Annotated in this window: 54 protein-coding genes and 1 tRNA gene (2 of these 55 running past the window's edge); 29 read left to right on the top strand and 26 right to left on the bottom strand. The window is 63.5% G+C overall.

Annotation, left to right across the window (positions count from 1 at the left end):
* The 4 genes from BLP10_RS00825 to BLP10_RS00810 form a co-directional block, all read right to left on the bottom strand.
* Positions 1-426: the 5' portion of a DnaJ domain-containing protein gene (locus BLP10_RS00825; protein ID WP_244510338.1), read on the bottom strand. It extends 285 nt beyond the left edge of the window; 426 of the gene's 711 nt are visible here — the first part of the coding sequence; it begins with the start codon at positions 424-426; its stop codon lies off the left edge, out of view.
* A complete protein-coding gene (locus BLP10_RS00820) occupies positions 423-1,148 on the bottom strand; it encodes a vWA domain-containing protein (protein WP_091128245.1) in 726 nt (241 codons plus the stop codon). The genes BLP10_RS00825 and BLP10_RS00820 overlap by 4 nt, the downstream gene beginning before the upstream one ends.
* Before the next feature lie 88 nt (positions 1,149-1,236).
* Positions 1,237-1,884, bottom strand: coding sequence for a response regulator (locus tag BLP10_RS00815; protein ID WP_091128241.1), 648 nt, complete (start codon positions 1,882-1,884; stop codon positions 1,237-1,239).
* Positions 1,885-1,893: 9 nt separating this feature from the next.
* Positions 1,894-3,126, bottom strand: coding sequence for a sensor histidine kinase (locus tag BLP10_RS00810; protein ID WP_091128238.1), 1,233 nt, complete (start codon positions 3,124-3,126; stop codon positions 1,894-1,896).
* A 214-nt stretch (positions 3,127-3,340) separates the two neighbouring features.
* Here BLP10_RS00810 and BLP10_RS00805 point away from each other — a divergent pair, with 214 nt between their 5' ends.
* Positions 3,341-3,820 carry a fasciclin domain-containing protein gene (locus BLP10_RS00805; protein ID WP_091128235.1) on the top strand — a complete coding sequence of 160 codons (480 nt, stop codon included), beginning with the start codon at positions 3,341-3,343 and terminating at the stop codon, positions 3,818-3,820.
* A gap of 70 nt (positions 3,821-3,890) precedes the next feature.
* On the opposite strand, the gene BLP10_RS00800 is transcribed toward BLP10_RS00805, so the two are convergent.
* From BLP10_RS00800 to BLP10_RS00790, 3 genes are all read right to left on the bottom strand, one after another.
* The gene (locus tag BLP10_RS00800; RefSeq protein WP_091128232.1) at positions 3,891-4,601 is read right to left on the bottom strand and encodes an RNA polymerase sigma factor; all 711 of its coding nucleotides are present in this window, start codon (positions 4,599-4,601) and stop codon (positions 3,891-3,893) included.
* A gap of 70 nt (positions 4,602-4,671) precedes the next feature.
* A complete protein-coding gene (locus tag BLP10_RS00795) occupies positions 4,672-5,199 on the bottom strand; it encodes a plastocyanin/azurin family copper-binding protein (RefSeq protein ID WP_091128230.1) in 528 nt (175 codons plus the stop codon).
* Positions 5,199-5,618 carry a DUF5602 domain-containing protein gene (locus BLP10_RS00790; RefSeq protein WP_091128227.1) on the bottom strand — a complete coding sequence of 140 codons (420 nt, stop codon included), beginning with the start codon at positions 5,616-5,618 and terminating at the stop codon, positions 5,199-5,201. The genes BLP10_RS00795 and BLP10_RS00790 overlap by 1 nt, the downstream gene beginning before the upstream one ends.
* 344 nt (positions 5,619-5,962) lie before the next feature.
* Between BLP10_RS00790 and BLP10_RS00785 the strand changes: the two genes are divergently transcribed.
* Entirely contained in the window at positions 5,963-7,981 is a 2,019-nt protein-coding gene (locus BLP10_RS00785) for a BCCT family transporter (RefSeq protein WP_091128224.1), read from the top strand.
* A 215-nt stretch (positions 7,982-8,196) separates the two neighbouring features.
* On the opposite strand, the gene BLP10_RS00780 is transcribed toward BLP10_RS00785, so the two are convergent.
* The 6 genes from BLP10_RS00780 to BLP10_RS00755 form a co-directional block, all read right to left on the bottom strand.
* Positions 8,197-8,270, bottom strand: a tRNA-Gln gene (locus tag BLP10_RS00780).
* Positions 8,271-8,444: 174 nt separating this feature from the next.
* A complete protein-coding gene (gene ruvX / locus BLP10_RS00775) occupies positions 8,445-9,005 on the bottom strand; it encodes a Holliday junction resolvase RuvX (protein WP_091128220.1) in 561 nt (186 codons plus the stop codon).
* Between the two features lie 79 nt (positions 9,006-9,084).
* Positions 9,085-10,221 (bottom strand): ABC transporter ATP-binding protein, encoded by a 1,137-nt coding sequence (locus tag BLP10_RS00770; protein WP_091128216.1) that lies wholly within the window; start codon positions 10,219-10,221, stop codon positions 9,085-9,087.
* Between the two features lie 14 nt (positions 10,222-10,235).
* A complete protein-coding gene (locus tag BLP10_RS00765; protein WP_091128213.1) occupies positions 10,236-11,060 on the bottom strand; it encodes a carbohydrate ABC transporter permease in 825 nt (274 codons plus the stop codon).
* A complete protein-coding gene (locus tag BLP10_RS00760) occupies positions 11,057-12,028 on the bottom strand; it encodes a carbohydrate ABC transporter permease (protein WP_091128209.1) in 972 nt (323 codons plus the stop codon). The genes BLP10_RS00765 and BLP10_RS00760 overlap by 4 nt, the downstream gene beginning before the upstream one ends.
* 2 nt (positions 12,029-12,030) lie before the next feature.
* Positions 12,031-13,296 (bottom strand): ABC transporter substrate-binding protein, encoded by a 1,266-nt coding sequence (locus tag BLP10_RS00755; RefSeq protein WP_091128206.1) that lies wholly within the window; start codon positions 13,294-13,296, stop codon positions 12,031-12,033.
* Between the two features lie 132 nt (positions 13,297-13,428).
* On the opposite strand from BLP10_RS00755, the gene BLP10_RS00750 reads away from it, so the two are divergent.
* Positions 13,429-14,130 carry a metal-dependent hydrolase gene (locus BLP10_RS00750; protein ID WP_091129964.1) on the top strand — a complete coding sequence of 234 codons (702 nt, stop codon included), beginning with the start codon at positions 13,429-13,431 and terminating at the stop codon, positions 14,128-14,130.
* Positions 14,131-14,279: 149 nt separating this feature from the next.
* The gene (locus BLP10_RS00745; RefSeq protein WP_091128202.1) at positions 14,280-14,504 is read left to right on the top strand and encodes a hypothetical protein; all 225 of its coding nucleotides are present in this window, start codon (positions 14,280-14,282) and stop codon (positions 14,502-14,504) included.
* 62 nt (positions 14,505-14,566) lie between these two features.
* Here BLP10_RS00745 and BLP10_RS00740 read toward each other — a convergent pair whose 3' ends face one another.
* Entirely contained in the window at positions 14,567-15,091 is a 525-nt protein-coding gene (locus BLP10_RS00740; protein WP_139165404.1) for a hypothetical protein, read from the bottom strand.
* 362 nt (positions 15,092-15,453) lie between these two features.
* On the opposite strand from BLP10_RS00740, the gene gatC reads away from it, so the two are divergent.
* From gatC to BLP10_RS00725, 3 genes are all read left to right on the top strand, one after another.
* Entirely contained in the window at positions 15,454-15,741 is a 288-nt protein-coding gene (gene gatC, locus BLP10_RS00735) for an Asp-tRNA(Asn)/Glu-tRNA(Gln) amidotransferase subunit GatC (RefSeq protein WP_091128194.1), read from the top strand.
* Positions 15,742-15,830: 89 nt separating this feature from the next.
* Entirely contained in the window at positions 15,831-17,345 is a 1,515-nt protein-coding gene (gene gatA / locus BLP10_RS00730; protein WP_091128191.1) for an Asp-tRNA(Asn)/Glu-tRNA(Gln) amidotransferase subunit GatA, read from the top strand.
* 5 nt (positions 17,346-17,350) lie between these two features.
* On the top strand, positions 17,351-17,650 hold the full coding sequence (locus tag BLP10_RS00725) for a hypothetical protein (RefSeq protein WP_091129960.1): 300 nt from the start codon (positions 17,351-17,353) through the stop codon (positions 17,648-17,650).
* Between the two features lie 7 nt (positions 17,651-17,657).
* Here BLP10_RS00725 and BLP10_RS00720 read toward each other — a convergent pair whose 3' ends face one another.
* The gene (locus tag BLP10_RS00720) at positions 17,658-18,185 is read right to left on the bottom strand and encodes a hypothetical protein (protein ID WP_091128188.1); all 528 of its coding nucleotides are present in this window, start codon (positions 18,183-18,185) and stop codon (positions 17,658-17,660) included.
* Between the two features lie 140 nt (positions 18,186-18,325).
* Complete coding sequence (locus BLP10_RS00715) at positions 18,326-18,652, bottom strand: hypothetical protein (protein WP_139165403.1); 327 nt, start codon at positions 18,650-18,652, stop codon at positions 18,326-18,328.
* A gap of 220 nt (positions 18,653-18,872) precedes the next feature.
* Between BLP10_RS00715 and gatB the strand changes: the two genes are divergently transcribed.
* Positions 18,873-20,348, top strand: a complete 1,476-nt coding sequence (gene gatB, locus BLP10_RS00710; protein WP_091128181.1) for an Asp-tRNA(Asn)/Glu-tRNA(Gln) amidotransferase subunit GatB — start codon at positions 18,873-18,875, stop codon at positions 20,346-20,348.
* 2 nt (positions 20,349-20,350) lie between these two features.
* Positions 20,351-20,839, top strand: a complete 489-nt coding sequence (locus BLP10_RS00705) for a GNAT family N-acetyltransferase (RefSeq protein WP_175493713.1) — start codon at positions 20,351-20,353, stop codon at positions 20,837-20,839.
* Between the two features lie 93 nt (positions 20,840-20,932).
* Here the strand turns inward: BLP10_RS00705 and BLP10_RS00700 are convergent, their stop codons facing one another.
* Positions 20,933-22,339, bottom strand: coding sequence for an adenylate/guanylate cyclase domain-containing protein (locus tag BLP10_RS00700; protein WP_091128176.1), 1,407 nt, complete (start codon positions 22,337-22,339; stop codon positions 20,933-20,935).
* Between the two features lie 168 nt (positions 22,340-22,507).
* Positions 22,508-22,912, bottom strand: a complete 405-nt coding sequence (locus BLP10_RS00695) for a DUF4345 domain-containing protein (RefSeq protein WP_091129956.1) — start codon at positions 22,910-22,912, stop codon at positions 22,508-22,510.
* A gap of 100 nt (positions 22,913-23,012) precedes the next feature.
* On the opposite strand from BLP10_RS00695, the gene BLP10_RS22735 reads away from it, so the two are divergent.
* Both BLP10_RS22735 and BLP10_RS00680 read left to right on the top strand, forming a co-directional pair.
* Complete coding sequence (locus BLP10_RS22735; RefSeq protein WP_175493712.1) at positions 23,013-23,654, top strand: glutathione S-transferase family protein; 642 nt, start codon at positions 23,013-23,015, stop codon at positions 23,652-23,654.
* A complete protein-coding gene (locus BLP10_RS00680) occupies positions 23,651-24,109 on the top strand; it encodes a GNAT family N-acetyltransferase (protein ID WP_091128172.1) in 459 nt (152 codons plus the stop codon). The genes BLP10_RS22735 and BLP10_RS00680 overlap by 4 nt, the downstream gene beginning before the upstream one ends.
* A 90-nt stretch (positions 24,110-24,199) precedes the next feature.
* On the opposite strand, the gene BLP10_RS00675 is transcribed toward BLP10_RS00680, so the two are convergent.
* Positions 24,200-24,448, bottom strand: a complete 249-nt coding sequence (locus tag BLP10_RS00675) for a hypothetical protein (RefSeq protein ID WP_091129949.1) — start codon at positions 24,446-24,448, stop codon at positions 24,200-24,202.
* 187 nt (positions 24,449-24,635) lie between these two features.
* Here BLP10_RS00675 and BLP10_RS00670 point away from each other — a divergent pair, with 187 nt between their 5' ends.
* Complete coding sequence (locus tag BLP10_RS00670; protein WP_091128169.1) at positions 24,636-25,343, top strand: glutathione S-transferase N-terminal domain-containing protein; 708 nt, start codon at positions 24,636-24,638, stop codon at positions 25,341-25,343.
* 119 nt (positions 25,344-25,462) lie between these two features.
* Here the strand turns inward: BLP10_RS00670 and BLP10_RS00665 are convergent, their stop codons facing one another.
* Entirely contained in the window at positions 25,463-25,867 is a 405-nt protein-coding gene (locus BLP10_RS00665) for a DUF2147 domain-containing protein (protein WP_091128167.1), read from the bottom strand.
* Between the two features lie 192 nt (positions 25,868-26,059).
* On the opposite strand from BLP10_RS00665, the gene ndk reads away from it, so the two are divergent.
* From ndk to BLP10_RS00650, 3 genes are all read left to right on the top strand, one after another.
* Positions 26,060-26,482, top strand: a complete 423-nt coding sequence (gene ndk, locus BLP10_RS00660) for a nucleoside-diphosphate kinase (protein WP_091128163.1) — start codon at positions 26,060-26,062, stop codon at positions 26,480-26,482.
* A 292-nt stretch (positions 26,483-26,774) separates the two neighbouring features.
* The gene (locus tag BLP10_RS00655) at positions 26,775-28,928 is read left to right on the top strand and encodes a molybdopterin oxidoreductase family protein (RefSeq protein WP_091128159.1); all 2,154 of its coding nucleotides are present in this window, start codon (positions 26,775-26,777) and stop codon (positions 28,926-28,928) included.
* A 91-nt stretch (positions 28,929-29,019) separates the two neighbouring features.
* Positions 29,020-29,382 carry a hypothetical protein gene (locus tag BLP10_RS00650; protein WP_091128155.1) on the top strand — a complete coding sequence of 121 codons (363 nt, stop codon included), beginning with the start codon at positions 29,020-29,022 and terminating at the stop codon, positions 29,380-29,382.
* A 115-nt stretch (positions 29,383-29,497) separates the two neighbouring features.
* On the opposite strand, the gene purN is transcribed toward BLP10_RS00650, so the two are convergent.
* Together purN and purM are read right to left on the bottom strand one after the other, a co-directional pair.
* On the bottom strand, positions 29,498-30,142 hold the full coding sequence (gene purN, locus BLP10_RS00645; RefSeq protein ID WP_091128151.1) for a phosphoribosylglycinamide formyltransferase: 645 nt from the start codon (positions 30,140-30,142) through the stop codon (positions 29,498-29,500).
* Positions 30,142-31,209, bottom strand: coding sequence for a phosphoribosylformylglycinamidine cyclo-ligase (gene purM, locus BLP10_RS00640; RefSeq protein ID WP_091128149.1), 1,068 nt, complete (start codon positions 31,207-31,209; stop codon positions 30,142-30,144). The genes purN and purM overlap by 1 nt, the downstream gene beginning before the upstream one ends.
* Before the next feature lie 487 nt (positions 31,210-31,696).
* On the opposite strand from purM, the gene BLP10_RS00635 reads away from it, so the two are divergent.
* From BLP10_RS00635 to ppx, 5 genes are all read left to right on the top strand, one after another.
* Entirely contained in the window at positions 31,697-32,227 is a 531-nt protein-coding gene (locus tag BLP10_RS00635; RefSeq protein WP_091128146.1) for a CDP-alcohol phosphatidyltransferase family protein, read from the top strand.
* A 29-nt stretch (positions 32,228-32,256) separates the two neighbouring features.
* On the top strand, positions 32,257-33,369 hold the full coding sequence (locus tag BLP10_RS00630; RefSeq protein WP_091128143.1) for an AI-2E family transporter: 1,113 nt from the start codon (positions 32,257-32,259) through the stop codon (positions 33,367-33,369).
* Positions 33,362-34,054 (top strand): P-loop NTPase family protein, encoded by a 693-nt coding sequence (locus BLP10_RS00625; RefSeq protein WP_091128139.1) that lies wholly within the window; start codon positions 33,362-33,364, stop codon positions 34,052-34,054. Before BLP10_RS00630 ends, BLP10_RS00625 begins: the two co-directional genes overlap by 8 nt.
* Positions 34,055-34,176: 122 nt before the next feature.
* Positions 34,177-36,369 (top strand): RNA degradosome polyphosphate kinase, encoded by a 2,193-nt coding sequence (locus BLP10_RS00620; RefSeq protein ID WP_425286929.1) that lies wholly within the window; start codon positions 34,177-34,179, stop codon positions 36,367-36,369.
* A gap of 1 nt (position 36,370) precedes the next feature.
* Positions 36,371-37,894, top strand: a complete 1,524-nt coding sequence (gene ppx / locus BLP10_RS00615) for an exopolyphosphatase (RefSeq protein ID WP_091128134.1) — start codon at positions 36,371-36,373, stop codon at positions 37,892-37,894.
* A 6-nt stretch (positions 37,895-37,900) separates the two neighbouring features.
* Here the strand turns inward: ppx and rnd are convergent, their stop codons facing one another.
* Together rnd and BLP10_RS00605 are read right to left on the bottom strand one after the other, a co-directional pair.
* Entirely contained in the window at positions 37,901-39,055 is a 1,155-nt protein-coding gene (rnd, locus tag BLP10_RS00610) for a ribonuclease D (RefSeq protein ID WP_091128130.1), read from the bottom strand.
* 446 nt (positions 39,056-39,501) lie between these two features.
* Entirely contained in the window at positions 39,502-39,900 is a 399-nt protein-coding gene (locus tag BLP10_RS00605; protein WP_244510337.1) for a hypothetical protein, read from the bottom strand.
* A 1,046-nt stretch (positions 39,901-40,946) separates the two neighbouring features.
* On the opposite strand from BLP10_RS00605, the gene aspS reads away from it, so the two are divergent.
* Together aspS and BLP10_RS00595 are read left to right on the top strand one after the other, a co-directional pair.
* Positions 40,947-42,755 (top strand): aspartate--tRNA ligase, encoded by a 1,809-nt coding sequence (gene aspS, locus BLP10_RS00600; RefSeq protein WP_091129945.1) that lies wholly within the window; start codon positions 40,947-40,949, stop codon positions 42,753-42,755.
* Between the two features lie 171 nt (positions 42,756-42,926).
* Positions 42,927-45,230, top strand: coding sequence for an NADP-dependent malic enzyme (locus BLP10_RS00595; protein ID WP_091128121.1), 2,304 nt, complete (start codon positions 42,927-42,929; stop codon positions 45,228-45,230).
* A 136-nt stretch (positions 45,231-45,366) separates the two neighbouring features.
* Here BLP10_RS00595 and BLP10_RS00590 read toward each other — a convergent pair whose 3' ends face one another.
* A complete protein-coding gene (locus BLP10_RS00590) occupies positions 45,367-47,217 on the bottom strand; it encodes a hypothetical protein (RefSeq protein ID WP_091128117.1) in 1,851 nt (616 codons plus the stop codon).
* Positions 47,218-47,308: 91 nt separating this feature from the next.
* A complete protein-coding gene (gene erpA, locus BLP10_RS00585; protein ID WP_091128115.1) occupies positions 47,309-47,635 on the bottom strand; it encodes an iron-sulfur cluster insertion protein ErpA in 327 nt (108 codons plus the stop codon).
* Positions 47,636-47,727: 92 nt separating this feature from the next.
* On the opposite strand from erpA, the gene BLP10_RS00580 reads away from it, so the two are divergent.
* The 7 genes from BLP10_RS00580 to BLP10_RS00550 form a co-directional block, all read left to right on the top strand.
* Positions 47,728-48,936 (top strand): deoxyguanosinetriphosphate triphosphohydrolase, encoded by a 1,209-nt coding sequence (locus tag BLP10_RS00580; RefSeq protein ID WP_091128111.1) that lies wholly within the window; start codon positions 47,728-47,730, stop codon positions 48,934-48,936.
* 194 nt (positions 48,937-49,130) lie between these two features.
* The gene (gene argS / locus BLP10_RS00575; RefSeq protein WP_091128107.1) at positions 49,131-50,891 is read left to right on the top strand and encodes an arginine--tRNA ligase; all 1,761 of its coding nucleotides are present in this window, start codon (positions 49,131-49,133) and stop codon (positions 50,889-50,891) included.
* A gap of 107 nt (positions 50,892-50,998) precedes the next feature.
* Complete coding sequence (locus BLP10_RS00570) at positions 50,999-52,450, top strand: SPOR domain-containing protein (protein ID WP_091128102.1); 1,452 nt, start codon at positions 50,999-51,001, stop codon at positions 52,448-52,450.
* Positions 52,451-52,542: 92 nt separating this feature from the next.
* Complete coding sequence (gene nagZ, locus BLP10_RS00565; RefSeq protein WP_091128099.1) at positions 52,543-53,562, top strand: beta-N-acetylhexosaminidase; 1,020 nt, start codon at positions 52,543-52,545, stop codon at positions 53,560-53,562.
* A 38-nt stretch (positions 53,563-53,600) separates the two neighbouring features.
* The gene (locus BLP10_RS00560; protein WP_091128096.1) at positions 53,601-54,410 is read left to right on the top strand and encodes a segregation and condensation protein A; all 810 of its coding nucleotides are present in this window, start codon (positions 53,601-53,603) and stop codon (positions 54,408-54,410) included.
* Positions 54,407-55,138, top strand: coding sequence for an SMC-Scp complex subunit ScpB (gene scpB, locus BLP10_RS00555; protein ID WP_210183580.1), 732 nt, complete (start codon positions 54,407-54,409; stop codon positions 55,136-55,138). Before BLP10_RS00560 ends, scpB begins: the two co-directional genes overlap by 4 nt.
* Positions 55,135-55,683, top strand: the start of a protein-coding gene (locus BLP10_RS00550) for an ABC transporter ATP-binding protein (protein ID WP_091128090.1). 576 nt of this gene lie beyond the right edge of the window; only the first 549 of its 1,125 coding nucleotides appear in the window; its start codon is at positions 55,135-55,137; its stop codon lies beyond the right edge, outside the window. Before scpB ends, BLP10_RS00550 begins: the two co-directional genes overlap by 4 nt.

The raw sequence follows: 55,683 nt of genomic DNA, 5'->3' as shown, positions 1-55,683 counted from the left end.
GTCCGGGTCCTCGGCCTGGCATTCCGCCAGCAGGTTCCGCAGGTCCGCTGCATCGAGCGAGGCCAGCTGCTGTCCAGCAAAGGCACCCGCGAGGACAGTGCCTTCCATGGCGCCTGTGTCATGATCGAGAGTCATTTCCAGAAGTCGCGAGCGGACGCTCGAAGCGTTGCCGGGAGTCCGTTGCGCGCTCCCACGAAAACCCGGTAGGGAAAAGCGTTTCCACCCGAAAAGCCAGGCTCCGAGGCTCCCGATCAGCAGGGCCAGGTCGATCCGCCCCCGAAGAGCGAACAATCCGGCAATGCCGAGGGCGACAGTTCCGCCGCCGACCTTGAGGGCCTTCGCCAATGTGGCGGGGTTCGCACGCGTGAAATTGCTCAGAAGCAACCACAGAGCCACAACGGCCACGATGCCGTAAAACAGCATCACGGCTTGCGCTCCGTGATGGCGGTGAGCAGGTTGCGGGCAGGCGCGCTGCCGGGAGCCAGCCGGGCGAGACCCTCGACACCGCTGGTGGCATAGGCAGCGGCGGCTTGCAGGAGACCGGAGAGGGTGCCCGGGGCTCCCGCATCGAACCGGGCATAGGCGCCGCCGGTCAAACGGGCGATCTCCTTGAAAGCGCGCGCTGCATCGGGATCATGCCCTTCGTGGAACATGAAGGCCTTCACTCCCAGGAGGCCAAGTTCGCCCGCGACGGCACAGAGATCGTCGATGGGCTCCTCCATGGCGTCGCCGACATAGACGAGGACCTTCAATGGGGCCTGACGCGCCTCGGTCCGGGCGTGACGGAGCACCCGCCCGATCTGGGTCTGCCCGCCGCGGCAGTCGATCTTCGTCATGAGGTCCGTGAGGGCTCGCGGGTCGGCGACCCAGCGGGAGGAGCGGCACTCGTCGAAGCCCCGGAAATAGACCAATTGCACGGAGAGCCCTCCGGCATGGCTGGCTGCGGCGAACATGTCGCCCTGAACATGACAGGCGAGATCCCAGGTGGGTTGGCGGCTCATGGTCGCGTCCAGGGCGAAGATGAGGCGCGCGCGGGGTGTGTTGCCCGCCAGCGGCCCCAGACGCTTTGCATCCGCCAGGAAGGTGTCGATCATCGAATCCGGAGTATCGGCAGCGGGCGTTCGCGTGAGATCTTTCTTGTCGGTCATTGCATCTCCCTCTCCCCAGATGTGGGGATTGAGGGCGCAGGTGTAAATCCGGGAGACGAACACGCGGTTGCGAGGGCTGGGCAGGCGGTCATGCCTGGATGATCTGCGTCCTGATCGCATAACGGACGAGATCGGCCAGCGAGTTGAGTTCCAGTTTGCGCATCGCGGTGGTCCGGTGCGTTTCCACGGTCTTGACGCTCAGGTCGAGAAGCTGCGCGATCTGCTTGTTGCTCTTGCCTTCCGCGAGAAGCTGCACGATCTCCCGCTCCCTCGATGTCAGGCGCTCGGTCGTGGGACGCCCCATCCTGGCTTCGCCATCGGTCAGAAAACGGTCCAGCAGAAGCTCGGACACGCGTCCGGCAAAGAAGGGTCTCTTTTGCGAAAGGCTCTCGACCGCTGGAATGAGCTGCCGCACGGCGTCGGCCTTCAGCAGATAGCCCCGGGCCCCGGCGAGCAGGACCTCCCTGATGAGCTCCTCGCTTTCATGCATCGTGAAGATCAAAACTTCGGTGTCCGGCAGAGACTGGCGAATGCGGCGCGTGGCATCCAGGCCGTTGAGCTCGGGCATGGACAGGTCGATGACGGCGACATGAGGTCGATGCTGCAGAGCGAGATCCACGGCATCCCTGCCGTTCGCAGCCTCCGCGCAGACCTGCCAGCCCGGATGCTGCTCCAGCAGATCCTTGAGGCCGCGCCGGACGATGTCGTGATCGTCTGCAAGAAGAATTTGAAGCATGCGTTTCTCCTAAGCGGCCGACGAGTCTTCGTTCCCGGCCTGCAGGGCCGCCCGAGGGCCTTGATCCGGCTCCAGGGGAATGGTCGGCACTTTCGCGCCAACATGCGTGCCCGAACAATCCGACCGGATGTCGAGCCGGCCGCCGAGTTGCTCGAGGCGCAGCCGCATGCCCGAGATTCCGATGCCGAGCTGGCCTGCCTCTTCCAAGATTGTTCCTGTTGGCTTCCTGAAGCCCATGCCGTCGTCTACGACGTCGAGATGGACCATGCCAGCCGTGCGATAGAGGGCAACGCGAGCCCGCTTGCAGCCGGAATGGCGGTGGACGTTCGACAGAGCCTCCTGGGCGACGCGGTAGAGGGCGGTTGCGGTCGGTTTGGGCAGTGGCTCGCAGCCCTTCTCGATGCTCACGTCGACCTGAATCCCGCTGCGATCGGAAAATCCTCTCGTCAGCCAGCTCAACGCGGCGGAGAGCCCGATATCGTCGAGGAGCGGTGGGTGGATAAGGTAGGAGAGCGTACGAACCTCCCGCAGGCTCTGCTCCGCCAGCTGGAGGGTTTCCTCCAGCGTGCGGCGTGCGGTTTCCTCCGCATCGCCGAGCCTTTCGTTGAGGCGTGTCGCGTTCAAGGTGATGGCGAGAAGGTTCTGCGCCGTCGTGTCATGAAGCTCCCGGGCAATGGCGCGCCGCTCCTCGTCCTGCAGGTGCATGAGGCGGCCGCTCAATCGGGCCAGCTCCTCCTGCGTGCGCTTGACCTCGGTGATGTCCTCATGCGCGATGACGATGCGGCGCGTCCGCGCCTGGTCCGGCCGGGTCACGCGAAGCTGGAACCAGCGCGGTCCCTCCGGGCTGCGGCACGGATATTCCATCCGGAACTCGGAGCGCGCGCCTTCCATGATGTCGCGCAATGCTTCCGCCGTCCTCGCGGCGTCCTCCGAGAAGGGGGCGGCCGCTTCGCAGACAGCCAGATAATTCATTCCGACCCCATGGCTGTCGTCCGCATAGCCCGTGGCGTGGGCGAAACTGCGCCAGGCTTGATTGACCGCGATGATCGTGCCGGCTTCGTCGAGCACTGCGATATGAGCCGAGAGCGCATCGAGCGTTGAGCGCAGCAATGCCTCGGCCTCCACGTCAGGCGCGATCAGGGTCGGAAGGGCGCGGGCCTGCGGTGCCGTTGTGATGCGGCGTTGCCGTGATCTCCCCGGGCTTGCCGGGGGTGGAGCATCATGAGGGATTGAACGATCCATTCTGGCCTCGGTCTCGGCTGCGGGCGGCTGCCGCGTGAGAGTATGGCAACTTCGCGCGCGACTTCCTATGACCTCGCGAGAGAAACCGGCCTCCTACGGTGATTTTCCTATCCGGCTCAGGAACTTCCCGATGAACAAGGAGCCCTGGGCCGGACATATCCTTCGAAGCTGGCGCCGACACATCAAAAGGGCGCAGCGATGAGAGGATGGAACAATGAACGCAAAGTACATTGCCTACACCGTGGCTGCCATGCTGACGGCGGCATCTCCTGCCGCAGCAGCGGACATCGTTGAGACCGCAACCTCCAACGGCAGTTTCAAGACGCTGACCGCGGCCCTTCAGGCTGCCGGCCTTGTCGAAACGCTCAAGGGCAAGGGCCCCTACACGGTGTTCGCACCCTCTGACGAAGCCTTCAAGAAGCTGCCGGCCGGAACGGTCGAAAACCTCCTGAAGCCCGAGAACAAGGCGCAGTTGCAGAAGGTTCTGACCTATCACGTCGTGGCTGGCAACGTCATGTCCAGCGATCTCAAGGGTAAGAAGACGAGCGCCAAGACCGTCGAGGGCAGCAACGTGCAGGTCGACGCCAGCGGCAATGCGGTCAAAGTCAACGACGCAACCGTCACGCAAGCCGACGTCCAGGCATCGAACGGCGTCATCCATGTGATCGACAGCGTGATCATGCCGAAATCGTAAGAGCTGCAAAGTTCGGGATGACGGAGCGCCGCCATCCCGAACATCGAGATGTAGAAACGGGATTTGAGGATCACTTCTTCGAAGGCGTGTCGATCCCAAGCCTGGTCAAAACGGCTTCCGTGATCCGCGCGCAGCGAGCACCGGCGCAGGGGAAAGTGTCGCTCACGGCGGAGGACAATGTCCTGTCGAGCGACTGGCGCAGAAGGCGCCGGGCGCGGTGAAGCCTTGTTTTGACCGTCTCCGGACGCAGACCCAGATGAGATGCGGTTTCCTCAATGCTCATCTCCTCGATGTCGCGGAGAACGAACACGATGCGGAAGCTCTCGGGAAGCTCGTCCACCGCGCGTTCGAGCAGACGCCGCACCTGAGCGCGGGCTGCCGCTGCTTCCGGGTCGCTGTCCTGCTGTGCCGATGGCAGATAGATCACACGGGCTTCTCCCTGATCGTCGATGGCATCAATCTCCTTCAGGCCGATCATGGTGCGCCGCCGTCGGAGCCTGCCCAGCGCTTCGTTCAGCGCAATGCGCGTCAGCCAGGTTGAGAGCCGTGCCTCGCCGCGAAAACCGTCGAGATGAGTGAAGGCGCGCACATAAGCCTCTTGGACGACGTCCTCCGCCTCGGCGTCATCGTTCAGGACGCTGCGAGCCACGCGAAACAGGCGGCGATTGTGCCGCTGCATGATGAGCCGGACTGCGGCTCCATCCCGATTGCGGGCGCGTTCCACCAGCGTCCTGTCATCGAGTGCATCCAATTCAGCAGCCGCGAGCGCTAGCGTTTGCATGGCCAAGCTCCTGTCCCTCATCATTAGATAGGAAATCCCGACAAAGGTTCCCACTGCTGCCGGGGCTGCCTTAAACGCGCCTGACGACGCCTTGGCGCATGATCTCATCGACGGACGGAAAGGCCCGGAGCGCGATTTCAGGTATTGCCTCCCCACCCGCCGCTTGCTCCGGCAGAGGGCTGGCCGAAGCCGGACCCGGGCGACCCACGATGACCCGCCCGACCATTCCCGCATGCTCATGCGGGATGCAGTAGAAGTCATAGACGCCCTCCACCGTGAGCGTGACGGAGAAGGACTCGTCCGGTAGCAGATAGTCCGAGTTCCAGGGCTGTGCGCCCTCGGGAATACGCAAGGGGCGATCGAAGTTGTTCGGGTGATAGGCCGTGACGGTGTGGGAATTGCCGGAATCGAGGTTGATCCAGCGGATCGTCTGTCCCGGTTCGATGCGAAGGCCGACCGGATCGAACCAGACATGCGATCCATCCTGATTGCCCTGCATCCGGATCTCGACCGCCTCAGCGGCGTGCATATGCCGGGGCCATGCCAGACCGGCGAGGAAGCCCCCGCCGATCTGCAGAATATGTCTGCGTGAAATCATCACTTCGCCGCCACTCGTGTCTCTTCGGCCTTGGGGACATGCCAAAGCACGACATGCGCATGGGGCTTCTCGACACCCGGATGCCCGGCGTTGAAGTAGACATCGACATGGTCGACTTTGCCGCCTGGAGCAGCGAGATCGTCGAAGCGCTTGTCCTTGTTCGAAAGGTCTTCGACAGGCAGCATATAGACCGTGCTGACGAGCCGGCCGTCGCGGTCATAGGCCAGGAACGGACCTGCCGGCAGCGTCTTGGGGTCGACGTAAAGCTGCCCGAGCCCCGGCAGGAAGTCCGGCAGCTTCACGAGCTCGCTCACCTTCTTGTACGCACCGCTCGGCGGAGCTTTCTCGACCTGATCGGCTGCCGAGGCCGGCAGGCTGAAAGCGGCGACCAAGGCGAGAGTAGCGACAGCAATCCTCATGGCATCCTCCGTAGACGCGCCAAGCCAGGTTTGGCCTGCGCATTCCCATTGGATGAGGACTGGTCGGAAAGGTTCCCGCGTCCCTTGCCCGTCTCTGGTTCAGGGTGGGAGCAATGCGGGCATCGCCTCACGGAGCAGCAGCGATACGAGAAGGGCGTTCCACCCCGTGACCGCCGGGTGACGAAGCGCTCACAGATGTCGGCCTGAACGGCACTTCCTCGAGAAGGAACTCTTCCCCCTCCGCCGGCTTCTATCCTGGATGAGGAACGTGGGCGTCCCGGAAGGAGACGATCCCCGCTTCAGTACAGGCCGCGGCTGGCGACGGAGCATCCCAAAGGGACCGCATGTTCAAACGCTTCATCATCAACCCGCCGGTCTTCTTCGGCGCGGTCGCCGTCATTGGCCTCTTCCTTGCTGTCGGGGTCGTCCTCCCGGATCGTGCCGGCGAGGTCTTCAAGGACTTGCAGGCTGCCATCCTCAGCGGCTTCGGCTGGCTCTATCTCCTCGCCGTCGGGATCTTTCTCGCCACCGTGCTGCTCCTCTGCCTAGGCCGCTACGGTCGATTGAAGCTCGGACCGGATGAATCCACACCCGACTTCAAGTTCACTTCCTGGATCGCCATGCTGTTCGCCGCCGGTATGGGCATCGGCCTCATGTTCTACGCCGTGGGCGAGCCCATGACCCATTTCATGGCGCCACCAACGGTCGAACCGCGCTCGATCGCGGCGATGCGAGAGGCCATGGCGGTTACCTTCTTCCATTGGGGTATTCACGCCTGGGCCATCTATGCCGTGGTCGGCCTATCTTTGGCATATTTCGGCTATCGCTATAATCTGCCCCTGACGATCCGCTCCGGACTCTATCCACTTCTCAAGGAACGCATCAACGGCCCCATAGGCCATGCCGTCGACATCTTCGCCATCGTAGGCACCATCTTCGGCATCGCCACCTCGCTCGGCGTCGGTGTCTCTCAGATCAACGCGGGTCTCAACTACCTTCTGGGCATCCCCATCGGTCCCGAGGTTCAAATTCCCCTGATTGCGGTCATCATGGCCATGGCCATGGTTTCGGTCATCACCGGCCTCGACAAGGGAGTGCGCATCCTCTCCGAAATCAATCTGGTCGTCGCGATTCTGCTGATGATCTACGTCCTGGTGGTCGGGCCGACGGCGCTGCTCTTCCGCGACTTCGTGCAGAACCTGGGTCTCTATCTCGACACGCTGCTGCTGCGGACCTTCAACATCTATGCCTATGAGCCGACGCCCTGGATCGATGCTTGGACGCTTTTCTATTGGGCTTGGTGGATTTCCTGGTCGCCGTTCGTCGGGATGTTCATCGCCCGTATTTCACGCGGCCGCACCGTGCGCGAATTCGTCACCGCCGTGCTGTTCATCCCGGCCGGGTTCACCTTCTTCTGGATGACCGTTTTCGGCAACACCGCAATGTTCGTGGACACCGGCGTGGCCGCTGGAGCCCTCGGTACTGCCGTCGCCAACGACGTATCTGTCGGTCTCTTCAAGTTCTTCGAGTACCTGCCTCTCTCGGCGCTTACCTCTGCCCTGGCCATAGTTCTGGTCGGGATCTTCTTCATCACCTCCGCGGATTCAGGCTCACTGGTCGTCGATTCCATCGCTGCGGGCGGAGAAACCGAGACCACGATCGGTCAGCGCGTTTTCTGGTGCATCCTCCAAGCCGTCGTGGCGGGCAGCCTGCTCCTTGCTGGCGGTCTCGGCGCCCTGCAATCGGCAACCATAGCGAGCGCATTGCCCTTTGCCCTTGTCATGCTCGCACTCGTCTGGTCGCTCCTGACCGGGATGCGCGCCGATCTCGCTCAGCAGCAGGCACACATCGCCAGCCCGCACACGCCCGTCGCTCAGCCAGCCGCGGGCCTCACGTGGCAGCAGCGTCTCGCCCTCATCCTCCATTCGCCGACTGAAGCCGAGGTGGATGGATTCATCGCTACCCAGGTGCGCCCGGCGCTTCAAGAAGTCGCGAGGGAGTTGAACGCGCGCGGTCGCCCTTCTCAGGTGATTGAGGATGGCGGCGGCATTGCCATGCGTTCGCCGGCCGAAGGGGTTCGCGATTTCATCTACGGCGTCAGCCGCAGTGCCCAGCCCATGGCCACTCTTTCCCCGCTCGATACTGGAAAGCCGGAATACCGTTACGAGGCCCGTACCTATTTTTCGAGCGGCGGCCGCGGCTATGACATCATGGGCATGAGCCGTGACCAGATCATCTCGGACGTCCTCGTCCAGTTCGAGCGGTATCTCGTGCTCGTCCAGTCGCCGGCGACGCAGCTCGTCCAGGGCGCCCCGGAACATGAGCCGGATCCGCCCCCGCCGCGAGCGGGAGAGGCTCTGTGACGATGTCGCAGCGAATCTACAACCCGATGTGATCCCGCTTTTCCGAACCGACCCGCCCGAGACCGCTGCCATCATCGGCCACTCGCTGGCCGACGCCCTCTAAGGAGAGAGAGGGGCGGGAACGAGAGCAGGTCGTCTAAACAGCCGAGAGCCGGTTGTCTGAATGTCCGAGCCAAATTGTGAGGGCGAAGAGTCTAATCCCTTGAAGTCTAAAGTGGCTGGGGGACCTGGATTCGAACCAAGACTAACGGAGTCAGAGTCCGCTGTTCTACCATTAAACTATCCCCCACCATGACTTCTTGAACCGCTGGGGTTTCCGGGGGGCCGAAGGCGTCCGGGCCGTGGGCGGCGAACTCTGTGAGTGCCGGTCAGATAGGCTGCTTTTGCGGGGGCGTCAACCCCATTCAGCGGCTTTCCGACATCTGAGTGACAGGGCCGCGAAGCTTGGCGCTGGGGCGCGGCCTCAATCGTCCATCGAGCCGCTTTCCGGGGGGGCGTCGAGGCCGGTGCGGGACCTGTATTCCGCCTCGTCGGCGGCTTCCTCCGCGTCGGCCGCGATGCGCTCGTAGCGGTCGAGGGCGCCTTGCAGGATGTAGGCGGCGGCCATCTTGTCCACGGCGTCGGCGCGCTTGGCGCGGGAGGCGTCCGCGTCGAGCAGGGTGCGGGTGACGACCATGGTGGACATGCGCTCGTCCCAGAACAGAACGGGGAGGGGCAGGATGGGCTTCAGGTTGCGCACGAAGGCCCGGGTGGCCTGGGAGCGGGGGCCCTCGGAGCCATCCATGTTGAGGGGGAGGCCGAAGACGAGGCCGCCGACCTCGTAGCGCTCCACGAGGGCTTTGATCTGCTGCACGTCCGGAGTGAATTTCACGCGCTTGATCGTCTCAAGCGGTGTGGCGATCCGCTTCTCCACATCCGACAGGGACAGGCCGATGGTCTTGGTGCCGAGATCGATGCCGATAAGGCGCGCACGGGGCGGCAATCCCTCGATGAAGGCGATCAGCTCGTCGTCTTTCGATAGCATGGGCGGCCTCCTCGGGCGGATGTCATGGTGACAGCCAGTATAGAGGAAGTCTGCCCGCGTCGAGATCAGCGGTTTGCGATCAGGCCGCCCTGCTGCTCAAATCCGGGGAGGGCGGCGCGGGAGTTCTGCTTCCCGACAGGAATGGCAGGGCCTCGCCCGATTCCCTGAACAGGTGGCAGGATTCCGGGGCAAGCGCGAGAGCGACCTCCTGTCCGGCTTCATGATGAGCATCGCCCGGCTCGCGGATCGTCAGGTGACGCTCACCGCCGACATTCACGTAGAGCAGGTGGTTCTCACCCAGCTCCTCCACCAGCTCGATGCGACCGGTCAGGGTGCCCTGCGGCGAGAGCTTCATGTGGTCAGGGCGGATGCCCAGGGTGACGGTCTCGTTCATGCGCAGGCCCTCCGGCGAGACCGGAACGGTGATGCTACCGGCCTTGGGCAACTGCACCTGAACGCCGTCCGGACCGATATGGGAAACCGTGCAGGGGATGAAGTTCATCTGCGGCGAGCCGAGGAAGCCGGCGACAAAGAGATTGGCCGGGCGGTGATAAAGCTCGAGCGGCGTGCCGACCTGCTCGACGCGGCCCGCGTTGAGCACGACGATGCGGTCGGCGAGAGTCATCGCCTCCACCTGATCGTGTGTCACGTAGATCATGGTGGCGCGGGTGTCCGTGTGGAGCTTGGCGATCTCGATGCGGGTCTGCACGCGCAAAGCTGCGTCGAGGTTGGAGAGCGGCTCGTCGAAGAGAAATACTTTCGGGTCGCGCACGATGGCGCGGCCGATGGCGACGCGCTGGCGCTGCCCGCCGGAAAGTTGGCGGGGCTTGCGGTCGAGCAGGTTGTCGATCTGCAGCATGCGCGCGGCCTCGCGCACCTTGGAGTCGATATCGGCCTTTGAGGATTTCGCCAGCTCCAGGCCGAAGGCCATGTTGTCGTAGACGCTCATATGCGGGTAGAGCGCGTAGGACTGGAACACCATGGCGATGCCTCGCTTGGCGGGAGCAAGATCGTTCACCCGCTCGCCGCCGATGAAGAGTTCGCCCGAGGTGATGTCCTCGAGGCCCGCGATGAGGCGCAGCAGGGTGGACTTTCCGCAGCCGGACGGACCGACGAAGACGATGAACTCGCCGTCCCTGATGTCGAGATCGACACCATGGATCACATGGGTTCTGCCGAAGGTTTTGCGGACGTTTTTGAGAACGACATCAGCCATTTCAAATTCCTTGGTTATCCCTTGACCGCGCCTGCGGTGAGGCCCGCGACGATCTTGCGCTGGAAGACCAGCACCATGGCGATGATGGGCAGCGTCACGACGACGGAGGCCGCCATGATCGTGCCCCAGGGCAGCTCATAGGCGGTCGAGCCGCTCATGAGCGCGATGGCGGGCGGTACGGTGCGCTGCTCGTTGGTCAGGGTGAAGGTGAGGGCGAAGAGGAACTCGTTCCACGAGACGATGAAGGCGAGAAGGCCGGTGGTCACCGCCGCAGGCATCATGAGGGGCAGGAACACGCGGCGCACCACGATCCAGGGCGTGGCGCCGTCCACGAAAGCCGCTTCCTCGATCTCCTTCGGCAGTTCGCGCATGAAGGTGGTGAGCACCCAGACCGTGAAGGGCAGGGTGAGCATGAGGTTCGCGAGGATCAGACCGGGCAGTGTGTTGTAGAGGCCGAACGCGCGGATGAGCTCGAACATGCCCGACAGCACCGCCACCTGCGGGAACATGGAGACCGCGAGGATCGTCATGAGGAGCAGCGAGCGGCCCCTGAAGCGGATGCGCCCGAAGGCGTAAGCCGCCGTGATGCCAAGCGCCAGCGACAGAGCCACGACAGCGCCTGCCACCACAATCGAGTTGAAGATGTTCGTGCCGAAGGGCTGGCGCTCGAACACCGCGACGTAGTTCGAGAAATCGAGGCGCTCAGGGAGATAGGCGATTGTGAAGAGATCCGATCCCGAACGGAACGACGACATGATCGCGTAGTAGAACGGGAAGATCGAGAACAGGCCGACAGCCGCAACGAGCAGCCAGAAACCGATGCGGGTGAGCATTTTCATCGGGGATCTCCGCTCAGGCGCACCCGGCCCGCCGCCATGGTGATGACGATGAGAAGGGCGATGATGAGGAAGATGAGCGTGGAGGCCGCCGAGCCTAAGCCCACCTCCTGGAAATCCACGAGCTGCTGGCGCGCATAGACCGACATGGAGGCCGTGTCCCGCGAGTTGGCGGTGAGCACGTAGATCAGGTCGAACACGCGAAGCGCGTCGAGGGCGCGGAAGATCACGGCGACGATGAGCGCCGGCTTGATCAGCGGCAACGTCACGCGGAAGAAGACTTTCACCGGATGCACGCCGTCCACTTTCGCTGCCTCGTAGATGTCGCCCGGCAGCATCTGGAGGGCGGCGAGGATGAGGAGCGCCATGAAGGGCGTGGTCTTCCACACGTCCACCATCACCACCGTCCAGAGCGCTGTGTCCGGGTTCGCGGTCCAGGTGATGGGAGCGGCGATGAGGCCGAGGCGCAGGAGCATGTCGTTGATCACGCCGAACTGATCATGCAGCATCCAGTTCCACATCTTGGCCGAGACCACGGTGGGAATGGCCCATGGAATGAGGATCACGGCGCGCATGATGCCGCGTCCGGGGAAGGATGCGTTGAGGATCAGCGCGACGATGATGCCGAGCACGGTTTCGATGGAAACCGAGACGGCCGTGAACCACACCGTGTTCCAGACGGAATGCCACCAGTCCGGATCGGTGAGAAGACCGAACCATTCGCCGTCGTAATTGGCGACGTAGTTCTCGAAGCCGATGAATTCGTAATCCGCGAGATTGTTGAGGCTGGCATCCGTGAAGCTGAACCAGATCGTCCGCGCGAGGGGCCAGCCTGCGATCAGCGCCAGCACGATCAGCGTCGGAGCGATGAAGATCCATGCCGCCCTGATCCGCGAGCGGGTGAGGGAGGAGCGCCCTCCCTGCGCGGTTTCCCGTGCAGGGGAGGGCGCGGAGGCAACGGCACTCGACATGGTTATTGCCAGCCGTTGCGCTTGATCCGTTTCAGGTCTCGGTCGAGGCGGTTGAGCGCCTGCTCAGGCTGCGAGCGCTTCGAGAGCACTTGGTGAATCGCATTGAAGAACTCGGTCGAGACCTTGTTGTAGTTCTGGCCGGTCACCGTCGCGGGACGTGCGACGGCATTCGAGAACACATCCGCCAGATCGCCGATGAACGGATTGGCTTTTGCGATGTCCGTATCGCTGTAGAGCGACACGATGGTGGGGTTGAACGAGCCTTCGACGGCGCGGCGCTTCTGCTCGGCCTCGCCCGTCAGGTACATGACGAGGTCGGTCGCGGCCTCGGCATTCTTCGAGTATTTCGACACGGCGAGAAGCTGGCCGCCGAGCGTGCCCGCATGGCGTCCGTCGGCGCCGCCCTTCGGCAGGGGCGCGATGCCGACCTTGCCCTTGATGGTGCTGTCGGCGCCCTGAGCCAGGGCCCAGGCATAGGGCCAGTTGCGCATGAAGGCGGCGTTCCCGGCCTGGAAGACGCCGCGCGCTTCCTCCTCCGTGTAGTTGAGCACGCCCTCGGGCGTGATGGTGCCGACCCATCCGGCTGCGGTCTTGAGGGCCTCGGCGGCCTTCGGGTTCTCGACGGTGATCTCGCCCTTCTCATCGACGATCGTGCCACCGTTGTAGGAGGCGATCCATTCCAGCGCGACGGTGGTCAGGCCCTCATAGGCGCGGCCCTGCCAGACATAGCCCCAGAAATCGCCCTTGTCGTCCTTGCGCTCGCCCTCCTGGATGATGCGCGCGGTCTCCGTCAGGTCGGCCCAGGTCTGCGGCACGGGGCGCTTGTATTTGTCGAGCAGGTCCTGCCGGTAATAGAGCAGGCCCGCATCGGCGAACCACGGCATCGCCATGAGCTTGCCGTTGACGCGGCTGGTCTCGGCCATGGCGGGGAGGTGGCCGCCGATTTCGCCTTGGCCTTTCGCGGTCAGGTCGACCAGGTGATCGGCCAGGATGCCGGTCCACACCACGTCGATCTGAAACACGTCGATATCGCCCGCGCCGGCGGCCAGAAGCTGCTGGTAGAGGGCAAGACGTTCCGTGGCGGAGTTCGGCGTCGAGACGATCTTGACCGTGTTGCCGGTCTTCTGCGCCCAGGCATCGACGCCCTGCTTGCAGATCTCGTATTCCTTGCCGAGGGCGCTGCACGATATGGAAATCTCGACGGCGGAAACGCTGGCCGAGGCGAGCAGGCCTGCTGCTAACGTAAAACTCGCGATGAGGCGGGACATGGCTATCCTCCGGCGGCTTTAAGAATTATTGCTTAGCTTCATAAGACGCGAAGGTGCCTTTTGTTCCTTTGAAACATGGCCGTATGCGCGTCACGCCCCATTTCCATGCTCCTGAAATCGAAGGGTGCTCACATGAAAATTACCTGGTTCGGACATTCCGCCTTCCGGCTCGACTTCGCCGGCAAGGCTGTGCTCATCGATCCGTTCTTCACCGGCAATCCGGCCTTCGAAGGCGACAAGGCGAAGATCACGGAGGGGATCAGCCACATCCTGCTGACCCATGGCCACGGCGACCATGTGGGTGACACGGTGGAGATCGCAAAGGCCACAGGCGCGAAGGTCGTGACCAATTTTGAGCTGTGCATGTACCTGGCGAAACAGGGGGTCGAGAATGTCGATTCGATGAACACCGGCGGCACGACCGATCAGGGCGGGTTTACCGTCACCCTGGTGCGCGCGGACCATTCCTCCGGCCTCGTCGAAATGGACGTGAACTTCCCGCTGGGCTCCGCCAACGGCATCATCGTGAAGGCTCCGGGCGAGCCGACCGTCTATCACATGGGCGATACGGATATTTTCGGCGACATGGCGCTGATCGCAGAGATTCATCAGCCGGAGATCGCCATGGTGCCCATCGGCGACCGCTATACGATGGGCCCGGAAGTTGCAGCGCTCGCCGTCCAGCGTTATTTCAGCAACTTGAAGGCGGTCATCCCCTGCCACTACGCCTCGTTCCCGCCGCTCGTCCCCGATGCGGACCGCTTCGTGGCGGCCATGGAGGGTAAGGGCGTCCAGGTTGTGGTGCCTCACAAGACCGTCGCCGTGCGGGTTTAACCGATCCCGACCGCTCCACTCCGAAGGCCGGGCACGTCCCGGCCTTTCATGTTTCATCGGAGCTGGAGGCAGCTTCAACTTCTCACGGCAAAGCTAGAACTTGGCGTTTACAAAGCCGTTGAGTGTAGACGCTATGCTTGGAGTGATCTGTGGGACAACTGACTTTCGATGGCCGTGGGCCTTATGACCTGCCTAATGCAACTCATGCGGACGCTCATCGGGATGGCGATGGGTTCATCTTCTCGTTCCGGCTCTGGAGGTCGGAGCATGAATGGACCCTCGTGCGCATCAAGGTCAGCAATGAGGAGGCCGAGAAGGTGCAGCGCCAGATCGGCGACGAGCGCATGAAGTCCGACGGCAGCGTCATCATCTAGCTTAAGATGAAGCCGACCGTTGCCGCGCGGGCTCAATACTTGGATGAAAGCAAGAAAACCGGTTAGCGAATTCCATGCCGGAACGCCGAGAAACGGAGTCTCTTTCCTGCATTGGGAAACATCTCGCGGAGCTTCGCTTGGTCTTGAGCAGATGCATGCGAGGCCGTGACCGTGCCGGTCCTCCTCTCGAAGAGGCCCACGTTGTCGCTTCTGATTTCGATGATTCCGGCATCCAAGATCTCGCCTGGGCGAACCTCGATCATGTTCGCTCCATGGATTGGCGTTGCTGAGCCCGACTCCGCCGCAAACGGATTGGATCGGTCGCCGCCCATCCAACTCTTGCTGTTGCCGAACGTGCAGGTGATGTTGGTCATAACGTAGGAGCCAGGAGCGATCTGCACGAACTGGTCCTTGAACTCCTTCACGTGGTCGCTGCGAAGGCCTGAGAAGTCGAGAGTCAAGGCCTGTCCGAAGGCGTTGGCCATGGCTTCGAGCTGCGGCTTGGTATCGAACGTCGTCACATAGCCGATGTTGATGAAGCGGCTCATATCCATCTGCCCACCCTTCAGTGGACGTAGGCGGGCCATGCCCCGGCAGGGCTCCCCGTCTTTCCAGACGCGGACGATGATCATGGACGGTTCACTGCTCCGGGCCGCCTGCCGAGGCTTTTCCTTGGCCGTCGCAGCGGCCGGTAGGACGCAAAAAGCAGCTATAACTGCAGGGATGATCCTGCGGCGAAATGATCGAGAAGACATGCCTTGCCCTTCAGATGAGCCGGTTCGAGGCTCCTTTGTTCGGCAGGAATGTAACATAGTTATAAAAATATGAAACTTTGAGATAGGCTAGAGGAGAGAGGGCTCTAGGACCCTTCCTTTACATCCGACATTGCGGCCTCCGGCAGGCGGGTGCTATAGCCCGCCCATCGGAATTCCAAGGGGTATGACCATTCATGTCGGTCGATGAGAAAACGGTCCGCCGCATCGCCCATCTGGCGCGCATTGCCGTGACGGATCAGGAGGTGCCTCACCTCCAGGGCGAGCTCAACGCGATTCTCTCCTTCGTCGAGCAGCTCAACGAAGTGAACGTGGACGGCGTGGAGCCCATGACCTCCGTCACGCCCATGACCATGAAGAAGCGCCAGGATGGCGTGACCGATGGCGGCTATCCGGAGAAGATCGTCCAGAACGCCCCCGCCACGGAAGACAACTTCTTCCTAGTGCCGAAGGTGGTCGAGTAAGGCTCTCAGCCCTCCCGCCGCTCCTGAAACGAAGGCGTGGATGGCCGGGACGAACCCGGCCATGACGTCGAGATAAGAGATCCAGTCCAGTGACCGAACTGACCCATCTCACGATTGCCGAGGCCCGCGACGGCCTGAAGGCCAAGACCTTCTCCGCCACCGAGCTGGCGCAGGCCCACATTGCCGCCGTCGAGAAGGCGAAGGCGCTCAATGCCTATGTGCTCGAGACGCCCGAGAAGGCGCTCGCCATGGCGAAGGCCTCCGACGAGAAGATCGCCAAGGGCGAAGCCCGCCCGATGGAAGGCATTCCGCTCGGCATCAAGGACCTGTTCTGCACCGAGGGCGTGACCTCCACGGCAGCCTCCAAGATCCTCGGCAACTTCAAGCCGCCCTATGAATCCACCGTGACCCAGAACCTCTGGAACGACGGCGCGGTGATGCTCGGCAAGCTCAACATGGACGAGTTCGCCATGGGCTCCTCCAACGAGACCAGCGCCTTCGGCCCGGTCGTGTCGCCCTGGCGGCGCGAGGGCTCGAACGTAAGCGCGGGCGCATCCGGCCAGATCGAGGGCACGCATCTCGTCCCCGGCGGCTCCTCCGGCGGTTCGGCGGCGGCTGTGGCCGCTCACCTGTGCCTGGGCGCGACGGCGACCGATACCGGCGGCTCCATCCGCCAGCCTGCGGCCTTCACGGGCACCGTGGGCATCAAGCCGACCTATGGCCGCGTCTCCCGCTGGGGCACGGTGGCCTTCGCCTCGTCGCTCGATCAGGCCGGCCCCATCACCCGCACGGTGCGCGATGCCGCCATCATGCTGCGCTCCATGTCCGGGCCCGACGCCAAGGACACCACCTGCGTGGACCTGCCGGTTCCGGATTACGAGGCTGCCGTCACGCGCGGCGTGAAGGGCCTGAAGATCGGCATTCCGAAGGAATACCGCGTCGACGGCATGTCGCCTGAGATCGAGCAGCTCTGGCATCAGGGCGTCGAGTGGCTGCGCGCCGCCGGCGCCGAGATCGTCGAGGTCTCCCTGCCGCACACCAAATACGCGCTTCCCGCCTACTACATCGTGGCTCCCGCGGAGGCCTCTTCGAACCTCGCCCGCTATGACGGCGTGCGCTACGGCCTGCGCGAGAACGGCAAGGACATCGTCGAACTCTACGAGAAGTCCCGCGCCGCCGGTTTCGGCCGCGAAGTGAAGCGCCGCATCATGATCGGCACCTACGTGCTCTCGGCGGGCTATTACGACGCCTATTACGTGCGCGCCCAGAAGATCCGCACGCTCATCAAGCAGGACTTCGAGAAGGTCTATGCGGACGGCGTGCACGCGATCCTCACCCCAGCTACGCCGACCGCCGCCTTCGGCATCGGCGAGAAGGGCTCCGGCGATCCGGTGGAGATGTACCTCAACGACATTTTCACGGTGACCGTGAACATGGCGGGCCTTCCCGGCATCGCGGTTCCCGCCGGTCTCGACGCGCAGGGCCTGCCGCTCGGCCTCCAGCTCATCGGCCGCGCCTTCGACGAGGAGACGCTCTTCGCCGCCGGTCAGGTGATCGAGGATGCTGCCGGCCGCATCAAGCTGCCTCAGCCCTGGTGGGCCTAAGCAGCGTGGGACCGACCGTTCCCGTCGTCACCCTCTGGGATTGGCTGCCTGCGGCCTTCGACCCGGTGCTGATCCTGATTGCCGTGCTGCTCGGCTGGAAGGCCGATCAGTTCGGCAAGGTGCTCATCGCCGCCATCGCGGCGCTGGTCGTGTCCGTGCTGGCGTCATGGCTCATCGCGAGCTTCGGCATCCCCTGGATCGCGCCGGTTCGGGCCGATGGGCTGACGCTGTTTCCCGTGCGCGTCGTCGCGGCCCTGATCTGGGCCAGCGGCGCTTACGCCGCGCGACGCATGGTGAAACGCTGAGCGCAGATTAGGTTTCGGCCAGTCCGGCTCCTGCTCCGGCCGGATTGCCGAGAGCCGTTGCGATCTCGGCCAGGGTCGCCTTCTCGGCGTCGCTCACGGCGACGCCGCCGAACCCAAGAAATCCGCCTTCCTTGCCGGCTTCAGCCGATTTCTGCGCCACGCTCCAGAGCCAGGACTTGAAAGCGGCGGCATCGCCGGGCGCCTTCGTGTCGAGAAGGGCTGAGACCGCGCTCAGTTCCTCGATGGCCTTGCGCTTCACATCGGCGAATTGACTGCCCTTGAACTGGGACTGGAAGGAATCCTTCACAGCATTGCGCGTCTGCGCGTTGCTGATGTCGTCGGCCACGGCTTTCACGAGAGGGGTGGCCTGAGCGTCCTGCTTGGCCTCCAGAAGCGCCCATCCGCTGGACATCGATTCCTGCAGCAGGCTGAAGAGCCCGCCCGGATCGGCAGCGGTGATCGCCATGCTCGCCACGATCGGGCTTGCAACGAGACGGGACCATTCTTCCGGGGTGAAAGAGGACTTGTCGGCCATCGGAGTGCTCCTGGTTTCCATGCTGCACGAACCTTAAGCGCTCCTGCTCGCGCTTGGTTCCCGGAAGTTATGAGCGGGCCAACGACGAAAAGGGCCTGACCGAAGCCAGGCCCTTGTCGCAGTTTACGCAAAACGCAAGGTTACTGCGGGTTGGCCGGAGCCGACGGAGCAGCCGGGGCTGCCGGAGCAGACGGGGCCGGGGTCGTCGGGGTAGCCGGAGCGGTGGACGAGCCACCCGTTGCACCCGAGCCGGTCGCCGGAGACGAGCTTTCCGTCTGCGTGCCGACGGCGCCCGTGGTGCTCGGCTCGTTGCCGCCATCGTAGAAAAGGAAGGCGAGCAGGCCGAGAGCGATAACAAGACCGCCGATCACGTAAGCAAGAGTGTTGGAACCGCGCGCGCTGTTATCGTAGACATTGGTCTCGCGATTGTAGACGTTCGGTTCGCGATCCATGGGATCCATAGCCATTTTAATCTCCTTGACCGTTTTACCTCCCGTTCAACGCCCAATCTTGGATGCGGTTTCATCCCAGCGTGGCAATTATCTTAAATCACTGTGCATAAATCAGAATTAATCTTGGCCTTTGCCGCGCTAATCTGAACGCCTGTTCATCTTGAAAGGGGTTGACCGTACCTCACGACGATCTTACTCCGGGCAGGAAACATAAGAGATTGAAGGCTCAAGGCTCATGAACGCTCCGGTGAACCCGAAGAAGCTCATCAAAGGCGCGACAGGCGATTGGGAAATCGTCATCGGCATGGAAATCCACGCTCAGGTGACAAGCCAGGCCAAGCTGTTTTCCGGCGCTTCGACTGCCTTCGGCAACGAGCCGAACAGCAATGTCTCCCTGGTGGATGCGGCCATGCCCGGCATGCTGCCCGTCATCAACGAGGAATGCGTGCGCCAGGCGATCCGCACCGGCCTCGGCCTCAAGGCCGAGATCAACCTGAAGAGCACGTTCGACCGGAAGAACTATTTCTACCCGGATCTGCCGCAGGGCTACCAGATCAGCCAGTACAAGAGCCCCATCGTGGGCGAGGGCGAAGTGATCGTGGACGTGCCGGAGACCGGCGAGACGATCACGGTGCGCATCGAGCGCCTGCATCTCGAGCAGGACGCCGGCAAGTCGATCCACGACCTGCACCCGACCATGAGCTTCGTCGATCTCAACCGCTCCGGCGTGGCGCTGATGGAAATCGTGTCGAAGCCGGATCTGCGCTCGGCGGACGAGGCGCGCGCCTATGTGACGAAGCTGCGCACGATCCTGCGCTATCTCGGCACCTGCGACGGCGACATGGACAAGGGCAACCTGCGCGCCGACGTGAACGTGTCGGTTCGTCGTCCCGGCGAGGATCTGGGCACGCGCTGCGAGATCAAGAACGTCAACTCGATCCGCTTCATCGGTCAGGCCATCGAGGTCGAGGCCCGCCGCCAGATCGCGATCATCGAGGACGGTGGCGTGATCGAGCAGGAGACGCGCCTCTACGATCCCGGCAAGGGCGAGACGCGCTCCATGCGCTCGAAGGAAGAAGCGCACGATTACCGCTACTTCCCCGATCCCGACCTGCTGCCGCTGGAATTCGACCAGGCCTATGTGGACGACCTCGCCCAGCATCTGCCGGAGCTGCCGGACGAGAAGAAGGCCCGCTTCATGGCCGATTACGGCCTCTCGGCCTATGACGCGAGCGTGCTGGTGGCCGAGCGTGCCTCCGCCGACTTCTTCGAGGAGGTGGCGAAGGGCCGCGACGGCAAGGCCGCCGCGAACTGGATCATCAACGAGCTGTTCGGCCGCCTCAACAAGGAAGGCAAGGACATCACGGAATCGCCTGTCTCCGCGAGCCAGCTCGGCGGCATCATCGAGCTCATCGGCGAGAACGTGATCTCCGGCAAGATCGCCAAGGACCTGTTCGAGATCGTCTTCACCGAAGGTGGCGACCCGCGCGACATCGTCGAGAAGCGCGGCATGAAGCAGGTGACAGATACGGGCGCCATCGAAAAGGCCGTGGACGAGATCATCGCCGCCAATCCCGACAAGGTGGAGCAGGCGAAGGCGAAGCCCACGCTGCTCGGCTGGTTCGTCGGCCAGGTGATGAAGCAGACCGGCGGCAAGGCCAACCCGCAGGCGGTCAACGAGATCCTGAAGGCGAAGCTCGGGATCGAGTGATCGTGAGCGAGGCGCAAACCCTTAGCCTGCGCACCGCGGAAGATCGCGATGCGCAGGATCTGTTCGGGCTTCTGACCCTCTGCTTTGCGGATTTTCCCGGCTGTTATGTCGATCCTCACGACGACCTGAAGGATCTGCTGAAGCCGGGCGCTGCGCGCAAGAACGACGGCCTTCTCTGGGTGACGGAAGATGAGAGCGGGCGTGTCTGCGCCTGCGCCTGCGTCGATTTCCCGGAAGCCGCAACCGCGGAACTGCATCGGCTTTACGTGCGCCCGGATCAACAGGGCAGGGGCCTCGGCTCATCGCTCGTGCGCGCCGTCGAGCGCCATGCCCGCGAGAAGGGCGCGACGCGCATGGTCCTCTGGTCCGACACGCGCTTTACCGACGCGCACCGACTCTACAGAAAGTTGGGCTACACGCAGACGGATCGGCTGCGCGATCTCGGAGATATTTCGAACTCGTCGGAATATTTTTTCGAGAAGACGCTTTAAGGCGTCCACTTTCAAGATCTCAAGCCTCCTTCGAGACGCCGCTGACGCGTCTCCTCAGGATGAGGACAGCGGGTAATTCCTACCGCATGTCCTTCACGGAATCTCATAGACGAAGAACTCGTTGTTGATCCCACGCAATGTCGTCTTCTGCAGATTGGGGCGGATGCCTTGCGTCTCGATGATCTCCTGCGCTTCCGGGTTCTCGACCACTGAGTCCGTCGCGTAGATCGAGTGCGACATCGCAAGGTTCTGCACGCGCGATGCGATGTTCACGGTCTGCCCGAAATAATCCTGCCGTTCGTTGAGCATCACAGCCAGGCACGGCCCTTCGTGAATGCCGATCTTGAGCAGAAGGTCTTCCTTTCCACGCTCCTTGTTGAGCATGCGCATGGCCTCGCGCATCCTGAGCGCCGCCGAGACCGCATGGTCCGGCGTCGGGAAGGTGGCCATCACCGCATCGCCGATGGTTTTCACCACGGCTCCGGCCTCTGACGCGACGATCTCGTTCAGCACGCGGAAATGCTCTCGCACCAGATCGTAGGCAACGAGGTCGCCCACGCGCTCGTAGAGTTCCGTGGAGCCCTTGAGGTCGGTGAACAGGAAGGTGAGGCTCGTGATTTTGAGACGCTGGTCGATGTCGAGCGTTTCCGTGCGGTAGATGTCGCGGAAGGTCTGGTTGGTCAGGAGGCGTTTGGCCGTCAGGAACGGCCGGCGGTGCTCCATCAGGCCGTGCAGCTTGTCATCGGCGATCCACACGGCGGGAAGCGTGCGCCGCTTGGTGTGATTTTCGAGCTGCAGGCGCAACGGTCCCGGGTGCATCTTCAGGGTGCTGTTCTCCGCATGGAGCTCATTGAGGATGAGAGACAGGTTCTGGCGCTCGCGCGTGGGTTCGCCCTGAACGCCGATGTACTGAGCGGCATGCGTGACCGGATCGAACACGATCACGAAATTCGCTGGAAGCTGCAGGGAGAGAATGACCCGTTCTCCGGGCGGCAGCTCGACGGCGTCGAGCACGATCTCATCGAGCAGCTGCTCGAAGTTATCCGGCAGATCGACGCCGGAACTCCAGAAGATCTGCCGCAGATATTCATGCATCGGCAGCTTGTCCGGCTCATGCGCGGCGATCTTGCGGATGCGCGGGCTGATGGTGAAGGTTACCTCGACCATCTCGTCCAGTGTCGGCTCGTAACCCGCCGCGCAGAGAGCGCAGCTGTATTCCTCCTGGTTCAAGGATTTGAGGCTTGTGCCTTCGTTCAGCACGCCTCCGCATCCCGGACACAGGACGTTCCAGGACATCTCGAAGAGGCCGATCCTGGCCGCGTGGAGGAAGGCCGCAATGCTCGCCTCCTCATCGAGGCCGTGCTTTGCCGCAAAGGCGAGAACATTGATGCGGTTGAGTTCGTGATCGGGCGCGTCACGGATCAGGCGCTCGATGTGGTCGACGATCGTGCGATCGGCAGATTGCTGCAATACCGCGAGAAGTTTCCGGTCTTCACTCATGGTCCGACCTCCTTCGAGGCGCAGTTCGGATAGAGTTCCAAGCATCGTTGGCCGCATATGGGGAGATATGCGTCCTGGATGCCGGTCCATACGCTTTCAGAATACTACGTTATGGGCTCAATGGCTTGCAGAATAGGGATTTGAGCCCTCATTCCGGCAATGGCGGAGCTACGCCACACCGAATTCCTCGGCATAGCGGTTCGCGACTCGCGTCTGCCACAGGCAGAGGAAGGGGGCCACGACCAGCTCGACGATCAGCCCGCCAACCATGAAGAGCGAGGGCAGGCCGGTCAGCGCGAGGCCGATGAGGCGTCCCAGGCCTCCGGTGACCACGAGGAGGGTCAACAGCCGGAAGCGGTTGGTGTGTTCCTCGATGCGGGGAAGGGTGCTCCAGAAGCACAGGCCGATGCCGAGGAGCAGGCCCGAGAGGAAGCGAAAGTGGCTTTCGGCCGAGATGCTGACGGCGTCGCCCGTCAGCGCCTGCCCGAAGAGCACGCCATAGAGGCCTGTGGCCACGGGAATGGTGGCAACGATGGCAACTGCCTGCTGCAGCAGCTTCCGCTCACGATTCATGCTGGGCATAAATCCCTCCTGCGCCCATTTCTGCCGCTTTCGTATCGGAACGCAATCCACTAGGTTCCCAGAGAACAGAAATATCGCACGGGGGATGCGCATGCCTGCACGTTTCGAGCTTCACGGAATGGCTCTGTCCGGACCGACCTACAGAGTGGCCCTGATGCTGGCCCTGGCGGGCGAGCCTTTCGACTACGTGCACGTGAACATGATGCAGGGCGAGCACAAGCAGCCCGCCTATCTGTCGAAGCAGCGCTACGGCCAAGTGCCTCTGCTGATCGACCGGAACAACGGTCGCCATCTCTGCCAGTCGGCGGCGATCCTGGAATATCTGTCGGATACACTCGGCAAGTTCGGCGGCGCGACGCTGGACGAGCGGTTCCAGGCGCGGGAGTGGATGTATTGGGATTTCGACCGGCTTGCCTCGAACGTCTACCGCGCCCGCGCCATCCGGCTCGGCATTCGTCCGGCGGCTCCTGAGGTGCTCGAGTTCAGCATGGCGGGAGGAAACGCTGCCCTGAAAGTGCTCGAAGAGCATCTTGCCGGTCGTGACTGGCTTGTCGGAGAGGGCGTGAGCATCGCCGATATCGACATCTACGGCGTCGTCGCGCTCGCCGAGGAGGGCGGCTTCGATCTCGGTGCCTATCCTCATGTTCTGGCCTGGATGAAGCGGATGGAGGCCTTGCCTCACTTTGCGTCGCGAACGGCTCTGCTGCCGATGGAATCGCGGGTGGCCGCATGAGCAGCCTGGACATCCGCGAGGCGAGGGCGGAAGACCTCGAAGCGATCATCCGCCTGCACGAGGAGGATGAGCTCGGCTCCCATGGGGACACGTGGACGCCCGAGACGAAACCCGCTTACGAAGCGGCTTTCGCCGCCATCGCGCGCAGCCCCGAGAACGTGCTGTTCGTGGCCGTCGATGGCGGTGAGGTCATCGGCACGTTCCAGCTGACCTTCATCCCCAATCTCACCGGACGCGGCGCTTTGCGCGTGAAGGTGGAAAGCGTGAAGGTGAAGGCTGCTCGCCGCTCCGGCGGCATCGGCGCGAAGATGATGGCCTTCGCCGAGGATTACGCCCGCACCCGCGGCGCGGCGATGCTGGAGCTGACGTCCAACAAGACCCGCAAGGCCGCGCATCGGTTCTACGAGCGACTGGGGTTTTCCCAGAGCCATGAGGGCTTCAAGAAGAAGTTTTGAGGCTTTGCTCCTTCGTCATCACAGGCCTTGTGCCTGTGATGACGAGCGGGGTTTGAGCACCCCCTTGGTAAAGGGAGCGCTCCAATAGGCTCAAGCCTTCGTGCCGCCCTTGAGGCGCGTGTTGCAGGCGCTCCAGTATTTCGGCCATTTCATGCCGGGCTCGATCTTCTTGGCGGCCTTGGCTTCCTTCCACTCGGCGCTGCACTTGGTCATGCGCTCGCGGGCCGCAAGCTGGGCGGCGGTCGGCTCCTTTTTCGGCTTCGTCTGGGCAACGGCCGGAGCGGCGAAAGCCAGGGCCAGGGTGGCGGCAAGTGCTGTGCCGAGAATGCGGTTCATCATGAATATCCCCATAGGCGCTTCGAATGGCGCTCAAGCTCATCTCATAATGAAACAATGAAACATGCAAGGTGCCCACGGCAGCCATGCGCTCTATCCACCGTAAACCTGCAGCTTTGAGGATGCGGGATCGGGCACAATACCCTACCTTCCCGGAAGATCAGCATCGTCACACAAGGAGAGGCCTGCCATGGCGGCGTCCGCCCAACAACCGATCGATCTCTATTACTGGCCGACCCCGAACGGGTGGAAGATCACCATCATGCTCGAGGAATGCGGTCTGCCCTATGCGATCCATCCGGTGAATATCGGCAAGGGCGACCAGTTCAAGCCTGAATTCCTGAGCATCTCGCCCAACAACAAGATGCCGGCCATCGTCGATCACGATGGTCCGGACGGGCAGCCGATCTCCGTCTTCGAGTCCGGCGCGATCCTGCAATATCTCGGCCGCAAGACAGGCCGGTTCTACAGCCAAGACGAGCGCGGGCGCGTCGAGGTCGATCAATGGCTGTTCTGGCAGATGGGCGGCTTCGGCCCCATGCTCGGCCAGACGCACCATTTTCGCATCTATGCGCCGGAGCAGGTGCCCTATGCCATCGAGCGCTACACCAACGAGACCAACCGGCTCTACGGCGTGCTCAACAAGCGCCTGGCTGACCGGGAGTTCGTGGCAGGCGAGTATTCCATCGCCGACATGGCCATCGCCCCCTGGGCCAAGCTCTGGGAGCGCCAGGGCCAGAACATCGAGGATTTCCCGCATGTGAAGCGCTGGCTTGCCGCCGTCCTGGAGCGTCCGGCTGTCCAGCGGGCTCTGGAGGTCGGGGCGGAGGATCGCGGTTCCAACGACATGAAGGACCCGGCCGTGCAGGCCATCCTGTTCGGGCAGAAGGCGCGCTAAATCAGAAACGTCATCCCGGGGCCGCGGAGCGGAACCCGGGATCGTATGACGAGTAACTCGCCATATCCTGACGACGATCCCGGATCGGCTTCGCCGTCCGGGATGACGCTACAGGAACCTTAATTCAGCTTCGACCAGGTCTGCGAGCGGCAGATGAGGCCACTGAGGACGCAGCCGGAGAGCTGCATGGCCTTGCCGGCGAAGGTCATCTTGCCCGTATAGGTCTTGCCGTCCTTGTAATTGTAGAGCTGGCCCGTGAAGCCGTCTCCGGAGGGCTGGATGTTGGAGATCATCTGGATGCCCACGAGGTCGCGGTTCTTCAGATTGGCGTCGGGGTTGTAGACGTCCTTGGCCTCGCCCTTCACGGAGACGATGGTGCCGCAATAGGCTTGGCCGCAGCGGGCGATCCGCACCCGGGTTTCTCCGGTCTCGCTGAGATAGGTTCCGCTCGGGTCCAGAGCCTGGGCGTGCGCCGCTCCGGTCAGCAGGAGAAGGCCAAGCGCGGCAAGGGATAGAGACTTCATGGTGATCCTCCGGGCCGGCCTTCCGGGAGGCCGGTCAGAGGAGGAGACTAGAGGACAGAATTCAGCTTTCCAATCCGTGCCGCTCTTTACGATAACCTTCGCAATCGCGAAAAGGCGCTTGAGGGGGAGGGGCCTCGCCGCTATAAGCGCCGGACTTTCCCGATTTTTCTCTTCAAACAAGGGTGACCTTCCATGGCCATCGAGCGTACTTTCTCCATCATCAAGCCCGACGCCACCGAGCGTAACCTGACCGGCGCCGTCAATGCCGTCATCGAGAAGGCCGGCCTGCGCATCGTCGCGCAGAAGCGCATCCTCATGAGCCGCCGCGAGGCCGAGACCTTCTACGCGGTCCACAAGGAGCGCCCCTTCTTCGGCGAGCTTGTGGACTTCATGATCTCCGCTCCGGTCGTCGTGCAGGTTCTGGAAGGCGAGAACGCCGTTCTCCGCTACCGCGAGATCATGGGCGCCACCAACCCGGAGAGCGCTGCCGAGGGCACCATCCGCAAGCTCTACGCCAAGTCCATCGGCGAGAACTCGGTCCACGGCTCCGACAGCCTCGACAACGCCAAGATCGAGATCGCCCAGTTCTTCTCGGGCAACGAGATCGTCGGCTAAGCCTTTTCAGGCTTTCCGGACGGAATGATCAGGCCGCCTTCAGGGCGGCCTTTTCTTTTTGAGGTGAGGGCCTCGCGCGCGTTTCCCTCCCCCTTGCGGGGAGGGGCAGGGGTGGGGGTGGTTTGACTGGGTGAGCGTATCGGGAGTCTGGCGCTGTAACGGCCTTCATGCTCGCTGGATCAAGCGCAGCGCTCCGACCTTGCGACCCCCACCCTCGATCCCTCCCCGCAAGGGGGAGGGAAGCATAAGCGGCCTTTTCTTTGCCTTTCCCATCCTTCATGATGCGCCCGCCATGAACCAAGCTCCTCGCATCGAACGCCGCGCTTCCGTCTGCCCGCACGATTGTCCGTCGGTCTGCTCCCTCGACGTGGAGGTCGTCGACGGAAAGAGCATCGGGCGCGTCCATGGGGCGAAAACCAATACCTACACGGCGGGCGTGATCTGCGCGAAGGTCGCGCGCTATGCGGAGCGCATCCACCATCCGGAGCGGCTGCTCTATCCGATGAAGCGCACCGGCCCGAAGGGGTCGGGTCAGTTCGAGCGGATCTCCTGGGACGAGGCCCTCGACATCGTCGCGAAAGCCTTCCTCAAGGCGGAGGAAGAGTTCGGTTCGGAATCCGTCTGGCCTTATTACTACGCGGGCACCATGGGCCTCGTGATGCGCGACGGCATCAACCGCCTGCGCCACGTGAAGAAATATTCCGGCCAGTATTCCACCATCTGCACCCCCATGGGCTGGACAGGCTATGTGGCCGGCACCGGCAAGCTCGCAGGGTCCGATCCGCGCGAGATGGCGGTGTCGGATTGCGTAGTGATCTGGGGCACGAACCCGGTTCACACGCAGGTCAACGTGATGACGCATGCCATGCGCGCCCGGAAGGAGCGCGGTGCCAAGATCGTCGCCGTCGACATCTACATGAACGCCACCATGAAGCAGGCCGACATGGCGCTGCTCGTGAAGCCGGGCACCGATGGGGCGCTCGCCTGCGCGGTAATGCATGTGCTGTTCCGCGACGGTTATGCGGACTGGGATTATCTCAACCGCTACACCGATCATCCGCGCGAGCTGGAAGCGCATTTGAAGACGCGCGATCCCGCCTGGGCTTCCGCCATCACCGGCCTGTCGGTGGAAGAGATCGAAGCCTTCGCGAAGCTCATCGGCACCACCAAGCGCAGCTTCTTCCGCCTCGGTTACGGTTTCGGCCGCCAGCGCAACGGCGCGGTGAACATGCATGCGGCGGCCTGCATTCCGGCGGTGACGGGTGCGTGGCAACACGAGGGCGGCGGCGCGTTCCATTCCAACAGCGGCATCTTCAAGTGGAACAAGGCACTCATCGAAGGGCATGACGCCATCGACCGTTCGATCCGCGTGCTCGATCAGTCGCAGATCGGGCGCGTGCTCACCGGCGATACGCAAGCTCTCTACAACGGTCCGCCGGTCAAGGCGTTGCTGATCCAGAACACCAATCCGGTCTCCGTCGCGCCGGAGCAGGAATTGGTGAAGCAGGGCTTTGCTCGCGAGGATCTGTTCGTGTGCGTGCACGAACAGTTCATGACCGAGACGGCGATGATGGCGGATGTCGTTCTGCCCGCGACCATGTTCATGGAGCACGACGATCTCTATTCCGGCGGCGGGCATCAGCATTTCCAGGTCGGCCCGAAGCTCATCGACGCGCCGGGCGAATGCTGGTCGAACCATGAGGTGACGCGCGCGCTCGCCAAGCGCATCGGCGCGGAACATCGCGCCTTCGACATGGAGCCGCGCGAGATCATCGACTGGACCCTTCGCAATTCCGGCTGGGGCAGCATCGAGGAACTCGAGGCTGCCGTGCACAAGGATGTGCAGCCGCCCTTCGAGGAAGCGCATTTCCTCAAAGGCTTCGGCTATCCGGATGGCAAGTTCCGCTTCAAGCCGGATTGGACTTCGGTGCCGTCCTACAACAACGGCCCGATGGGGCCCCATGCCAGCATGCCGGAATTCCCGGACCATTGGGGCGTCATCGAAGCCGCGACGGAGGAATATCCCTTCCGGCTCGCCACCAGCCCGGCGCGCAGCTTCCTGAATTCCTCCTTCACGGAAACGCCCGGCTCCGTCGCCAAGGAGGGCAGGCCGGAGGTGATGATCCATCCCTCCGACGCGCAGATTCAGGCCATTGCCGACGGCGATTGGGTGAAGCTGAGGAACCATCGCGGTGAAGTCTACCTGCGCGCCCGCCTGTTCGAGGGCGTGCGGCGCGGCGTGCTGATTGCGGAAGGCATCTGGCCCAACAAGGCGCATCCGCAAGGACGCGGCATCAACACTCTCACCGGCGGCGATCAGGTGGCGCCCTATGGCGGCGCGGCTTTCCACGACAATCGCGTGGCGCTGGAGAAGGTGAGCGGCGATCTCGCGGTGGAGACGCCCGTCGTGATGGTTCGTGAGAGGCTTGAGCCGGTTGTTGTCTAAGTCTTAATCCTGTTTTCGCGTAAGCCTTGATCGCTGACTTCCAACCCTATTCTTAAGCTCCGACGTGAACATTGTTCTTGGGGAGCTTTCCATGATCTCGACCTTCCGCGCGCTGCTCGCGGCTACGGCCCTGGCCGCCAGCGCGACGGCGGCCCTCGCTGCCGCCTCCAACACGCCCACCATGTACCAGCCCGACCCGGCCCTGAAGACCGCCAGCATGTCCGAGCTGCGGTCGCGGGTGAGCCAGGCCTGCGCCATCATCCAGGCCAAGCAGGAGAACGCCAGTGAGGCTTCCTTTTCCGGCAAATGCGGCTGCTATGCAGGCCGTACCATGCGCTCCCTGAGCGCCGACGAGGTGCAGGCCTATCGCGACACCGGCGTGTTCAACGACAGCGCCCGCGAGAAGGCCCTCGCGGCTCTCGACGCCTGCAAGCTCTCGCGTCCTCGGATGTAAGCTGAGACACCGTCATCCCGGACGGCGAAAGCCGATCCGGGATCGTCGCCAGGATAGGGCGCTATAATCGTCACGCGATCCCGGGTTCTGCTCCGCAGCCCCGGGATGACATGTTTCAGGTGGGCGAGCGCAACGCGCCTTCGCTGTTCCAGCTTTCCGAAAAGACCACGCGCCCGTTTTCGAGCCGCGCGCTGCCGTCGCTGATCATGCGGAGCGCTTGCGGATAGAGCGAATGCTCCTGCACGAGGATGCGGGCGGCGAGGCTCTCTTCCGTATCGCCGGGGATCACCGGCACCGCGGCCTGGGCGATGATGGGGCCTGCGTCGAGTTCCGGCACCACGAAATGCACCGTGCACCCGTGGATGAGCACGCCTTCTTCCAGCGCCCGCCGATGGGTGTGCACGCCGCGGAACAGGGGCAGCAGGGAAGGGTGAATGTTGATCATCCTGCCCGCCCAGCGCTCCACGAACCAATCCGTGAGCACGCGCATGAAACCGGCAAGGCAGATGAACTCGATGCCGTGCTCGGTGAGCACCGCATCCATCGCCTGCTCGAAATCCTCGCGGGTGGGATGATCCTTGTGATCGATGATCGCCGTCGCAATGCCTGCCTGCCGCGCGCGTTCGAGGCCGGCCGCATCGGGACGGTTCGAAAGAACGAGGGCGATCTCAGCCGGAAAGTCCGGCGCGGATGCGGCCTCGATCAACGAGACCATGTTGGACCCGCGCCCGGAAATCAGAACGGCAACGCGGCGTGGCATCAGAGTTTCAGGGAGCCTGCATACTGCACGGGCTCGCCGCCCGCATGTGCGATGGTTTCGCCGATGCGCACCGGGTTCTCTCCGGCTTGGCGCAGACGTTCGATCACCGCATCGGCCTTGTCGGCGGAGGCCACCACGATCATGCCGATGCCGCAGTTGAAGGTGCGCAGCATCTCCGCTTCCGCCACGCCGCCGGTTTTGGCGAGCCAGCCGAACACGGGCGGTGCGTCGATGGCATCGAGATCGAGCCGCACGCCGACGCCGTCGGGCAGCACGCGCGGAATGTTGTCGGGGAAGCCGCCGCCGGTGATGTGGCACAGGGCATTGATGCCGTCGCCGCCTTTCAACACCTGAAGCAGGGCCTTCACGTAAATGCGGGTCGGCTCGAGCAGGGCCTGGGCCAGCGTCTTGCCCGAGGCGAACGGGGCAGGCGCATCCCAGGCGAGGCCGGAATGCTCGACGATGCGGCGCACCAGCGAGAAGCCGTTGGAATGGACGCCGGAGGAGGGCAGGCCGATGAGCACGTCGCCCGCCTTCACGTCCTTCGGCAGCAGCGTGCCGCGTTCAGCCGCGCCCACGGCGAAGCCGGCGAGGTCGTAATCGCCCTTGGCGTAGAGGCCCGGCATCTCCGCCGTCTCGCCGCCGATGAGCGCGCAGCCCGCCTGGAGGCAGCCGTCGGCGATGCCCTTCACGATGTGGACGCCGACCTCGGGAGAGAGCTTTCCGGTGGCGAAGTAATCGAGGAAGAAGAGGGGCTCCGCGCCCTGCACGATGATGTCGTTCACGCACATGGCCACGAGGTCGATGCCGATCGTGTCGTGGATGCCGGTATCGATGGCGATCTTCACCTTGGTGCCCACGCCGTCATTAGCAGCCACCAGGATCGGGTCCTTGAAGCCCGCGGCCTTCAGGTCGAACAGGCCGCCGAAACCGCCGATCTCAGCGTCCGCTCCCGGGCGGCGCGTGGACCGCACCAGGGGTTTGATCTGGTCGACCATGGCATTGCCAGCATCGATGTCGACGCCCGCTTGGGCATAGGTCAGGCCGTTCGTCTGCTTCTCGGTCATGGGACACCCCGTGTTGGGGTGGGGAGTAAGACGAGAAGGGCGGGGAGGCAAGGAGGAATTGAGGCTGCAGGGGGATGATCCCCACGCCGTCAGCCCGGACGGGGCGCGGCATCAGTGCGGAAGCGCCCGAGGATGAGGCGCATGTTTCCCTCCCCCTTGCGGGGAGAGGAAGGGGTGGGGGTGGTTTGACTGGGTGAGTGCTCAAACCAGTGAAGCTGTGATCCCTCTCCTGGGTTGGAAGAGGTCGAGCCTGATCCGGACAGGGCGGTCCCTCACCCCTGCCCCTCTCCCACCCGGGAGAGGGGATATGCTATCGGGTCGTCGTGCGGTCTGGATGCCTGCTGCGCTGCTCCTCAGGATGAGGACAGAGGAAAAGACATCGTCATGGCCGGGACAAGCCCGACATGCCGCTACCGGAGGCATCTTATCCCCACCTCAGTCTCCAGACATTGAACTCCGCCTCCCGACCCGCCATCATCTTCCCACGATGACCATTCCGAACCTGATCACCATCGCCCGCCTCATCATGGTCCCCATCGTGATCGTCATGATCATGCAGCAGCGGTGGGCGGCGGCTTTCATTCTGTTCGTCGTGGCCGGGGTTTCGGATGGGGTCGACGGGTTTATTGCCCGGCACTTCGATATGAAAAGCGAATTCGGGGCCTATATCGATCCTATAGCGGACAAGGCGCTGCTGGTTTCGATCTACGTGGCGCTCGCCGTGGTCGGGGCGATCCCGAGCTGGCTGGCCATCGTGGTGGTGTCCCGGGACGCGATGATCGTGGCAGCGGTGCTCCTGTCCTGGGTCATGAGCCGCCCGGTCGAGATCAAGCCGATCCTGCTGAGCAAGCTCAATACGGCGGCCCAGATCGGCTTTGCGGCCTTTGCCCTCGCGGCCAACGCCTATGGGGTGGAGCTCGCGGGATTTGAGGATATCGCGATGCTGGCCGTTGCCACCTTGACCGTGGCTTCCGCCGGTGCCTATCTCGGAGGCTGGCTGCGGCACATGGCGGCCTGAAAAGACGGTTTTTGGAGTATGGAGCACCGATGACGATCCAACGGCAGATCGGATTCTGGATCGCAGCGCTGGTCGTGGCGGTGTTCCTGCTGTTCGCCCTGCGCGGCATCCTTCTGCCGTTCGTGGCGGGCTTCGCCCTGGCCTACCTGCTCGATCCCCTGGCGGACCGGATGCAGAAGATCGGTGTCGGGCGTCTCGGCGCCAGCCTGTTGATCCTGGTGCTCTTCGTCGTCATCTTCATCATCACGCTCATGATCCTGGTGCCGTTCGCGGCCCAGCAGGTCGGGGCCTTCGTCGAGCGCGTGCCGAGCTATGTGGCGAGGCTTCAGGAGCTGGCAAACGAGCAGCTGAGGCCTCTTCTCGACCGGCTCGGCGCCAACGGCGCCCTGCCGGAGATGCAGACCTCGGTCGGCAATCTCATCAGCCAGGGCATCGCCTGGATCGCCGCCTTCCTCCAGGGACTCTGGTCGGGCGGGCAGGCGTTGCTCAGCATCTTCTCCCTGCTGGTCGTCACCCCGGTCGTCGCCTTCTACATGCTCGTCGATTGGGACCGCATGGTGAGGACGGTGGATTCCTGGATGCCCCTCAGCCAGCGGGACACGATCCGCACCATCGCCCGTGACATCGACCGGGCCATCGCGGGCTTCGTGCGCGGGCAGGCCTTAGTCTGCATCATCCTCGGCACCTTCTATGCGGTGGCCCTCACGATGATCAGCCTGAACTTCGGTGCGCTCATCGGCATGACGGCGGGACTCCTGAGCTTCATTCCCTATGTCGGCTCGCTCACCGGCCTCATCCTTTCCATGGGCGTCGCCATCGTGCAGTTCTGGCCCGACTGGACCATGATCCTGGCGACCCTCGGCATCTTCGTGTTCGGGCAGTTCGTGGAAGGCAACATTCTCTCGCCCAAGCTGGTGGGCGATTCCGTGGGCCTGCATCCCGTCTGGCTCATGTTCGCGCTCGTCGCGTTCGGTGCGCTCTTCGGCTTCGTGGGCCTGCTGCTCGCCGTGCCGCTCGCCGCCGCCATCGGTGTGATCGCGCGCTTCGCGCTGGGCCAGTATCTGGCAAGCCCCCTCTATCGGGGAGCAGGACCCGTGATCCTCCACCCGAAGATCGAGGACAGGGCCGATCTCGATGCGTGATGCGCCCAAGCAGCTGGCCTTCGATCTGCCCCTCGATCCGCGCTTCGGGGCAGAGGACTTTCTCGTCAGCCCTTCCAACGAACAGGCCTATGGCCTCATCGAGGCCTGGCCGGAATGGCCGGATACGATCCTCCTTCTGGTCGGCCCGCGCGGCAGCGGCAAGAGCCATCTGGCCTCGATCTGGGCGACCAATGCCCACGCCTGGACAATCGATGCCCGCGAGATCAGCCAGGACAAGGTCCCGCACCTCGTCTCCAACGGTGCGCTCGCCATCGAGGACATGGACCGGGGCGAGCGGGACGAGGCGGCCCTGTTCCATCTGCTCAACCTGGCGCGGGAGAGGAAGGCCGCCCTTCTGATCACCAGCGAGATGCCGCCGGATCGCTGGGGCCTGAAGACGCCGGATCTGCTTTCGCGCCTGCGGCTTGCGCCGAGCGTCACCCTCGATGCGCCGGACGACGCCCTGCTCAAGGCGGTTCTAGTCAAGCTGTTCGTGGACAGGCAACTCGTGGTCGACACCTCCGTTGTCGATTATATCTCTCTTCGGATCGAACGGTCCCTGGCCAAGGCTTCGGAACTGGTGGCGCTTCTGGACAAGGAGGCGCTCAGCCGGGGGCGGCGGGTGTCCCGGGCGATTGCCGCGGAGATCCTTGGAGCCTCGCAGGAAACGGATGAAATTGAGTGAAGGCTGATCCCACCGCATTGTCGTCGAACCGTCGTGAAACTGTCACGAAGCCCAGAGCAAAACGGACGCCGAAGCAGGAAGCGGCGGAGATCGAAGTGCGTGACACGATGGCCTTGAGGGACATGGAGATCGTCAGCGAAGCTCCCTTTCCGAAAGCCCCGCCGGATATCGAGCTCGATGGCGCGGTGCTGCGCCAGTTCCCCCAACGCTTCATCAATCGCGAACTCTCCTGGCTGCAGTTCAACCGCCGGGTTCTGGAGGAAGCGAACAATCGCAACCATCCGCTGCTGGAGAAGCTGCGTTTTCTTTCCATTTCTGCGGAGAACCTCGACGAGTTCTTCATGGTCCGCGTCGCGGGCCTGCGCGGACATGTGCGTTCCGGGGTTGCCACCATCTCACAGGACGGGCTGACGCCCCAGGAGCAGTTGTCGAAGATTTCGGTCGAGGTGTCGAACCTCGCGTCCGACCAGCAGCGTCGCTGGGGCGAGCTTCGGGAGAAGCTGCAGGGGGAGGGCATCGTCCTCGTCGAAGGTGCGGGCCTCACCAAATCGGAGGCGTCCTGGCTCGAGGATTACTTCCTCAATCACATCTTTCCGGTGCTCACGCCGCTCGCCATCGATCCGGCGCACCCGTTTCCCTTCATCCCGAATCTCGGCTCCTCCATCGCCCTGAAGCTCGTGCGCCAGAGCGACGGCAAGGTGCTGAACGCGCTGATCCGCCTGCCGTCCCGCGGCGAGCGGTTCATCCGCCTGCCGGATTTCGCGGAAACGGGCTCGGCCCGCTTCATCGCGCTGGAGCAGATGATCGTGCTCTACACGAGCCGCCTGTTCCCGGGCTACGCGGTGCAGGGGCAGGGCGCGTTCCGCGTGATCCGCGATTCCGATATCGAAGTGGAGGAAGAGGCCGAGGATCTCGTGCGCCTGTTCGAGACCGCGCTCAAGCAGCGCCGGCGCGGCAGCGTGATCCGTCTCGAAGTCGAAGCCGCCATGCCGGACGACCTGCGTCTCTTCGTGGCCGAGGAGATGGAGGTTTCCGCCGACGAGGTCTTCGTCGTCGAGGGCATGATGGGCCTGCGCGATCTCTCGCAGCTCGTCGCGCTCGAACGTCCCGATCTCAAGTTCAAACCGTATAATCCGCGCTTCCCCGAGCGCATCCGCGAGCATAGCGGCGATTGCTTCGCCGCGATCCGCGAGAAGGACATCATCGTCCATCACCCGTACGAATCCTTCGACGCGGTGGTGCAGTTCCTGCGTCAGGCGGCGGGCGATCCCAACGTGGTGGCGATCAAGCAGACGCTCTATCGCACGTCCTCGGACTCGCCGATCGTCGCGGCGCTTGCAGAGGCTGCGGAGGCGGGCAAGTCCGTCACCGCTCTCGTGGAGCTGAAAGCACGCTTCGACGAGGAAGCGAACATCCGCTGGGCGCGCGATCTCGAACGCGCGGGCGCGCAGGTCGTGTTCGGTTTCATCGAGCTCAAGACCCACGCCAAGCTCTCCATGGTGGTGCGCCGCGAAGGCAGCCAGCTCATCACCTATTGCCATGTGGGCACGGGCAATTATCACCCCATCACGGCGCGCATCTACACCGACCTGTCCTATTTTACCGCCGACCCTGTGATCGGTCGCGACGTGTCGCGCATCTTCAATTTCGTGACGGGCTATGCGGAGCCGGCGGAGCTGGAGCGGATGGCGGTGTCGCCGCTCACCTTGAGAAAGCGCCTGCTCCAGCACATCGAGGAAGAGATCGCTCATGTGAAGGCCGGACGGCCCGGCGCAATCTGGGGCAAGTGCAACTCGCTCGTCGATCCCGGCATCATCGATGCGCTCTACGATGCCAGCGCCGCTGGCGTGCAGATCGACCTCATCGTGCGCGGCATCTGCTGCCTGAGGCCGGGCATCAAGGGGTTGTCCGAGAACATCCGCGTGAAGTCCATCGTCGGGCGCTTCCTGGAGCACACGCGCATCTATGCCTTCGGCAACGGGCAGGGCCTGCCCAATCCCAAGGCGCATGTTTACATCTCCTCCGCCGACCTGATGACGCGCAATCTCGACCGCCGCGTCGAGGCGCTCCTGCCCATCGTCAATCCCACGGTTCACCAGCAGGTTCTCGATCAGATCATGCTCGCTAACCTTCTCGACAACGAGCAGAGCTGGGCGGTTCTGCCCGACGGCACGAGCCAGCGCATGGCACCCGCCAAGGGCGATGAGCCGTTCAACGCACACAAGTATTTCATGACGAATCCCAGCCTCTCCGGTCGCGGAAAATCCCTCAAGACGTCCAGCCCGAAGGCTCTTGCGAAACGGGGGCAGCGCTGACATGTCGCCCATCAGCCAGGAAGCCCAGGGCAGGCTCAAGATCGGCCGCCCCGTCGCCATCATCGATATCGGCTCGAACTCCGTCCGCCTTGTGGCCTATGAGGGCCTGTCCCGGGCGGTGACTCCGATCTACAACGAGAAGGTTCTCTGCGGCCTCGGCCGCCACGTGGCGACCACGGGCCGTCTCGACGACGGAGCGGTGGACAGGGCGCTGCGCGCGCTCGCCCGCTTTCGGGTGCTGTGCGACACGATGCAGGTGTCCGAGGTGTTCGTGCTCGCCACCGCCGCGGCGCGCGATGCGTCCAACGGTCCTGCGTTCCTGGAAGCGGCGGAGAAAGCCTGCGGCCGCCCCATCAGCCTATTGTCCGGCGCCGAGGAAGCGCGCTTCTCCGCACTCGGCGTCGTCGCGGGTTTCCATAAGCCGGATGGCATCGTGGGCGACATGGGCGGCGGCAGCCTGGAGCTCGTCGACGTGGATGGTTCGTTCGTGGGGCAGGGCACCACCATGCCGCTCGGCGGCCTCGCCCTGCAGGACATGAGCGGCGGCTCGCTCAAGAAGGCGCAGAAGATCGTGCGCGCCGCCCTGGAACGCGCCCCGGAATATCTCGCGAACCTGCATGGCCGCACCTTTTACGCGGTCGGCGGCACGTGGCGCGCCCTTGCGCGCCTGCACCAAGCCGCGCGGGATTATCCCCTCCATGTGATGCACAGCTATATCTTCAATCCCGAGGATGGGCTCGACTTCCTGCGTCTCGTGGAAGGAGCGGACACGAAGACCCTCAAGGACATCGAGAGCGTCTCCGAGGCCCGCCGTCCGCTTCTGGTTTACGGCGCCATCCTGCTGGAAGAGATCATCCGTCTCGGCGAGCCGAAGGAGGTGGCCATCTCCGCGTTCGGCGTTCGCGAAGGCGTTCTGTTCGACAGGCTCGATCCGGACACGCAGAAGCGCGATCCGCTTCTCGCTGCAGCAAGCGACCTCAACCTCCTGCGCTCCCGCTCGCCGCGCCATGGCGAGGAGCTGTGCGAGTGGACGGAAGGCTTCATGAAAAGCCTCGGGGTCACGGAAACCGAGACCGAGACGCGCCTGCGCCGCGCCGCCTGCCTCTTGGCCGATATCGGCTGGCGCGCTCACCCGGATTATCGCGGCGAGCAGAGCCTCAACCTCATTGCCTACGGCGCTTTCGCGGGCCTCGATCATCCGGGCCGCGCCTATCTCGCGCTTTCCATCTTCTTCCGGCACGAGGGCCTCTCGCCCGACAAGGTGGGCTCTCGCATCAAGTCGCTGGCGGGGCCGCGCCATATGGAGCGCGCGCGCCTGCTCGCCGCGCTCATGCGTGTCGCCTATCCGGTGTCCGTATCGATGGAGGGCATTCTCCCACAGGCTCCCCTGCAGGCGCGCGGCAAGCAGGTCGTGCTGCAACTGCCGTCGCAGATGAAGGACCTCGCCAACGAACGCCTCGCAGGCCGCATGAAGGCGCTGGGCAAGCTCCTCAACATGGAGCCGGTGGTTGAGATAACAGGCTAGGCGGGTCTACCCGATCTCCCGCAGCCGCACCCGTCCGCGTTCCAGCACGAGACCGAGCTGGCCGTTCTTCAAGGCCAGCGCCTTCTCGCCGAACAGCGCGCGGCGCCAGCCGTGAAGGGACGGCACGTCCGCAGTGTCGCTGTCGGCGATGGCCTCCAGCTCCTCGACGGTAGCGACGATCTTCGGCGCCACGCCTTCCTGCTCGGCCACGGCCTTGAGCAGGACCTTCAGGAGGTCGACCACGGCGCCGGTATTGCCGCGCCCGCGGCTGCGCTCGGGCATGGGGATGCTCGCCGGGTCGCGGGACAGGCCACGCTCTACGGCCTCCAAGATGTCGCCGCCCGTGCGGGAGCGCTCGAACCCGTTGGGGATGGTGCGCAGGCGGCCGAGGGCTTCCACGGAGCGGGGAGCTGAGGTGGCGACGTCGATGAGCGCGTCGTCCTTGAGAATGCGGCCTCGGGGAACGTCGCGGCTCTGGGCCTCGCGCTCGCGCCAGGCGGCGACCTCCATCAGGACGGCGACCTCCTTCGGCTTGCGCAGGCGGCCGGCGAGGCGGCGCCAGGCATTGGCCGGATCGGCCTGATAAGTCTCGGGGGAGGTGAGGATGGACATTTCCTCGACCAGCCAGGTGAGGCGCCCGTTCTTCTCGAGCTGGCTCATCAGCGCCTCGTAGACCTTCACCAGATGGGTGACGTCCGACATGGCATAGATGAGCTGGGCATCGGTGAGGGGACGGCGCGACCAATCGGTGAAGCGGGAGGACTTGTCGACCTTCGCCTTGGCGAGGTCGTTCACCAGCTGCTCGTAGGACACCGAATCGCCGTAGCCGCACACCATGGCCGCGACCTGAGTGTCGAAGAGGGGCTCGGGGACGATGCCTCCGAGATTCCAGATGATCTCCAGATCCTGGCGGGCCGAGTGGAAAACCTTCACCACGCCCTTGTCGGACATGAGCGCCATGAAGGGCTCAAGGCTCATGCCCTCGGCCAGCGGGTCGATGAGATAGGCATCAGCAGGGTCGGGCCCCGCCATCTGGATCAGGCAGAGCTTGGGATAATAGGTGGTCTCGCGCAGAAACTCCGTGTCGACGGTGACGAACGGATGTTGGCTCAGGCGGGAGCAGGCGGCGGACAGCGCCTCGGTGGTCGTAATCAAATCCATGAAGACGTCTCATAACCTAAGCCTGCGGTTCAGGCGACTCCGTTTCAAAGGCCCGAGCCGATCAATCCCCTCAAATTCCATGGGTTTCTATAGGGCGGCAAGCTGAGCCATTGACAGGCTTATGTAATTATATAGCTTTTGTGGGCCGGTTCCTGTTTCAAACCGATGGTTTGCGGGGCCGGTTGAGCAACGATGCTACAGAGGGAACATCAACATGAGCATCTTTCCGAAGAACGGCCTTTTCCCGAAGCACGAGACCTTCCCCAAGGCCGAGGATTTCCCCCGGACTGAGGCTTTCCCGTTCCCGTAAGAATTCTCCCTGAACAGGCTGGGATCTCGCCTGCGGCCTAATCGTCGCCAGGAGGCGGAGGGGTGCCTCTGAGAGCAACAGCACTTCAGGCCCGTGATCTCGATTGACGGAAAGGTCGGCTGGAATGCCGGCCTTTCTATTTCCCCCTTGCCCTCATTCGCAGGGCCTTCATCCGCTCCCTGGCTTGGCGCTCCGCCCTCTTCATGAGCCAGTCGAGGATGTTGCGGTCCACCACGAGCCCGGTCTCCGCATCCTCCAGCCTTTCGATCCGGTCGACACGGAAGCCCCGATACCCGTCATCGGCCATGTCGATGCCACCGAGAAGCATCTTGCCGGGCCCCACCTTCAGCTCGCGCGCGATCACCCAGCGCCGGGTCGGATTTCCGGCTTGGTCCACATAGTCGATCTCAAGCGCACCATCGAAGGGATAGACATGCCAATTCCCCTCGATCCGCTCCTCCTGAGGAGCGTTCGAGCCGTGCTTGAGCAGGGATGTTGCATGGTTTTGGATCATAGGGATGATATGGGAATTCACCCTTTGTTCCACAAGGGAGAAATGCTTATAAAATAAGGGTTTGAGGGCGAAAATCGGGGTGCCGGGGAGGGGCTGGGGCCTCGCCTCATGCGGCGGCTGAATTCGTGGTCGTTATCAGATCTGAGCGCGTGTTCCCTCCCCCTTGCGGGGAGGGGTTAGGGGTGGGGGTCGGACAGTCGGAGTGCAGCCAGCATCCAGACCGCACGACAGCCCTACGGCACATCCCCTCTCCCGGGTGGGAGAGGGGCAGGGGTGAGAGGTGTGGCCTTTCCGGACAAGGCAGTCCCTCACCCGGAGCTGCGCTCCGACCTCTCCCACCCGGGAGAGGTCTTCCCGTGTCTCGCTGGTTCAGCCGCTCACCCAGTCAAACCACCCCAACCCCTCCCTGCAAGGGAGAGGGGAACACGCGCCTCGTCCTCTGATGATCTAGGCTCTGGCTGAGATGGATGCAATGTTCTTGCTTTGTTCTTGACTTTTGTCCTGCCTTGTGGTTAAGGTTGGCGGGTCTGGTTCTCGCGAGGGACGTGCCCGAGGCGTCGGTTGCGGAGACTGGATACGGTTCTGGTCGGCTGCGGGTCTCGCACCCCGCATGCCCCAGGGGCCTGAGCGGGGAGGAAGGGGCGCTGAGCTTGTTCGGGCAGGCTGCGTCCACGCTCCCCCAGCCTTGCCGGTGCTGGAGTAAACTCCAGGGCCGCGCGTCGAGCACGCGCCGTAAAGCGTCTCTGAGGGTTCGTCCCTGATGGCGCCGGAGAGCCAAGGCCGGACCCACAAAAGCCGTGCGCGGGACGCCTTGAGCTTCCCTGGTCCGGGCGGATCTCCCGCCCCGAATACCTTTCGCGCGCTCCGCCGGGGCCTGCGAAGCCGAATGCGTCCCGCGCTTCCCTCGTCCTTACGGACAAAGCCAGGACAAGCCTGAAGCCACCCGCCCGAAACCGGCGGGGTCGCCCGAACATGGCCTCCATTCGTGGTTCGTCCTTGACTTCCCCGGTCTCCCATGGATGTTGCGCGTAACACCGAACCAGCAGGCTTTTTCCATGTCCGCCTCCATGCATCGTTACCGTTCCCATACCTGCGGCGCGCTCCGCGAATCCGATGTCGGCCAGGTGGCCCGCCTGTCCGGCTGGTGCCACCGCATCCGCGACCACGGCGGCGTGCTGTTCATCGACCTGCGCGACCATTACGGCATGACGCAGTGCGTGATCGATCCCGATTCCCCCGCCTTCAAGCTGGCCGAGACGGCCCGCTCCGAGTGGGTGGTCCGCGTGGACGGCAAGGTGCGCAAGCGCCCGGCAGGCACCGAGAACGCCGAGCTGCCGACCGGCATGATCGAGGTCTACATCACCGACATGGAAGTGCTGGGCCCGGCGGACGAGCTGCCGATGCCGGTCTTCGGCGACCAGGAATACCCGGAAGAGACCCGCCTCAAGTACCGCTATCTCGACCTTCGCCGCGAGAAGCTGCACAACAACATCATGAAGCGCGGCGCCATCGTCGACTCGCTCCGCACCCGCATGAAGACAAGTGGCTTCTTCGAATTCACGACGCCGATCCTGACGGCCTCGTCGCCTGAAGGCGCGCGCGACTTCCTCGTGCCCTCGCGCATTCATCCCGGCAAGTTCTACGCGCTGCCGCAGGCTCCGCAGCAGTTCAAGCAGCTGATCATGATGTCCGGCTTCGACCGGTACTTCCAGATCGCGCCCTGCTTCCGCGACGAGGACCCGCGCGCCGACCGCCTGCCGGGCGAGTTCTACCAGCTCGACGTGGAAATGAGCTTCGTCACGCAGGAAGACATCTTCCAGACCATGGAGCCGGTGATCCGCGACACCTTCAAGGAATTCGCCGACGGCAAGCCGGTGACGGACGTGTTCCCGCGCATCCCGTATTTCGAGTCGATGCTGAAATACGGCTCCGACAAGCCAGACCTGCGCAACCCGCTCATCATCGCCGACGTGTCGGAAGTGTTCGAGCGTGAGGACGTGACCTTCAATGCGTTCAAGAACGTGGTGAAGGGCGGCGGCGTCGTGCGCGCCATTCCGGCGACAGGCGCTGCCTCGCAGCCGCGCTCCTTCTTCGACAAGCTCAACGACTGGGCGCGCTCGGAAGGCGCTCCCGGCCTCGGCTACATCGTGTATGAGGAAGAGGGCGGCCAGATCGTCGCCAAGGGCCCGATCGCCAAGTTCATCCCGGAAGCCGCTCAGGCCGTCATCCGCGAGAAGGCGGGCATCAAGGCAGGCGACGCGGTGTTCTTCTCGGCGGGCAACGAGGACAAGGCCGCCTCGCTCGCGGGCAAGGCGCGCGTGCGCATCGGCGACGAGCTGGGCTTGGGCAACAAGGACCAGTTCGCGTTCTGCTGGATCGTCGACTTCCCGCAATACGAGTGGAACGAGGACGAGAAGAAGATCGACTTCTCCCACAACCCGTTCTCCATGGGCAACATGGACCACGACGAGTTCATGGCCCTCGACCCGTCGGATAAGGACAAGATCCTCAAGATGACGGCGTTCCAGTACGACATGGTCTGCAACGGCTACGAGATGGCCTCCGGCTCGATCCGTAACCACCGTCCCGACCGCATGGTGAAGGCCTTCGAGATCGCCGGCTACGGCGAGCAGGAAGTCATGGACCGCTTCGGCGGGATGTACCGCGCGTTCCAGTACGGCGCTCCGCCCCACGGCGGCATGGCCGCCGGCGTGGACCGCATCGTGATGCTGCTCTGCGGCGCGCAGAACCTGCGCGAGATCACGCTCTTCCCCATGAACCAGAAGGCGGAAGACCTGCTGCTCGGCGCGCCCTCCGAGGCGACGCCCAAGCAGCTGCGTGAGCTGCACATCCGCACGAACTTGCCGGAGAAATAAGCCGGCATTTGATGATCCTTGTTCGGCAGCGCCCAGGCGCTGCCGAACTGTTTTAGGCCCTGGGCCAAGGCCTCATGTTCGCTTCGCCACCGGAGAAGAACATTGACGGCGGAGGACAGGGCGCTCACAAGATCCATAGAAACAAAAACGGTTGGGTAAGGAGCGTTGGAGATGGGAGAGAACATCTCGCAGGATCTGAAATCGGGGGCGATGTTCTACCATCAGTACCCGCGTCCCGGTAAGCTCGAGATCCAGCCCACCAAGCCCCTCGGCAACCAGCGCGACTTGGCGCTTGCCTATTCCCCCGGCGTGGCCGCCCCCTGCGAGGCCATCGTGGACGATCCGGATCAGGCCGCCAACCTGACCTCCCGCCAGAACCTCGTGGCCGTCATCTCCAACGGCACTGCCGTGCTCGGCCTCGGCGATATCGGCCCGCTCGCCTCCAAGCCCGTGATGGAAGGCAAGGCGGTCCTGTTCAAGAAGTTCTCCGGCATCGACGTGTTCGATATCGAGGTGGCGGAGAAGAACGTGGACAAGCTCGTCGAGGTGATCGCGGCGCTCGAGCCCACCTTCGGCGGCATCAACCTCGAGGACATCAAGGCTCCCGAATGCTTCGAGGTGGAGGAGCAGTTGAAGGCCCGCATGGGCATTCCCGTCTTCCACGACGACCAGCATGGCACCGCCATCATCGTGGGCGCCGCCGTCACCAACGCGCTTGAGCTTGCCGGAAAGCGCATCGAGGACGTGAAGATCGTCACGTCGGGTGCAGGCGCTGCTGCGCTCGCTTGTCTCAACCTGCTCGTGTCGCTCGGGGCCAAGCGCGAGAACATCTGGGTCACGGACATCGAAGGCGTCGTTCATGACGGCCGCAACGAGCTCATGGATCGCTGGAAGTCGGTCTACGCGCAGAAGACCGATGCGCGCACGCTCAGCGATGTGATCACCGATGCGGATGTGTTCCTCGGTCTCTCGGCGGGCGGCATCCTGAAGCCGGCATTGCTCGCCAAGATGGCGCCGCGCCCGCTGATCATGGCGCTTGCCAATCCCTATCCCGAGATCATGCCGGAGGAGGCTGAGGCCGCGCGTCCCGACGCGATGATCTGCACGGGCCGTTCCGATTACCCGAACCAGGTCAACAACGTTCTCTGCTTTCCCTACATCTTCCGTGGCGCGCTCGATGTGGGCGCAACCACCATCAACGAGGAGATGAAGGCCGCCGCCGTGAAGGCGATCGCGGGTCTTGCGCGGGAAGCCCCGTCCGAAGTCGTGGCGCGCGCCTATGGCGGCGAGGCACACCCCTTCGGGCGCAAGTCGCTGATCCCCAGCCCGTTCGATCCGCGCCTGATCCTGCGCATCGCGCCGGCGGTGGCGAAGGCCGCCATGGATTCCGGTGTCGCCAAGCGCCCGCTGGAGGATCTGGAGGCCTATACCGAGTCACTCGGCCGCTTCGTGTTCCGTTCAGGCTTCATCATGAAGCCGCTCTTCTCGCAGGCTAAAGCCAATCCGAAGCGCGTGATCTATGCCGAGGGCGAGGACGAGCGCGTGCTGCGCGCGGTGCAGGTGATCGTCGAAGAGCGCCTTGCAAAGCCCATCCTGATCGGCCGCCCGAACGTGGTGGAGGCGCGCATCAAGCGCTTCGGCCTCTCCATGGAAATCGGCAGGCATTTCGATCTGGTGAACCCGGAGGACGATCCGCGCTATCGCGACTATGTCGCGACCTACGTTGAAGCGGCAGGCCGCAAGGGCATCACGCCGGATGCGGCGAAGACGCTCGTTCGCACCAACAACACAGTCATCGGCGCGCTGGCGGTGAGGCGAGGGGATGCGGATGCGCTGATCTGCGGCCTCGAGGGACGTTTCCAGTCCCGCGTGAAGCACATCAAGGACATCATCGGCCTCGCTCCCGGCGTGCACGAGATGGCGGCGCTCTCGCTCGTCATCACGTCGAAGGGCGCGTACTTCCTGGCCGATACCCATGTGCAGTTCGATCCGAACGCGGAAGAGATCGCCGACATGACGATTGCCTGCGCGAGCCATGTGCGCCGCTTCGGCATGGAGCCGAAGATCGCGCTGCTCTCTCACTCGGATTTCGGCGCATCCGACAGCCGCTCCGCGCTGAAGATGCGCGAGGCCCTGGCCTGCATCAACGAGCGCGCGCCCGATCTCGAAGTTGACGGCGAGATGCAGGCGGATTCCGCCCTGTCCCAGATGATCCGCGATCGGGTGAATCCCACCTCGCGCCTCAAGGACGAGGCGAACATCCTGATCATGCCGAACCTGGATGCGGCCAACATCGCCTTCCAGTTCACGAAGATGCTGGCGGATGCTCTCCCCGTCGGCCCGATCCTCATCGGCCCGGCAAAGCCCGCCCACATCCTCACGCCGTCGGTGACGGCGCGCGGCATCGTCAACCTGACCGCCATCGCCGTCGTGGAGGCGCAGGCCGTGGAGCAGGATCAGCCGATGCTGATTTGATTGAGCATCAAAGTTTGCTGTTCACATATGGCCGGGAAAGTCCCGGCCATATTTTTGCCGATCATCCTGCCTCGGACGCCTGCCGAGGAGGGCTCCTCAGGATGAGGCGGGGGCTCTGATATGGAGCCCGGATGGCTCACTCAGCCGTGGCGGTGATGTTGAGTTTCTCCAGCATCGCCTTCGGGTCGGATGCGAGCATCGCATCCATCACACCGAAGCCCGAGGGGTTCTTCGGCTGAGCATTGATGGTGAGCTTGCCGGGATTCTCGATGAAGCGGGAGATGGCCTTGCCGAGAGTCCTGGATTGTTCAGAATTGCCGATCATGCCCGACAGAACGAGCGGTGTGGCGCCCGCATACAGCTTCTGCAGAGAGTCCGGCGTCGTGCCCGCGTCCTTCGCGGCACTCTCCAGATAGCGTTCCACCAAGCCCTTGTTCTCGACGACGATGTTGGCGGCTTTCGCCTTGGCTCCGATCATCGCTGCGGAGGCCGTCGCCTCATCGGCGCTGAAAAGGTCCGGACTGACATTGCCGATGATCCCTGTCAGGCGCACGCTTCCCATGTCTTTTCCGTCCATCGAGAACTCCTTGATGGCGATCTCGTTGGTGGCCTCGTTCCAGGTAGCGGCGGCTACGAAGGAGCCGTCGATCGATTTGTAGCCGAGGGCCTGAAGCTGCTGGGCCAGCTCGTCGGTGCTGTTGTCCGGCAGGGTCGTGGAGAGATTGCGCTGCTCGAAACGGATGTTCGTCGGAATGCCGTTCACCGGCTTGTCAGCCGTGAGCTCCATGAGCCCTATGGCGACGCGCATGAGTTCGTCTGGCTTGTCATCGGAGGCGGGCGCCTCGATGTCCATATCCGTGATGCGAAGCGTTCCCAGGGTCGGGATGAGGCTCCTCACGTCGGCGCTGTCGAGATCCTTCAGCGGCTTGTCGCCGAGCGCCTTCAGGCCGTTCAGGGTTGGAGTGACGGAAAACCCTTTGAGGCTGATGGCGCCGATCTTCAAACGGGAATCCGCATCGGCGAACTCGATCCCTTCCACCCGCGCTTCGGCTGCCTCTGAGCCGGTCGCGCCGGTATAGGCTATGCGGGCGATGGAGCCGGATTCCTTGTTGTCCTGTCCATTGCCTTTGAGGGTGATGCCCGTCGCTTCGACGAAGCCTGCATCGAAGGCGCCGAGGATGTCCGCCGCGCTCAGCAGCAGGCGGGTGTCCTCCTCGGGCGAGGTCTGCTCCTTCTCGGAAAGCTCCTTGATGAGAGCAATGGTGCCGTTCCAGGAATCCTTCGTTGGGCGAGCCATGATATCCCTGCCGCCAATGCGGGCGATCTGGGCGTTGAACCCCTCCGCGCTGTCGGTCACATCGATCTTCTCGATAGAGAACTCGCCATGCAGCTTGCTGAGAGGGGCCGAAGTATCCTTCGTTTCGTAGAGACGTGCGAAGGCGGGCAGATCGAGATCGCGGATGCTGGTCCGGCCATAGCTCATGAGGGTCGGGCCCTTCCCACCCGTCTCCTCGATAGCCGTCGTCTCGATCGCGAGCGAGCCGACCTTGCCGAGCACGATGTCGGACAGAGTGCCATTGCGGTAGAAGATCGTCTGTGTCTCGTTGCCGAGTTTGTGAACGACCTTGAGTTCAGGAACGCTGACCTGCCTGGCGTTGATTCGGGCGAGGCGCTCCGCGAAAGGCTCGGAGCTGGAGGAGAGCAGGCTTTCGATTTCGCTGCGGGCGAGAGACACGCCGGTGAAGTCGATACGCTTCGCTTCATAGGAGAAAGGCCCCCAGGTGAACCGCACGTTCTCGACGCTGAACGTATCGGCTGCCTGGGCGAAGGCTGAGCTCCAGAGGGATGTCCTGACGGCTCCGACGGAAATCTGCTGCGCGCCGGTGTCGACCACGAGATCGCGGAGGATCGCGGGTTCGAATTGCATCGCGGCCGTACCCGCCACGAGGGCAAGGGCGCAGACGCTTGAGCGGTGAAGGAGCTTCATTCTATCCCTACGAGAAACCGAAGGCCTGAAGCCTTCTGAAAGACCTCAGGCCGAAAAATCCTGTGAGAAGGCTAGAGCGGGGGGCAGGGTTTCACAAGGAGAACGAGGTGCCGCAGCCGCAGGAAGCTGTGGCGTGAGGGTTCTCGATCTTGAAGGATTGACCAATCAGGTCGTCGACAAAATCGATCACGGAACCGTCCATGTATTGAACCGAGACCTCATCGACCACGACGGTCGCCCCGTCCTTCTCGATGAGGAGGTCGTCGTCCTGCCGGGTCCTGTCCACGTCGAAAGCGTATTGGAACCCGGAACAGCCGCCTCCGTTGACGCTGATTCTCAGCATCGACCCTTGCGGCTCTGTGGCCATGATCTCATTGATGCGGCGGGCGGCTCGTTCTGTGAGGGAAATTCCAGGCATGGTGCTTCCGGTCCTTGAAGGACATAAATCTTGGACAAGCTCTTAAGAGCAAGGTAAGTGCGCCCTGACAAGGCTTCAACCCGGGGAAGACAGTGCGGCCCTTTGGCGAGAGATGGCGAGCTCCCTATGCCTGCGATCCATGGGCGAGCCGTGGACGGCTTTACCCGACGGCGGTCTCTCCGACCCGGAGCGATTTTCAGCGTGACCGCGACCGGATCATCCATTCTTCGGCCTTCCGGCGGCTCAAGCACAAGACCCAGGTATTCGTCTATCACGAGGGCGACCACTTCCGCACTCGGCTCACCCATACCATCGAGGTGAGCCAGATCGCCCGCGCCTTGGCCCGATCCCTCGGCCTGGACGAGGATCTGGCGGAAGCCTTGGCGCTCTCCCATGACCTTGGCCACACGCCTTTCGGCCATACGGGCGAGGACACGCTCGAGGAGTGCATGTCGGCCTTCGGCGGTTTCGACCATAATGCCCAGGCCTTGCGCGTCGTGACCCGTCTGGAGCGCCGCTACCCCGATTATGATGGGCTGAACCTGACCTGGGAAACCCTGGAAGGACTGGTCAAGCATAACGGCCCGCTGCTCGAGGCAGACGGCAAGCCGACCCTGCGCTATGCCGAGCGAGGCGTACCGCTCGCCATCCTGGAATACAACGCCATCCAGGATCTTGAACTTGCCACCTACGCCAGCGGAGAAGCCCAGGCCGCCGCCATTGCCGACGACATCGCTTATGACGCTCACGACATCGACGATGGCCTGAGGGCAGGGTTGTTCAAGATCGACGATCTGCGCGAGGTGCCGCTGCTAGCTGAGATCCTCGCCGAGATCGACGGCCGCTGGCCGAGCCTCGACCTCTCCCGGCGCATCCACGAGCTTACCCGCCGGGTCATCACCCGTTTCGTGGAGGATGTGGTGGCCGAAGGCGACCGGCGAATTGCGGCGCTCAAGCCTCGGACGGCAGAGGATATCCGCAGGGCACATGAAACGATGGTCTGCTTCTCCAAGGATATGCGGGACGCCGACGCTGCCATCAAGCGATTCCTCTACGCCCACATGTATCGCCATCCGGAGGTGATGCGGGTCCGGGCGCAGGCCGATGCCATTCTGCGCGATCTCTTCCGCCGCTTCAAAGCCGAGCCGGAGCTGATGCCGGACGAATGGCAGGCGGACCTGCCGAGGGATGACGAGCCGCGCCTTGCCCGCCGGGTGGCTGATTACATTGCAGGCATGACGGACCGTTATGCGATGCTCGAGCACCGACGTTTGTTTGACGTAACGCCGGACTTGCGTTAGGCGCGGCTAAGCCTTTTGAAAATTTACCCGCAGACCTTGTCCTGAAGGGCCGCGAAACGGCGCCTCGAAGGAGGTTCCAGAGGATGCTGGAGACGCTCTCGCGCTTCGAGACGGCCTGAAGGCCTCCTCAGGATGAGGGCTTGCGAAGCGGTTTCTGTCGACTGGCTGCCAGTCGCCCATTGAGATGAAGTGCCATGAACATTTTCGCGTTGTTTGAGAAGCGGGTTGCCGATGCACTTGGCCGTCTGGCCAACGAAGGCAAGATTCCATCCGGGCTGGACGTGAGCCGCGTCGTGGTGGAGCCGCCGCGCGACCCGTCCCATGGGGATCTGGCGACCAATGCCGCCATGGTGCTCGCCAAGGAGGCGCGCATGAACCCGCGCGCGCTCGCCGAGCTGCTCGTGGCGGACCTCCAGGACGACCCGCGCGTCACCAAGGTGGAAATTGCCGGGCCCGGCTTCATCAACATCCGCCTTGCTCCCCAGGTGATGCACGAGGTGCTGCGCGCAGCCGTGGTGGATGCGGAAGGCTTCGGTCGAAGCGGGCAGGGCGCGGGCCAGCCCGTCAATGTGGAATACGTTTCCGCCAACCCGACCGGCCCGATGCATGTGGGCCATTGCCGTGGCGCCGTGTTCGGCGACGCGCTTGCCGGCCTTCTCGATTTCGCTGGCTACAAGGTGACCCGCGAGTACTACATCAACGACGCCGGTGCGCAGGTCGATGTGCTCGCCCGCTCCGCCTACCTTCGCTACAAGGAGGCTCTCGGCCAAGACATCGGCGGGATCCCGGAGGGTCTTTATCCAGGCGATTACCTCAAGCCCGTCGGCGAGAAGCTCGCGCAGGAGCATGGCGAGAGCCTGCTCGACAAGCCGGAAGCCGATTGGCTGCCGCTGGTGCGCGAGACCGCCATCAACGCCATGATGGACATGATCCGCGCCGATCTCGCGGTGCTCAACATTCATCACGACGTGTTCTTCTCCGAGCGCTCCCTCCAGCTCGGCGCTGAGGATCAGGTGAAGAAACTCATCGAGGACATGCGTGCCCGCGACCTCGTCTATATGGGGCGCCTACCTCCGCCTAAGGGCCAGAAGGACGAGGATTGGGAGGACCGCGAGCAGCTTCTGTTCCGCGCCACCGCCTTCGGCGATGAGGTGGACCGTCCGCTGCTGAAATCGGATGGCTCCTACACCTATTTCGCGTCCGATATCGCCTATCACCGCTCAAAGTTCGAGCGCGGCTTCGCCTCCATGATCGATGTGTGGGGTGCGGACCATGGCGGGTACGTGAAACGCATGCAGGCGGCGACGAAAGCCGTCACCGACAGCAAGGGCGATCTGGACGTGAAACTCTGCCAGCTGGTCAAGCTTCTGCGCGGCGGCGAGCCGGTGAAGATGTCCAAGCGCTCCGGCGACTTCGTGACCCTGCGCGACGTGGTCGACGAGGTGGGCCGCGACGCGACCCGCTTCATGATGATTTTCCGCAAGAACGACGCGACGCTCGATTTCGACCTCGCGAAGGTCGTCGAGCAGTCGAAGGACAACCCGGTCTTCTACGTGCAATACGCCCATGCCCGGAGCGCCTCGATCTTCCGTCAGGCGGCCGATGCCTTCCCGAGCGAGGATTTTTCTGCTGCCCAGCTCGCAAAAGCGGACCTTTCGATTCTCACGGACGAGGCTGAGACGGAGCTCATCCACCGGATCGCCCAGTTCCCGCGCATGGTGGAGGCGGCTGCAGAGGCTCATGAGCCGCACAGGGTCGCTTTTTACCTCTATGACCTCGCCAGCACCTTCCATAGTTTATGGAATAAGGGCAAAGACTTGCCGCAATTACGCTTTGTTAATCTAACTGATAAAGATTCAACAAAAGCGAGGCTCGCTCTGGTGCATGCCCTGAAGGGCGTGCTGGCATCTGGCCTCGCAATCCTGGGCGTCACGGCACCCGATGAAATGCGCTAACGTTTTCCCAAGCGGATCAACCGTTTAAGGGCTAGGTTTGCGCTGGATGCTGTCACGTCGTGCCGGCGGAGCGTTGGGCTCCTGTCGCGTAACTGGAGGACCGGCGCATGAGCGAATCAGTGAAGCCCCGTTTTGCCGTCGACCTGAACGAGATCGAGCGGCAGCTTGCCCAGGCGGGCTCGTCTCAGGTCCAGCCCGCCGCCGCAACGCGCGGCGATCCCTTGGCCGAATTGGCCCGGATTGTGGGACAGGACGACCCTTTTCAGGCCATTTTGGCCAATGACGGCTCGGCGCGCCCGCGTCAGCAGCCCTCTGCTATCGACGATCTTTTCGCGACCCGCGACACTGTGACGCCCGCCTCCCGCCCGGCTTCGGCGCAGGCACGTCACGAGGGCTTCGAGGTACCCGATCTTGACCTGGGCGCTTACGCCCAGCCTGCGGCAGCTCCTCGCAGCAATACTCAGGCCTATGGCTATCAGCAGCCGGCGCAGCCCCAGCAGACGTCCTACAATCAGGATGCTTATGCGCGGCAGGATGGTTATGCCGACGAATATTACGATGACGGATCGGACAATTATGCGGAGGCTGGTTACGGGCAGCCTGAGCGCCTTGATTATCCAGCCGTCCAGAAACCCAAGTCCCGAAAGGGTCTGATTGCTGTCGGCGCCGTCCTGGGCGCTATCGTGATCGGAGGCGGTGGCACTTATCTCTTCTCGGGCTCGTCAGGCGCTTCCGGCAACGGCGAACCGGTCCTCGTCCAGGCCACGGCCGAGCCTGTCAAGGTTCAGCCGCAGAATCCGGGTGGGGTCGAAATCCCGAACCAGAACAAGCAGATCTACGAGCGCTCCCAGAACACCGATACCAAGGTGGTGAACCGCGAGGAGCAGCCTGTGGACGTGGCTCAGGCTGTGCGCTCGAATGGCGGCTCTGCCGTAGCCGATGCTACCGGGGCTACCGTTCCCGGCGCCGCTTCTGGGGCTCGGAACGCTCCCAACAGCCTGAATCTCGGCGAGCCGCGCAAGGTCCGTACCGTCACGATCCGTCCTGACGGCTCCGTGGTCGGTGCTCCTGAAGCCGCGAATGCTCACCATGCAGCAGCTTCTCCGGTCCCCGCCATGACCCTGCCAGCAGCAGCTCAGGCGGCTTCTGCCCAACCGAAGCCTGCCCCGGCTACTCCCGTTGCTGTCGCTGCTACGCCGGCTCCGAAGCCTGCACAGGCTGCTCCTGTTGAAGCGCCTGCTGCTCCTGCGCAGCAGCGCGTCGCCTCGGCCCAGCCTGTTCCGGTGGCTGCTCCTGCTGCCGAGACCGCGACCGTGACCGGCGGCTATGCCGTCCAGCTCGGTCTTGCGAACTCGGAGACCGCTGCGGAAACGGCCTTTACGGGCTATCAGCGCAAGTATCCGGATCTCGAGGGCATGCCGTCGCTGATCCGCAAGGCCGAGGTGAACGGCAACACGATCTATCGCGTCCGCGTCGGACCCATGTCGCGGGAAGAGGCTTCGTCCCTCTGCTCCAAGCTGCAGGGTCAGGGCGGCCAGTGCTTCGTGGCCAAGAACTGACCCCTCGGGAATTAAGGCTGGCCTGAACAATCCGGCCAGCTTGACCGACAAGACTTCTTGACCCTTGTAACTAAGGGACGTAAGGCGCGGGCATGAAAACCCGCGCCTTTATTGCTGGCTGTTCCGGCCATGAGCTGACCCCCGACGAGGTTGCCTTCTTCAAAGAGGCGGATCCGTGGGGATTCATCCTGTTCCGCCGCAATGTGGACAGCCCAGAGCAGGTGAGGGCGCTGTGCGCCTCCCTGCGTGAGGCGGTAGGGCGAGAGGATGCTCCCATCCTGATCGACCAGGAAGGCGGCCGGGTGCAGCGCATGGGGCCTCCCCACTGGCCGAAATACCCGTCCGGGTCGACCTATGGGGCCCTTCATGCCAACGACCCGCTCGTCCAGCGGGAACTGGCCCGCCTGGGCGCCCGCCTGATCGCCCATGACCTGCGCTCCGTCGGCGTTACCGTGGATTGCCTGCCGGTGCTGGACGTGCCCTCACCGGGCGCGCACGACGTCATCGGAGACCGGGCCTATGGCAGGACGCCGGAAAAGGTGGCAGTCCTAGGTCGTGCTGCTGCCGAGGGCCTCATGGCGGGCGGCGTTCTGCCGGTGGTGAAGCATATTCCAGGCCATGGAAGGGCTGGGGCTGACAGTCATCTGGCGCTTCCCGTGGTCGAGGCTTCCCGCGAGGAGCTGGAGCGCCACGATTTCGCGCCTTTCCGCATGATGACCGACATGCCCCTCGCCATGACGGCGCATGTGGTCTACACGGCCATCGATCCGGACCGGCCCGCGACGACCTCTCCCACGGTTATCCGTGACATCATCCGGGGTCACATCGGCTATGACGGGCTTCTCATGACGGACGATCTGTCCATGAAGGCCCTGTCGGGCTCCTTCCGGGAAAAGACCGAGGCCGCCTTTGCGGCAGGCTGCGACATGGCCTTGCATTGCAACGGCCACATGGAAGAGATGGCGGAAGTGGCCGAAGCGTCCCCCATCCTGGAAGGCGAGGCTCTGCGTCGGGCCCAGGCCGCGCTCGCCCGGATCCGGCACGAGCCGGAGCCTCTCGATCCTGTGGATGCGCGTGCAAGACTCGACGCTGCGCTTGCGATGATCGCCTGAGCGCTCCAAGGTCGGAACCCTTCAGTTGAGTATCGTCCATGGCTAAGCCCCTACCATTCGAGGATGTCGAGCCCACCGTCGAACGCGGTGAGGGCGAGCCTGCGCTCCTCGTCGACGTAGACGGGTTTGAAGGGCCGCTCGACCTGCTGCTGGAACTGGCCCGCCGCCAGAAAGTGGACCTGCACCGCATCTCCATCCTGGCGCTTGCGGAGCAGTACATTGCCTTCATCGAGGCCGCGCGGCGGATGCGCCTGGAGTTGGCGGCCGATTATCTCGTGATGGCGGCTTGGCTTGCCTATCTCAAGTCCCGCCTGCTGCTGCCCGAGCCGCCGAAGGGGGAGGAGCCGAGCGCCGAGGAACTGGCAACCGCTCTTGCCTTGCGCCTGCGCCGCCTCGAGGCGATCCGCGAGGTCGCCAAGAAGCTCGGCGAGCGTTCTCTGTTGGGGCGCGACGTGTTCGCCCGCGGAGCCCCCGAGCCCGTGGTCATCAATCGCGACGCCCGCTACGAGGCGAGCCTCTACGACCTCCTCAAGGCCTATGCCCAGCAACGGCAGGTGCAGTTCAACAGCAAGGTTTCCCTTCACAAGCGGACGGTCTGGTCGCTCATCGACGCCCGTGAGGCCCTGGAGCGCCTCGTGGGTCATCTGAGCGACTGGGTGACGCTCGATACATATCTGGTGGAATACATGGTCGAGCCTGCCATGCGTCCGACCGTCCTGGCTTCGGCCCTGTCCGCGACTCTGGAAATGGTCAGGGAGGGCAAGCTCTCGGTGAGGCAGGATGAAGCCTTCGCTCCGGTCTGGGTCAAGCCTGTCGCCGACCCGGCCGAGACAGGAGCCCAATCATGATGGATGAAACTGAAGTCCAAGAGGCCGAGGCTCCCGAGGAGACCTTGGCTGAAAGCCATGTGCCCGACCACGGCGAAGCGATGCGGATTGCCGAGGCGCTTCTGTTCGCCTCCGCCGAGCCGTTAGGAACCGAGGAACTGGCCGGACGCCTGCCGGAAGGCGCGAACATTGAGCAGATTCTCGAAGACCTACAGGAGCTTTATGCGCCGCGTGGCGTGAATCTCGTTCGCGTGGCGGGCAAATGGGCCTTCCGCACGGCGAGCGATCTCTCCTTCGTCCTTGCCCGCGATGTGGTGGAGCAGCGTAAGCTCTCCCGCGCCGCCATGGAGACCCTGTCGATCATCGCCTATCACCAGCCGGTGACTCGCGCGGAAATTGAGGAAATCCGAGGCGTCGCCACGTCCAAGGGCACTCTCGACCTGCTCATGGAGACCGGCTGGATCCGCCTTCGCGGACGCCGCAAGGTGCCGGGGCGGCCCGTCACCTACGGCACGACCCCGGGCTTCCTGGATCATTTCGGCCTGGACGCCATCGAGGACCTGCCAGGTCTCGAGGAGCTGAAAGGCGCAGGCTTCATCGAAGGACGGGTGCCCTCCGACATGTCCGTACCGGTGCCTTCCGACGCGGAGGCGCTGCGGGAGGACGAGGACCCGCTCGATCAGGACGACCTATTCCAGGAGCCTCTCGACATGCACAAGACCGAGATGGGCGAGACCGGCGAGGAATGAGCGACAGACCCGCCGTTCCCGCGCGCGACCGGTTCAGGCTGCCCCGTTGGGGCCAGCGTGGGACGGCGGGCGCGTCGATTCCGGCTCAGCTCTCCTTCGACCATATCGTCCAGACCTACAGCTCAACCGAGGCTCTGAAAGGGGTGTCGCTCACCATCGAGCCTGGCGAACTCGTCTGCCTTCTCGGCCATTCGGGCTGCGGCAAGACCACGCTCCTTCGGATCGCGGCAGGCGTGGAGGCGCCCACCTCCGGCCGCGTACTGATGGATGGCTTCGAGGTGAGCGGGGCCAAGAGATTCGTTGAGCCTGAGCGGCGGGGCATCGGCCTGATGTTTCAGGATTATGCGCTGTTCCCGCACATGACGATCCTGCAAAACGTGAAATTCGGCCTGAAGGATCTCTCGGCTTCCGAGGCCGACATTGCCGCCCGCCGGGCGCTGTCCCGCGTGGGGCTCGAGCACTATGCCAACGAATTTCCCCATACGCTGTCCGGCGGCGAGCAGCAGCGGGTGGCGCTGGCGCGCTCCATCGCACCACGGCCCGGT

The sequence above is a fragment of the Microvirga guangxiensis genome (assembly GCF_900102135.1).
Classification (GTDB): domain Bacteria; phylum Pseudomonadota; class Alphaproteobacteria; order Rhizobiales; family Beijerinckiaceae; genus Microvirga; species Microvirga guangxiensis.
This window is presented reverse-complemented; position numbering and strand designations above follow the sequence as displayed.

What these genes read in the sequence shown, in the direction of transcription:
- BLP10_RS00800 (WP_091128232.1), bottom strand. Translation starts at nt 4,601, where the DNA reads ATGCAAACGCTAGCGCTCGCGGCTGCTGAATTGGATGCACTCGATGAC.
- argS (WP_091128107.1), top strand. Translation starts at nt 49,131, where the DNA reads ATGAACATTTTCGCGTTGTTTGAGAAGCGGGTTGCCGATGCACTTGGC.
- ppx (WP_091128134.1), top strand. Translation starts at nt 36,371, where the DNA reads ATGTCGCCCATCAGCCAGGAAGCCCAGGGCAGGCTCAAGATCGGCCGC.
- nagZ (WP_091128099.1), top strand. Translation starts at nt 52,543, where the DNA reads ATGAAAACCCGCGCCTTTATTGCTGGCTGTTCCGGCCATGAGCTGACC.
- BLP10_RS00590 (WP_091128117.1), bottom strand. Translation starts at nt 47,217, where the DNA reads ATGAAGCTCCTTCACCGCTCAAGCGTCTGCGCCCTTGCCCTCGTGGCG.
- rnd (WP_091128130.1), bottom strand. Translation starts at nt 39,055, where the DNA reads ATGGATTTGATTACGACCACCGAGGCGCTGTCCGCCGCCTGCTCCCGC.
- BLP10_RS00675 (WP_091129949.1), bottom strand. Translation starts at nt 24,448, where the DNA reads ATGATGAACCGCATTCTCGGCACAGCACTTGCCGCCACCCTGGCCCTG.
- BLP10_RS00770 (WP_091128216.1), bottom strand. Translation starts at nt 10,221, where the DNA reads ATGGCTGATGTCGTTCTCAAAAACGTCCGCAAAACCTTCGGCAGAACC.
- BLP10_RS00820 (WP_091128245.1), bottom strand. Translation starts at nt 1,148, where the DNA reads ATGACCGACAAGAAAGATCTCACGCGAACGCCCGCTGCCGATACTCCG.
- BLP10_RS00740 (WP_139165404.1), bottom strand. Translation starts at nt 15,091, where the DNA reads ATGGCCCGCCTACGTCCACTGAAGGGTGGGCAGATGGATATGAGCCGC.
- BLP10_RS00720 (WP_091128188.1), bottom strand. Translation starts at nt 18,185, where the DNA reads ATGGCCGACAAGTCCTCTTTCACCCCGGAAGAATGGTCCCGTCTCGTT.
- gatB (WP_091128181.1), top strand. Translation starts at nt 18,873, where the DNA reads ATGAACGCTCCGGTGAACCCGAAGAAGCTCATCAAAGGCGCGACAGGC.
- BLP10_RS00790 (WP_091128227.1), bottom strand. Translation starts at nt 5,618, where the DNA reads ATGAGGATTGCTGTCGCTACTCTCGCCTTGGTCGCCGCTTTCAGCCTG.
- BLP10_RS00665 (WP_091128167.1), bottom strand. Translation starts at nt 25,867, where the DNA reads ATGAAGTCTCTATCCCTTGCCGCGCTTGGCCTTCTCCTGCTGACCGGA.
- BLP10_RS00760 (WP_091128209.1), bottom strand. Translation starts at nt 12,028, where the DNA reads ATGTCGAGTGCCGTTGCCTCCGCGCCCTCCCCTGCACGGGAAACCGCG.
- BLP10_RS00630 (WP_091128143.1), top strand. Translation starts at nt 32,257, where the DNA reads ATGACGATCCAACGGCAGATCGGATTCTGGATCGCAGCGCTGGTCGTG.
- ndk (WP_091128163.1), top strand. Translation starts at nt 26,060, where the DNA reads ATGGCCATCGAGCGTACTTTCTCCATCATCAAGCCCGACGCCACCGAG.
- BLP10_RS00670 (WP_091128169.1), top strand. Translation starts at nt 24,636, where the DNA reads ATGGCGGCGTCCGCCCAACAACCGATCGATCTCTATTACTGGCCGACC.
- BLP10_RS00815 (WP_091128241.1), bottom strand. Translation starts at nt 1,884, where the DNA reads ATGCTTCAAATTCTTCTTGCAGACGATCACGACATCGTCCGGCGCGGC.
- BLP10_RS00650 (WP_091128155.1), top strand. Translation starts at nt 29,020, where the DNA reads ATGATCTCGACCTTCCGCGCGCTGCTCGCGGCTACGGCCCTGGCCGCC.
- BLP10_RS00560 (WP_091128096.1), top strand. Translation starts at nt 53,601, where the DNA reads ATGGCTAAGCCCCTACCATTCGAGGATGTCGAGCCCACCGTCGAACGC.
- erpA (WP_091128115.1), bottom strand. Translation starts at nt 47,635, where the DNA reads ATGCCTGGAATTTCCCTCACAGAACGAGCCGCCCGCCGCATCAATGAG.
- BLP10_RS00810 (WP_091128238.1), bottom strand. Translation starts at nt 3,126, where the DNA reads ATGGATCGTTCAATCCCTCATGATGCTCCACCCCCGGCAAGCCCGGGG.
- BLP10_RS00755 (WP_091128206.1), bottom strand. Translation starts at nt 13,296, where the DNA reads ATGTCCCGCCTCATCGCGAGTTTTACGTTAGCAGCAGGCCTGCTCGCC.
- purM (WP_091128149.1), bottom strand. Translation starts at nt 31,209, where the DNA reads ATGACCGAGAAGCAGACGAACGGCCTGACCTATGCCCAAGCGGGCGTC.
- BLP10_RS00805 (WP_091128235.1), top strand. Translation starts at nt 3,341, where the DNA reads ATGAACGCAAAGTACATTGCCTACACCGTGGCTGCCATGCTGACGGCG.
- BLP10_RS00635 (WP_091128146.1), top strand. Translation starts at nt 31,697, where the DNA reads ATGACCATTCCGAACCTGATCACCATCGCCCGCCTCATCATGGTCCCC.
- aspS (WP_091129945.1), top strand. Translation starts at nt 40,947, where the DNA reads ATGCATCGTTACCGTTCCCATACCTGCGGCGCGCTCCGCGAATCCGAT.
- BLP10_RS00715 (WP_139165403.1), bottom strand. Translation starts at nt 18,652, where the DNA reads ATGGCTATGGATCCCATGGATCGCGAACCGAACGTCTACAATCGCGAG.
- BLP10_RS00750 (WP_091129964.1), top strand. Translation starts at nt 13,429, where the DNA reads ATGAAAATTACCTGGTTCGGACATTCCGCCTTCCGGCTCGACTTCGCC.
- BLP10_RS00765 (WP_091128213.1), bottom strand. Translation starts at nt 11,060, where the DNA reads ATGAAAATGCTCACCCGCATCGGTTTCTGGCTGCTCGTTGCGGCTGTC.
- purN (WP_091128151.1), bottom strand. Translation starts at nt 30,142, where the DNA reads ATGCCACGCCGCGTTGCCGTTCTGATTTCCGGGCGCGGGTCCAACATG.
- scpB (WP_210183580.1), top strand. Translation starts at nt 54,407, where the DNA reads ATGATGGATGAAACTGAAGTCCAAGAGGCCGAGGCTCCCGAGGAGACC.
- BLP10_RS00795 (WP_091128230.1), bottom strand. Translation starts at nt 5,199, where the DNA reads ATGATTTCACGCAGACATATTCTGCAGATCGGCGGGGGCTTCCTCGCC.
- gatC (WP_091128194.1), top strand. Translation starts at nt 15,454, where the DNA reads ATGTCGGTCGATGAGAAAACGGTCCGCCGCATCGCCCATCTGGCGCGC.
- BLP10_RS22735 (WP_175493712.1), top strand. Translation starts at nt 23,013, where the DNA reads ATGCCTGCACGTTTCGAGCTTCACGGAATGGCTCTGTCCGGACCGACC.
- BLP10_RS00625 (WP_091128139.1), top strand. Translation starts at nt 33,362, where the DNA reads ATGCGTGATGCGCCCAAGCAGCTGGCCTTCGATCTGCCCCTCGATCCG.
- BLP10_RS00620 (WP_425286929.1), top strand. Translation starts at nt 34,177, where the DNA reads ATGGAGATCGTCAGCGAAGCTCCCTTTCCGAAAGCCCCGCCGGATATC.
- BLP10_RS00680 (WP_091128172.1), top strand. Translation starts at nt 23,651, where the DNA reads ATGAGCAGCCTGGACATCCGCGAGGCGAGGGCGGAAGACCTCGAAGCG.
- ruvX (WP_091128220.1), bottom strand. Translation starts at nt 9,005, where the DNA reads ATGCTATCGAAAGACGACGAGCTGATCGCCTTCATCGAGGGATTGCCG.
- BLP10_RS00595 (WP_091128121.1), top strand. Translation starts at nt 42,927, where the DNA reads ATGGGAGAGAACATCTCGCAGGATCTGAAATCGGGGGCGATGTTCTAC.
- BLP10_RS00695 (WP_091129956.1), bottom strand. Translation starts at nt 22,912, where the DNA reads ATGAATCGTGAGCGGAAGCTGCTGCAGCAGGCAGTTGCCATCGTTGCC.
- BLP10_RS00655 (WP_091128159.1), top strand. Translation starts at nt 26,775, where the DNA reads ATGAACCAAGCTCCTCGCATCGAACGCCGCGCTTCCGTCTGCCCGCAC.
- BLP10_RS00785 (WP_091128224.1), top strand. Translation starts at nt 5,963, where the DNA reads ATGTTCAAACGCTTCATCATCAACCCGCCGGTCTTCTTCGGCGCGGTC.
- BLP10_RS00570 (WP_091128102.1), top strand. Translation starts at nt 50,999, where the DNA reads ATGAGCGAATCAGTGAAGCCCCGTTTTGCCGTCGACCTGAACGAGATC.
- BLP10_RS00700 (WP_091128176.1), bottom strand. Translation starts at nt 22,339, where the DNA reads ATGAGTGAAGACCGGAAACTTCTCGCGGTATTGCAGCAATCTGCCGAT.